Annotated in this window: 48 protein-coding genes (1 of these 48 running past the window's edge); 30 read left to right on the forward strand and 18 right to left on the reverse strand. The window is 42.7% G+C overall.

The window, feature by feature from the left end:
- Positions 1 to 290: 290 nt before the first annotated feature.
- Complete coding sequence (locus tag AC1DQW_RS19115) at positions 291 to 479, reverse strand: hypothetical protein (protein ID WP_477455534.1); 189 nt, start codon at positions 477 to 479, stop codon at positions 291 to 293.
- Positions 480 to 851: 372 nt separating this feature from the next.
- On the opposite strand from AC1DQW_RS19115, the gene guaA reads away from it, so the two are divergent.
- From guaA to AC1DQW_RS19130, 3 genes are read left to right on the forward strand one after another with little or no spacing between them, the layout of a single operon-like run.
- A complete protein-coding gene (gene guaA / locus AC1DQW_RS19120; RefSeq protein WP_477455535.1) occupies positions 852 to 2,381 on the forward strand; it encodes a glutamine-hydrolyzing GMP synthase in 1,530 nt (509 codons plus the stop codon).
- Positions 2,338 to 3,582 carry a hypothetical protein gene (locus AC1DQW_RS19125; RefSeq protein ID WP_477455536.1) on the forward strand — a complete coding sequence of 415 codons (1,245 nt, stop codon included), beginning with the start codon at positions 2,338 to 2,340 and terminating at the stop codon, positions 3,580 to 3,582. Before guaA ends, AC1DQW_RS19125 begins: the two co-directional genes overlap by 44 nt.
- The gene (locus AC1DQW_RS19130; protein ID WP_477455537.1) at positions 3,579 to 4,748 is read left to right on the forward strand and encodes an RsmB/NOP family class I SAM-dependent RNA methyltransferase; all 1,170 of its coding nucleotides are present in this window, start codon (positions 3,579 to 3,581) and stop codon (positions 4,746 to 4,748) included. The genes AC1DQW_RS19125 and AC1DQW_RS19130 overlap by 4 nt, the downstream gene beginning before the upstream one ends.
- A 494-nt stretch (positions 4,749 to 5,242) precedes the next feature.
- On the opposite strand, the gene AC1DQW_RS19135 is transcribed toward AC1DQW_RS19130, so the two are convergent.
- On the reverse strand, positions 5,243 to 5,812 hold the full coding sequence (locus AC1DQW_RS19135; protein WP_477455538.1) for a MarC family protein: 570 nt from the start codon (positions 5,810 to 5,812) through the stop codon (positions 5,243 to 5,245).
- 494 nt (positions 5,813 to 6,306) lie between these two features.
- Here AC1DQW_RS19135 and AC1DQW_RS19140 point away from each other — a divergent pair, with 494 nt between their 5' ends.
- Positions 6,307 to 6,744, forward strand: coding sequence for a hypothetical protein (locus AC1DQW_RS19140; RefSeq protein WP_477455539.1), 438 nt, complete (start codon positions 6,307 to 6,309; stop codon positions 6,742 to 6,744).
- Between the two features lie 145 nt (positions 6,745 to 6,889).
- Here AC1DQW_RS19140 and AC1DQW_RS19145 read toward each other — a convergent pair whose 3' ends face one another.
- Entirely contained in the window at positions 6,890 to 8,446 is a 1,557-nt protein-coding gene (locus AC1DQW_RS19145) for an amino acid permease (RefSeq protein WP_477455540.1), read from the reverse strand.
- A 1,033-nt stretch (positions 8,447 to 9,479) separates the two neighbouring features.
- Positions 9,480 to 11,729 carry a sodium-translocating pyrophosphatase gene (locus AC1DQW_RS19150; protein ID WP_477455541.1) on the reverse strand — a complete coding sequence of 750 codons (2,250 nt, stop codon included), beginning with the start codon at positions 11,727 to 11,729 and terminating at the stop codon, positions 9,480 to 9,482.
- A gap of 155 nt (positions 11,730 to 11,884) precedes the next feature.
- On the opposite strand from AC1DQW_RS19150, the gene AC1DQW_RS19155 reads away from it, so the two are divergent.
- The 4 genes from AC1DQW_RS19155 (at position 11,885) to AC1DQW_RS19170 (ending at position 16,040) form a co-directional block, all read left to right on the forward strand.
- A complete protein-coding gene (locus AC1DQW_RS19155; protein WP_477455542.1) occupies positions 11,885 to 13,321 on the forward strand; it encodes an APC family permease in 1,437 nt (478 codons plus the stop codon).
- Entirely contained in the window at positions 13,299 to 14,705 is a 1,407-nt protein-coding gene (dacB, locus tag AC1DQW_RS19160) for a D-alanyl-D-alanine carboxypeptidase/D-alanyl-D-alanine endopeptidase (protein ID WP_477455543.1), read from the forward strand. Before AC1DQW_RS19155 ends, dacB begins: the two co-directional genes overlap by 23 nt.
- Positions 14,706 to 14,997: 292 nt before the next feature.
- Positions 14,998 to 15,645, forward strand: a complete 648-nt coding sequence (locus tag AC1DQW_RS19165) for a hypothetical protein (RefSeq protein WP_477455544.1) — start codon at positions 14,998 to 15,000, stop codon at positions 15,643 to 15,645.
- Complete coding sequence (locus tag AC1DQW_RS19170) at positions 15,642 to 16,040, forward strand: hypothetical protein (protein WP_477455545.1); 399 nt, start codon at positions 15,642 to 15,644, stop codon at positions 16,038 to 16,040. The genes AC1DQW_RS19165 and AC1DQW_RS19170 overlap by 4 nt, the downstream gene beginning before the upstream one ends.
- A 175-nt stretch (positions 16,041 to 16,215) precedes the next feature.
- Here the strand turns inward: AC1DQW_RS19170 and AC1DQW_RS19175 are convergent, their stop codons facing one another.
- Together AC1DQW_RS19175 and namA are read right to left on the reverse strand one after the other, a co-directional pair.
- On the reverse strand, positions 16,216 to 16,635 hold the full coding sequence (locus tag AC1DQW_RS19175; RefSeq protein WP_477404144.1) for an OsmC family protein: 420 nt from the start codon (positions 16,633 to 16,635) through the stop codon (positions 16,216 to 16,218).
- A gap of 143 nt (positions 16,636 to 16,778) precedes the next feature.
- On the reverse strand, positions 16,779 to 17,849 hold the full coding sequence (gene namA / locus AC1DQW_RS19180) for an NADPH dehydrogenase NamA (RefSeq protein WP_477455546.1): 1,071 nt from the start codon (positions 17,847 to 17,849) through the stop codon (positions 16,779 to 16,781).
- Positions 17,850 to 18,047: 198 nt separating this feature from the next.
- Between namA and AC1DQW_RS19185 the strand changes: the two genes are divergently transcribed.
- The 10 genes from AC1DQW_RS19185 to AC1DQW_RS19230 all read left to right on the forward strand — a co-directional run bounded on the left by AC1DQW_RS19185 (position 18,048) and on the right by AC1DQW_RS19230 (position 35,012).
- Positions 18,048 to 18,755 carry a dienelactone hydrolase family protein gene (locus AC1DQW_RS19185; protein ID WP_477455547.1) on the forward strand — a complete coding sequence of 236 codons (708 nt, stop codon included), beginning with the start codon at positions 18,048 to 18,050 and terminating at the stop codon, positions 18,753 to 18,755.
- A 155-nt stretch (positions 18,756 to 18,910) separates the two neighbouring features.
- Positions 18,911 to 19,765: a bifunctional helix-turn-helix domain-containing protein/methylated-DNA--[protein]-cysteine S-methyltransferase gene (locus tag AC1DQW_RS19190; RefSeq protein WP_477455548.1), complete on the forward strand. Its 855-nt coding sequence runs from the start codon at positions 18,911 to 18,913 to the stop codon at positions 19,763 to 19,765.
- A gap of 6 nt (positions 19,766 to 19,771) precedes the next feature.
- Positions 19,772 to 20,479: a 2OG-Fe(II) oxygenase gene (locus AC1DQW_RS19195; protein ID WP_477455549.1), complete on the forward strand. Its 708-nt coding sequence runs from the start codon at positions 19,772 to 19,774 to the stop codon at positions 20,477 to 20,479.
- A gap of 168 nt (positions 20,480 to 20,647) precedes the next feature.
- Complete coding sequence (locus tag AC1DQW_RS19200) at positions 20,648 to 21,202, forward strand: RNA polymerase sigma-70 factor (RefSeq protein ID WP_477455550.1); 555 nt, start codon at positions 20,648 to 20,650, stop codon at positions 21,200 to 21,202.
- Positions 21,203 to 21,279: 77 nt separating this feature from the next.
- Positions 21,280 to 22,440 carry a FecR family protein gene (locus AC1DQW_RS19205; protein WP_477455551.1) on the forward strand — a complete coding sequence of 387 codons (1,161 nt, stop codon included), beginning with the start codon at positions 21,280 to 21,282 and terminating at the stop codon, positions 22,438 to 22,440.
- Between the two features lie 195 nt (positions 22,441 to 22,635).
- Positions 22,636 to 26,025 carry a TonB-dependent receptor gene (locus AC1DQW_RS19210; protein ID WP_477455552.1) on the forward strand — a complete coding sequence of 1,130 codons (3,390 nt, stop codon included), beginning with the start codon at positions 22,636 to 22,638 and terminating at the stop codon, positions 26,023 to 26,025.
- Between the two features lie 50 nt (positions 26,026 to 26,075).
- On the forward strand, positions 26,076 to 27,569 hold the full coding sequence (locus tag AC1DQW_RS19215; protein WP_477455553.1) for a RagB/SusD family nutrient uptake outer membrane protein: 1,494 nt from the start codon (positions 26,076 to 26,078) through the stop codon (positions 27,567 to 27,569).
- Between the two features lie 146 nt (positions 27,570 to 27,715).
- On the forward strand, positions 27,716 to 30,499 hold the full coding sequence (locus AC1DQW_RS19220; RefSeq protein ID WP_477455554.1) for a family 78 glycoside hydrolase catalytic domain: 2,784 nt from the start codon (positions 27,716 to 27,718) through the stop codon (positions 30,497 to 30,499).
- A gap of 36 nt (positions 30,500 to 30,535) precedes the next feature.
- Positions 30,536 to 32,806 carry a beta-N-acetylhexosaminidase gene (locus AC1DQW_RS19225; protein WP_477455555.1) on the forward strand — a complete coding sequence of 757 codons (2,271 nt, stop codon included), beginning with the start codon at positions 30,536 to 30,538 and terminating at the stop codon, positions 32,804 to 32,806.
- 7 nt (positions 32,807 to 32,813) lie between these two features.
- Entirely contained in the window at positions 32,814 to 35,012 is a 2,199-nt protein-coding gene (locus tag AC1DQW_RS19230) for a GH92 family glycosyl hydrolase (protein WP_477455556.1), read from the forward strand.
- 139 nt (positions 35,013 to 35,151) lie between these two features.
- Here AC1DQW_RS19230 and nagB read toward each other — a convergent pair whose 3' ends face one another.
- Positions 35,152 to 37,074 carry a glucosamine-6-phosphate deaminase gene (nagB, locus tag AC1DQW_RS19235; RefSeq protein WP_477455557.1) on the reverse strand — a complete coding sequence of 641 codons (1,923 nt, stop codon included), beginning with the start codon at positions 37,072 to 37,074 and terminating at the stop codon, positions 35,152 to 35,154.
- A gap of 102 nt (positions 37,075 to 37,176) precedes the next feature.
- On the opposite strand from nagB, the gene AC1DQW_RS19240 reads away from it, so the two are divergent.
- Genes AC1DQW_RS19240 through AC1DQW_RS19255 form a run of 4 tightly spaced genes read left to right on the forward strand, consistent with a single transcriptional unit; the run spans position 37,177 to position 40,629 of the window.
- On the forward strand, positions 37,177 to 38,364 hold the full coding sequence (locus tag AC1DQW_RS19240) for an anhydro-N-acetylmuramic acid kinase (protein ID WP_477455558.1): 1,188 nt from the start codon (positions 37,177 to 37,179) through the stop codon (positions 38,362 to 38,364).
- Between the two features lie 42 nt (positions 38,365 to 38,406).
- Positions 38,407 to 38,649: a hypothetical protein gene (locus AC1DQW_RS19245; RefSeq protein ID WP_477455559.1), complete on the forward strand. Its 243-nt coding sequence runs from the start codon at positions 38,407 to 38,409 to the stop codon at positions 38,647 to 38,649.
- Complete coding sequence (locus tag AC1DQW_RS19250) at positions 38,646 to 39,065, forward strand: putative toxin-antitoxin system toxin component, PIN family (protein WP_477455560.1); 420 nt, start codon at positions 38,646 to 38,648, stop codon at positions 39,063 to 39,065. Before AC1DQW_RS19245 ends, AC1DQW_RS19250 begins: the two co-directional genes overlap by 4 nt.
- A gap of 58 nt (positions 39,066 to 39,123) precedes the next feature.
- Positions 39,124 to 40,629 carry an NAD(P)H-hydrate dehydratase gene (locus tag AC1DQW_RS19255; protein WP_477455561.1) on the forward strand — a complete coding sequence of 502 codons (1,506 nt, stop codon included), beginning with the start codon at positions 39,124 to 39,126 and terminating at the stop codon, positions 40,627 to 40,629.
- Positions 40,630 to 40,969: 340 nt separating this feature from the next.
- On the opposite strand, the gene AC1DQW_RS19260 is transcribed toward AC1DQW_RS19255, so the two are convergent.
- The 7 genes from AC1DQW_RS19260 to AC1DQW_RS19290 form a co-directional block, all read right to left on the reverse strand.
- Positions 40,970 to 41,839, reverse strand: a complete 870-nt coding sequence (locus AC1DQW_RS19260; protein ID WP_477455562.1) for an anti-sigma factor — start codon at positions 41,837 to 41,839, stop codon at positions 40,970 to 40,972.
- A gap of 2 nt (positions 41,840 to 41,841) precedes the next feature.
- Complete coding sequence (locus AC1DQW_RS19265; RefSeq protein WP_477455563.1) at positions 41,842 to 42,393, reverse strand: RNA polymerase sigma factor; 552 nt, start codon at positions 42,391 to 42,393, stop codon at positions 41,842 to 41,844.
- Positions 42,394 to 42,418: 25 nt separating this feature from the next.
- On the reverse strand, positions 42,419 to 43,300 hold the full coding sequence (gene lipA / locus AC1DQW_RS19270; RefSeq protein WP_477406742.1) for a lipoyl synthase: 882 nt from the start codon (positions 43,298 to 43,300) through the stop codon (positions 42,419 to 42,421).
- A gap of 366 nt (positions 43,301 to 43,666) precedes the next feature.
- Entirely contained in the window at positions 43,667 to 43,993 is a 327-nt protein-coding gene (ytxJ, locus tag AC1DQW_RS19275) for a bacillithiol system redox-active protein YtxJ (RefSeq protein WP_477420760.1), read from the reverse strand.
- A 367-nt stretch (positions 43,994 to 44,360) separates the two neighbouring features.
- A complete protein-coding gene (gene ribH, locus AC1DQW_RS19280; RefSeq protein WP_477455564.1) occupies positions 44,361 to 44,855 on the reverse strand; it encodes a 6,7-dimethyl-8-ribityllumazine synthase in 495 nt (164 codons plus the stop codon).
- Between the two features lie 256 nt (positions 44,856 to 45,111).
- Positions 45,112 to 45,789: a tetratricopeptide repeat protein gene (locus tag AC1DQW_RS19285; protein ID WP_477406748.1), complete on the reverse strand. Its 678-nt coding sequence runs from the start codon at positions 45,787 to 45,789 to the stop codon at positions 45,112 to 45,114.
- A gap of 442 nt (positions 45,790 to 46,231) precedes the next feature.
- Positions 46,232 to 46,477, reverse strand: a complete 246-nt coding sequence (locus tag AC1DQW_RS19290) for a 4a-hydroxytetrahydrobiopterin dehydratase (protein WP_477455565.1) — start codon at positions 46,475 to 46,477, stop codon at positions 46,232 to 46,234.
- A gap of 444 nt (positions 46,478 to 46,921) precedes the next feature.
- On the opposite strand from AC1DQW_RS19290, the gene AC1DQW_RS19295 reads away from it, so the two are divergent.
- Together AC1DQW_RS19295 and AC1DQW_RS19300 are read left to right on the forward strand one after the other, a co-directional pair.
- On the forward strand, positions 46,922 to 47,728 hold the full coding sequence (locus AC1DQW_RS19295; protein WP_477455566.1) for a helix-turn-helix domain-containing protein: 807 nt from the start codon (positions 46,922 to 46,924) through the stop codon (positions 47,726 to 47,728).
- Between the two features lie 48 nt (positions 47,729 to 47,776).
- Positions 47,777 to 48,256 carry an anthrone oxygenase family protein gene (locus AC1DQW_RS19300; RefSeq protein WP_477455567.1) on the forward strand — a complete coding sequence of 160 codons (480 nt, stop codon included), beginning with the start codon at positions 47,777 to 47,779 and terminating at the stop codon, positions 48,254 to 48,256.
- A 165-nt stretch (positions 48,257 to 48,421) separates the two neighbouring features.
- On the opposite strand, the gene AC1DQW_RS19305 is transcribed toward AC1DQW_RS19300, so the two are convergent.
- The 3 genes from AC1DQW_RS19305 to AC1DQW_RS19315 all read right to left on the reverse strand — a co-directional run bounded on the left by AC1DQW_RS19305 (position 48,422) and on the right by AC1DQW_RS19315 (position 51,191).
- Positions 48,422 to 49,129, reverse strand: coding sequence for a DNA alkylation repair protein (locus AC1DQW_RS19305; RefSeq protein ID WP_477455568.1), 708 nt, complete (start codon positions 49,127 to 49,129; stop codon positions 48,422 to 48,424).
- Positions 49,130 to 49,231: 102 nt separating this feature from the next.
- Complete coding sequence (locus tag AC1DQW_RS19310; RefSeq protein WP_477455569.1) at positions 49,232 to 49,405, reverse strand: hypothetical protein; 174 nt, start codon at positions 49,403 to 49,405, stop codon at positions 49,232 to 49,234.
- Between the two features lie 52 nt (positions 49,406 to 49,457).
- On the reverse strand, positions 49,458 to 51,191 hold the full coding sequence (locus AC1DQW_RS19315; protein ID WP_477455570.1) for a discoidin domain-containing protein: 1,734 nt from the start codon (positions 51,189 to 51,191) through the stop codon (positions 49,458 to 49,460).
- 387 nt (positions 51,192 to 51,578) lie between these two features.
- Between AC1DQW_RS19315 and recF the strand changes: the two genes are divergently transcribed.
- On the forward strand, positions 51,579 to 52,679 hold the full coding sequence (gene recF, locus AC1DQW_RS19320; RefSeq protein WP_477455571.1) for a DNA replication/repair protein RecF: 1,101 nt from the start codon (positions 51,579 to 51,581) through the stop codon (positions 52,677 to 52,679).
- Positions 52,672 to 52,962, forward strand: coding sequence for a DciA family protein (locus AC1DQW_RS19325; protein WP_477455572.1), 291 nt, complete (start codon positions 52,672 to 52,674; stop codon positions 52,960 to 52,962). The genes recF and AC1DQW_RS19325 overlap by 8 nt, the downstream gene beginning before the upstream one ends.
- A gap of 580 nt (positions 52,963 to 53,542) precedes the next feature.
- Here AC1DQW_RS19325 and AC1DQW_RS19330 read toward each other — a convergent pair.
- Positions 53,543 to 53,962 carry a nucleoside-diphosphate kinase gene (locus AC1DQW_RS19330; protein WP_477455573.1) on the reverse strand — a complete coding sequence of 140 codons (420 nt, stop codon included), beginning with the start codon at positions 53,960 to 53,962 and terminating at the stop codon, positions 53,543 to 53,545.
- A gap of 199 nt (positions 53,963 to 54,161) precedes the next feature.
- On the opposite strand from AC1DQW_RS19330, the gene AC1DQW_RS19335 reads away from it, so the two are divergent.
- The 4 genes in view from AC1DQW_RS19335 to AC1DQW_RS19350 are tightly spaced (at most 60 nt apart) and all read left to right on the forward strand, a layout consistent with a single transcriptional unit that may run on beyond the window.
- Complete coding sequence (locus AC1DQW_RS19335) at positions 54,162 to 55,172, forward strand: DHH family phosphoesterase (protein ID WP_477455574.1); 1,011 nt, start codon at positions 54,162 to 54,164, stop codon at positions 55,170 to 55,172.
- A gap of 1 nt (position 55,173) precedes the next feature.
- Entirely contained in the window at positions 55,174 to 56,136 is a 963-nt protein-coding gene (locus AC1DQW_RS19340; RefSeq protein WP_477455575.1) for an FKBP-type peptidyl-prolyl cis-trans isomerase, read from the forward strand.
- A 60-nt stretch (positions 56,137 to 56,196) separates the two neighbouring features.
- Complete coding sequence (locus AC1DQW_RS19345) at positions 56,197 to 57,186, forward strand: FKBP-type peptidyl-prolyl cis-trans isomerase (RefSeq protein WP_477455576.1); 990 nt, start codon at positions 56,197 to 56,199, stop codon at positions 57,184 to 57,186.
- 48 nt (positions 57,187 to 57,234) lie between these two features.
- Positions 57,235 to 57,671 carry the 5' portion of a TatD family hydrolase gene (locus AC1DQW_RS19350; RefSeq protein WP_477455577.1) on the forward strand. The gene runs 331 nt beyond the window's last position, so the window shows 437 of its 768 coding nt (coding positions 1–437); its start codon is at positions 57,235 to 57,237; its stop codon lies beyond the right edge, outside the window.

A 57,671-nucleotide genomic window follows, 5' to 3' on the forward strand; every position in this document is an offset into this window, starting at 1 on the left:
TGTCAATAGGTACTGTTCTGACTTTAAGAAATAAAAAAGGAGGATAACCCTATACCGTCAACATCATAATTACTACGTGTCATGCCCGGGCGCAAAGTGCCTCCTTTTATTCTGATTTATATAAATATAAAGATATGAGCCCGGGCCGCAGGCAACACCATGAAAATCGGTATCAAGTAATTAGTATCAAGATTTTTTATTCGCTCTGTACAGTTTGGGATTGCATCGTATCTTATAGTGACGGTCTATTTATTTATTAGGGATCAAAAGCTTTCGTTTTCCCTAAAGCGTCAGCAGAACAGCTTCGGACGAAAACGGGCAAAACAATGTGGGGTTGTGCGGCTGCAGGGCATAGGAAGTTTTTGCATGTGTGGGGATATGCGGGCAAGGGCAAAATAATTCCAGCCCAGGTTTTGCCCGTTTTGCAGGGCAAAGGCCCTGAGCGCAAAGAAGCATTTCTGCTGACTTGAATTATTCACTTATTATTTGTTTTTTATTGGTGCTCATTATCTCGCTATGCTCGGTCTTTGGACACTTTTGTTTCAAGACAAAAAGGACTAGGCCCTCCCGCGGCCATGAGCGGGACGATGTTACTCCGATACTACAAAGTAAAGTTAACACCCAAATAGCGGCTCTGTACAGTTTGGGATTGCTTCGTGCCTCGCAATGACGGTGGTTGAGGTGTTATGTTAACACGAAAAATCCAGTCTTTTTAAGCCGCTCTGTACAGTTTGGGATTGCTTCGTACCTCGCAATGACGGTGAGTTGTTGTTTCTGGTTCAGGCGAACTCCCCAATCAAAAATCTCAAATCTCATATCTCACATCTCATATCAAAATCCTATCTTTGCCCATGCAAGAAAAAATCCTCATTCTTGACTTTGGCTCGCAATTCACCCAACTTATAGCGCGCCGTGTCAGGGAGCTCAATATTTACTGTGAGATCCACCCCTTTAATCATTATCCCGAAATTGACAGCACTGTAAAAGGTATCATCCTTTCCGGCAGTCCTTATTCTGTACGGCAGGAGGATGCTCCTCATTTTGATTTCGAGCAGTTTCACACTACCCGGCCTATTTTAGGGGTTTGTTATGGGGCGCAGTATGTAGCGCATTTCCACGGCGGCGAGGTGCTGCCATCAAGCACCCGGGAGTATGGCAGGGCCAATCTTGAATACATTAACAGGGAAAACCCGCTGTTTAAAAATATACCCGAAAGCTCGCAGGTTTGGATGTCGCATGGCGATACGATTGACAGTATCGGCGATAATTTTGAAATTATTGCCAGTACCGATACCGTAAAAGTTGCGGCTTACCAGGTAACCGGCACCCAAACGTACGGCATCCAGTTTCACCCCGAAGTAACACATAGTATCGACGGCAGGCAGCTGCTGGAAAACTTTTTGGTTGATATCTGCGGCTGTCACCAGGATTGGACACCAGATTCGTTCATTGAAACTACCATTGCCGCTTTAAAAGAGAAGTTAGGTGATGATAAGGTAGTGTTAGGGTTATCGGGAGGAGTTGATTCATCGGTTGCGGCGGTATTGCTGCACCATGCTATTGGTACAAACCTGCATTGCATATTTGTTGATAATGGTCTTTTACGCAAGGACGAATATGAGCAGGTGCTCGACTCGTACAAGCACATGGGCCTTAATATAAAAGGAATTGATGCTAAAAGTCGTTTTTACGATGCACTGGCCGGCTTAAGCGACCCCGAAAAGAAACGGAAGGCTATTGGCCGGGTGTTTATTGAGGTATTTGATGATGCCGCGCACGAGGTTAAAGATGTAAAATGGCTTGGCCAGGGTACTATTTACCCGGATATTATTGAGTCGGTTTCTGTTAAGGGGCCATCGGCTACCATCAAATCGCACCATAACGTTGGCGGACTGCCCGATTTTATGAAACTAAAGGTTGTTGAACCTTTAAATACCCTGTTTAAAGACGAAGTAAGGCGTGTTGGCAAGGCATTGGGTATCGATCCTAATATTTTAGGCAGGCACCCTTTTCCAGGTCCGGGGTTGGCAATCAGGATATTAGGTGATGTAACTCCGCAAAAAGTTGCTATATTACAGGAGGCCGATGCGATTTATATCAACAATTTGCGGTCATACGGTGTTTATGATAAGGTTTGGCAGGCCGGCGCAATATTTTTGCCGGTTCAGTCGGTAGGGGTAATGGGCGATGAGCGCACTTACGAGAACGTAATTTGTCTGCGTGCGGTGGAATCGTTGGATGGAATGACAGCCGATTGGTGCCATTTACCATACGACCTGCTGGCCAAGATCAGTAACGAGATCATTAATAACGTAAAAGGAATTAACCGGGTAGTATATGATATCAGTTCGAAACCACCTGCTACAATTGAGTGGGAATAAATGGTTACTGTTTTTTTTAACGGCACTGGTACTGTCTGCATGTTCGCCAAAGGTGCGGCCGGTAACTGCACCCGTAAAAAAACAAACTGAAACTGAAAAAACAAAAGTTGCCGAAAAGCCACCGGTAAAGCCCGTGTCGGCAAAACCATTAACCATAGCCATGATGCTGCCTATGGGGTTGGATCATTTAAGGCCCGGGTCAAAATACACATCATCGGGCCTCACCAAGGCCAATATGAGCGTGGAATATTATCAGGGCTTTAAATTGGCTTTGGATTCGCTGACGGCTGATGGCGCTAATTTTAAACTGCGTTTGTACGACTCAAAGGATGAGGACGCGCAATCGCATAGCCTGGCCCTTAATCCTCTTATCAAAAACAGCGACCTTATTGTTGGCCCGGTTTTTCCCGATGGTATAAAGATATTTGCCACGGGGCTTAATACAAAGTCGCCAATTGTTTCGCCGCTGTCACCGGCATCGCCTGCCACAATTAATAGCGACAATTTGATAACTGTTATGCCACCTTTAGAGTATCATGGCTGGGGTGCCGCGCAGTTTATCAATGATAAGTTAAAGCCAAAAAAAATATTTATTCTGCGTTCGGGATTTAGCCAGGAACAGGATTATGTGAGGGGATTTAAAAATGCTACCGACAGTTTAAGTAAAAAGAAGGTAAGGATAATAACCGTTGTTATTTCAAAAGGACAGCTTAGCGGTTTAATTCCCCAGCTTTCAAAAACAGAACAGAATGTGTTTGTGGTAGCCGCTACCGACCAGGCTTTTTTGAACGTTACCCTGCGATCATTAGATACCCTGAACAGGCATTACCCGGTGGTGCTGTTTGGACACCCAAGCTGGCAAAAGTTGGGATTTTTAAAGGTTGATATTTTGCAGCGCCTAAAAACCCATATTACATCGGCCGACCAGGTTGATTACAAATCAGACGCCAGTATGGAATTTATAAGGGTATACCACAGGCTTTACCACGTTGAGCCTACCGATTATGCCATAAAAGGATTTGATGAAGGCATGTATTTTGGCAAACAGCTGATTGATAACAATTTTGCATCACTTGATAAGGCCGATTTTACCGGCCTGCACAATAAATTCCGCTTTATAAAAAAACCGGGACTGGGTTGGGTAAACACCCATGTAAATGTATTAATGTATAGTAACTTTGAGTTAAAACAGGTAGAATGAAGGCAATAAACCAGCTTAAAACGTTTCAGCGCATAATAGGTGAATACCCGGTTGATACGCCCTTAAGTAAATTTTTACCCGGTTTTTACAGGCAAAACAAACAAATGGGCTCTACCGATAGGCGGGTAGCCAGCCGTTTAATATATAATTATTTCCGCATAGGGCAGGCCTTGCCCAACCTGGCTACCGACGAACGGCTTATTGTAGCCGAGTTTTTATGCCATACCCAAACTAACTCGTTCCTTCAAAATTTTAAGCCTGATTGGGCCGCTTGTGTAAGTTTTAATGTGGATGATAAGCTTGCCCTTGTAAAAACAGCTTACCCGGCATTTAAGCTCGAGGATGTATTCCCCTGGATAGATCAGGTATCGGCGGGGATTGATAAGGATGCCTTTTTAAAATCGTTTTTTTGCCAGCCCGATTTGTTTATCCGGGTACGCAATGGGTACGACCACCTGGTTAAAGCTCAACTGAACAAGGCCGGAGTTGTATTTAAAGACGAAGGCAACGGCTGTTACGCTTTGCCTAATGGTACAAGGCTTGAAACTATTTTTCCTAAACAAAACTGGTTTGAGGTGCAGGATCTTTCATCGCAGCAAACAGGCGATTTTTTTAAGCCGCAGCGCTGGGATAGCTGGTGGGATGCCTGCGCGGCTTCGGGCGGTAAATCGCTGTTACTGCACGAGGATGAGCCCAATATAAAACTAGTGGTGTCTGATATCCGCGAATCGGTACTGGCCAACCTCGACGAGCGTTTCCAGCTGGCGGGCTTAACCAAGTACCAGAAAAAGGTGCTCGATTTAACCACCAATATCGATCAAACCCTGCACGATTATGAATTTGACGGGATCATTCTTGATGCCCCCTGCAGCGGCTCGGGCACCTGGGGGCGTACACCCGAGATGATAGCCCAGTTTATGCCTGCAAAAATTGAATTTTTTCAGCGCCTGCAAAAAAGCATCGCCCAAAACGTAGTAAAATACCTTAAGCCCGGCAAACCACTTATTTACATCACCTGCTCGGCCTTTAAAGGCGAGAATGAGGATGTGGTTGATTACCTTGTAAAAGAGCTTGGCCTAAAGCTGGAAGAAAGCAAGGTGCTGAAAGGCTATGAACATAAGGCCGATACGATGTTTGTGGCGAGGTTGAGCCCCCCAGCCCCCTGAAGGGGGAGTGAAAACCGCGAGATATAATCCGCTTCAACCGTTGCGAGTTTGTTGGCGGTTTGAACAATGCTTTTTTCCTACGGTCATTGCGAGGTAAGCAGCAATCCCGAACTTACAGAGTAGCTTTGCAAATCCGATCTGCATAGTTTGGGATTATTAATGTTGTGTTTTGATTTTATAAGTGTTAATGAGCTCCCTGCGGTCGGTTATCTTCGTACCTTATAATGACGTGTTTGTAAACTACTGATGATCAGTGCTATTTTTTAATATAAACTATGTCATTGCGAGGCACGAAGCAATCGCATGCTATACAGAGCGGACCTGCACAGTTCGCGATTGCCGCGCTGCGCTCGTAATGACATGGTTGTTGTTAGCCCCTAAAGCCAGCACGTCATCCCCATTTTTTACAGGATTAGCCTGGTGTATACTCGTATGACGGGGTATGAAAACACTTGCAGCCCCATCTGCACATCTGAAATCTATAATCTGCACATCTAAAGGTGCGTATTACTCCTAAACAACTTTATCGCTATAGCCAGCAATATAATCCCAAACGATTTACGTAATATACTAAGCCCAACCGGCCCTAACAGCTTCTCGAGCCATTTTACGTTTTTAAGTACCAGGTAAACAACTATGGTGTTGAGCACTATGCCTACAATGATATTTTGAGTTTGATATTGCGATTTTAAGGAGAGCAGGGTGGTCATAGTGCCGGCGCCGGCTATCAGTGGGAAGGCGATAGGGACGATAGATGCAGATTGAGGTAATTCTTCCTTGAAAAAATCGACGCCTAATACCATTTCCATAGCGATGATAAATATCACCAGCGAGCCCGCTATAGCAAATGATGAAATATCGAGCCCGATAATGGCCAGCAGTTCATCGCCCACAAACAAAAAAACGATCATTAATATCAATACCGCTATGCTTGCCTTTTCCGATTCGATATGCCCTACACGCTGGCGTACCTGGATAATTACGGGTATAGCGCCCAGGATATCAATAATAGCGAAAAGGATCATCGTAACGGATAATACCTCCCTGAAAATTAGTGGTTGCATGGTTTTAGGATTTATTCTTTATTGATTTTAACTGGAAACTGAGCAAAGTTGCAATTAAAAATCAGATGTAAACTAAAAAATCGTGATAACCCAGGGAAATCACTTTTAAATTTTTCCGTCGCTGGTGTTCAAGCTGTTTATGTTTGAAAGATAAAAAGCAGGTGTCATGTAGGGAAATCGCTTTTAAATATCTGCATGGCAAATTTTGGCTGAAGCCGCTTTTTGTTCCTTCGCTACCAGTCCCATAAATGGGACGGCAATGAACTTTTAGCTACTTTAAACGGGATCTGTCCTTAAATCATTGCCGTTGGGCTTCAGCCAACGGTTAAATTGGCAGAAACTAGTTAGGGCTTTAGCCAAAAAATATTATAGATTTTTAAAAGCGATTTCCCTGGGGTGTCGTGCCGTCTGTCGGCTGCAGAAGATATGTTTTGCTATATTAGTATTCCAATTTCCTTTAAAAACCGAAACCTAAAATAGCTAACCTTCTTACAATGAAACAATTTTTTTTATATACCTTAAGAATCTGGGTGACAACTGCTATAGTAAGTCCGGTGTTGTTTTTTATTATCCTGTTGATAGATTACCACTATACTGATCCTCATGGAAAATTAATATTAAGCACCTGCAAAACTCTTGCAATTTATTATGGCATCTTCGGCATATTACTTTCTGTACCCGGTTGTATCTTATTTATGATAAGTACATGGTTATTAAATAAAACGCATATAAAAACTGGGTATGCTAAAGCTTTACTATCCAGTTTTGCGATGGTTTATGGAATAATTTCACTTTTTTTATTTGCAGGATTTTTAGTCCCTGATGGAATGCCTGGTGCCTTCTTTCTCTTTATATTTTTATTTGCAGTTTTATTAATGATTAATACCTGGTGTTATAACCTTAACCTGGTTAAGTCAGTTCAATCCGAATAACTCAACTCCAAAGCTTTTGAATTTTTGTTCTTTTTGATTTAACCGGAAACTGAGCAAAGTTGAAATTAAAGCTCCGGTATAAAAAAGAACTTAACAAAAAAGGTTCTGAAATTTCAGAACCTTTTTTGTTAATATTGATATATGTTTATTCAACAAATTTTGGATTGATAGGATCAACGGCCGCTTCAACTTTACCATGCCTTACATGCGAACGTTTAACGCTGTAACCAAAGTAAATTACAAAACCTATCAGTAACCAGCCTATTAACCTTAACCAGTTTTCAAGACCTTCACTTGCTATCATACAAAGACAAATAATTGCTCCTAACGGACAAACAATCATATACCATGGAGTTTTGAAAGGGCGAACAATAGTAGGATCTGTTCGGCGGAGAATAAAAATACCTAAACATACCAGTACGAACGCGAACAAAGTTCCGATACTTACCATTTCGCCTACTATACTATCGGGTATAAACCCGGCAAATAAAGATACGAATACAAAAAATAACCATTGTGATTTGTATGGGGTACGGTGCTTAGGGTGCAGTTTTGAAAATATAGGAGGGATTAAACCATCTATACTCATGGTATAAAATACACGGGTTTGGCCCATAAGCATCACCAGGATAACCGAAGAAAAACCTGCAAGAATAGATACCGTTACCAATGATGATAACCAGGTATAACCTGGCATTGCCGTTTTAATGGCATAGCTAACAGAAGCTTCTTTACCTTGTATCAGGAATTCTTTGTATGAAACCAGGCCGGTTAATACGTGCGAGAACAGGATGTAAAGCGCGGTACAAATTACCAGTGATACCAAAATACCTTTTGGCATATCTCTTTGAGGATTTTTTGCCTCCTGCGCCGCTGTTGATACGGCATCAAAACCAATAAAGGCAAAGAACACCACACTTGCACCCCGTAATACACCGAGCCAGCCGTGATTAAAAGTATCGGCATAATTTACAGGGCCTGTATTTGTATTTACTATACCCGCATCGGCCGGGATTATATAAGGTGTATGATAGGCGGGATTTATAAAATGCCAGCCTAAACCAATGATCATAAGTACAATAGCAACCTTTACAATTACAATAATATTGTTCACAATTGCCGATTCTGCGGTACCACGGATCAATAACAGAGTAAGCATCAGCAAAATAAAAATGGCAGGTAAATTAATTACCCCATGAGCGCCCAGTTCGGCAGCATACAGGCCTGTAGTGGTTTTAGAAATCTCCCAGGGAGAGTGCGACCAGGCAAACGGGACATGAGTGTGAAAAAACGTATCTAAAAACGCGTTAAAATACTGCGACCAGCCTATGGATACTGTTGCAGCGCCTAATGCATATTCAAGCACCAAATCCCAGCCTATTATCCAGGCAATAAATTCGCCCATGGTAGCGTAGGAATAGGTATAGGCAGATCCCGCGATAGGGATCATACTGGCAAACTCAGCATAACATAAGCCCGCAAGTGCGCAGCCTGCAGCCGCAATTAAAAAGGAAATTGTAACCGCAGGACCGGCATGCTGGCCTGCTGCCGCCGCCGTTCGTACAAAGATACCGGCACCGATAATTGCGCCTATACCCAGTGCTATAAGCGATCCAACGCCTAAAGTTCTTTTCAGCGTTTTCTCAGTTTCCTTTGATGCAGCCATTAACTGCGCAATAGGTTTTTTAATAAATAACTTCATGTTTAATTAGTAAGATCAGTCGTAAAAAAATTAAAAATTCACATTTCCCCAAACGTACTTAAATTTATTGAAAAGATAAAGAGCAGAATGTAACAATGGACTTGATTAAATTACCCAAATTATAGTTTGAAAATGAAGTATTTAGCTAAGAAGTTGTTTGAAAAATAAAAAAGCAGATCGTTGTTGCGAGGCACGAAGCAATCCAAACTATGCTGATCGGATTTGCAAAGCTACCCAGCAAGGCGTGGATTGCTTCGTGCCTACCTATGGCTTATTCGATTTTCAAGGTGTAAAGGCCTGTCAGTCTGAGCCTGTCGAAGACTCGTGCGGAGAGGCCTTTGCCCGCTATGCTTCGACAGGCTACCCATGACGTGTTTTCAGAAAAAACATTTTGTCATCCTGAACGGAGTGAAGCATCTATTATTCGCCATGCTTCTTCGCCCTGTACAGTATGCGAATAGATCCTTCACTCCGTTCAGGATGACAAATCTTTTATAACGTCATTTTGCTAAAATTGAGGCCAAAGTTTGCCGGATTTGAAAGATATGCAGATGATAAGTTTCTAATTAATATATCCCGATATAAATTGATTTTTCTTCAAAAAAGTGTAATTATAGTGAAGACAGGAACAGTATATAGAAATTAATCAACAAAGATAAAAGTAGGGTTCGTGCATTTAATGCTTAGGTTTTGAACAGATTTAAATGGAGAAGTTTTTCACGCAAAGACGCGAAGACGCAAAGAAAAAAGAAGCAAATCACTTTGCATGCTTGCGTCTTTGCGCGAGATAAATTTCAGATATTGGAGTGCAGACCGGCAGCTTGATTTTAATCAGGAGTTAATTTTTAGGCTTATAATGTTGATTATCAGTTTGATAAGTGTTCCGGTTTTTGTTGATTTTTAAAAAGCTTAAGTTGTTGATAATCAGCTATAATGCGTTCCAAAGCGTTCGGGGTGTTCCACTGCCCTCAAATGGAACACTTATAAAAAAAGCCACCCTCACCAGGTGGCTTTCCATATATTGAAAACGATATTATCCTTTTTTATCCACCCTAATTACAGGCGAAGTATAAGCCTGTACAACAACCTGTTTTTTAACCTCCTGTTTCATGGCTGTTGACGCAACATGCTTTGCATTCAAATGCGGTGCAATAACCAGCGAAACGATAGACATCAGCTTGATCAAAATATTCATTGATGGGCCCGAGGTATCCTTAAACGGATCGCCCACGGTATCGCCGGTTACCGATGCTTTATGCGGTTCTGATTTTTTGTAAAACATCTCGCCATTGATCATACAACCTTTTTCGAATGATTTTTTAGCGTTATCCCATGCACCACCGGCATTGCTCTGGAAAAGTCCCATCAGCACACCGGATACGGTAACACCGGCCAATAACCCGCCCAATACTTCGGGACCGAAAGAGAAACCGATAATGATAGGTGTGATGAGCGCGATCAATCCCGGCGCAACCATCTCGCGGATAGAGGCTTTGGTTGATATGGCCACGCATTTTTCGTACTCGGGCTTGGCTGTGTACTCCATAATGCCCGGGATCTCGCGGAACTGACGCCTTACTTCTTCTACCATCGCCATTGCTGCACGGCCTACTGCCGAGATACACAATGCCGAGAAGATGAAAGGGATCATGCCGCCCACAAATAAACCGGCCAAAACATCGGCCTTGTAAATATCAATATGCTCGATGCCTGCAACACCCACAAAGGCGGCGAATAGGGCCAGCGAGGTTAACGCAGCAGATGCGATGGCAAAACCTTTGCCTGTAGCGGCGGTAGTGTTACCTACGGCATCTAAATTGTCTGTACGGTGGCGTACTTCCTCGGGCAGACGGCTCATTTCGGCAATACCACCGGCGTTATCAGCAATAGGACCAAAGGCATCAATTGCCAATTGCATGGCCGTAGTAGCCATCATACCTGCGGCGGCGATAGATACCCCGTATAAACCCGCAAAATGGTACGAGCCATAAATACCCGATGCTAAAACCAGGATAGGCAGCACGGTTGATTCCATACCCACGGCCAATCCCCCAATAATATTGGTAGCATGCCCGGTAGATGACTGGCGGATAATGCTCAGCACCGGGCGTTTACCCATAGCTGTATAGTATTCTGTTATAATCGACATTAATGTACCAACTATAAGGCCCACTGCTATCGACATAAAAACACCGTTTTTGGTAAATACCAGCGACCCGGTTTTTACTGCATGGCTGGCATCCTCATCGCGTACCATGTGAAAGCTATCAGCAGGCAGCATCCACTGTACCACAAAATAAGTGGCAATGGCAGTTAAAATGATAGATGTCCAGTTACCTATGTTTAAAGCTTTTTGTACACTATCTGTTTCGTTTTTGATCTTCACCATAGCTGCACCAACTATCGAGAATATCAGGCCTAAACCCGCAATAACCATTGGCAGCAATATTGGGGCTATGCCTCCAAAATTATCATGCGATACAATTTCGCGACCCAGAACCATGGTAGCAAGCATAGTTGCCACGTATGATCCAAATAAATCGGCACCCATACCGGCAACGTCGCCTACGTTATCGCCTACGTTATCGGCAATGGTGGCCGGGTTACGCACATCATCCTCGGGAATCCCGGCTTCTACCTTACCTACAAGGTCGGCACCTACGTCGGCAGCCTTGGTATAAATACCGCCGCCCACACGGGCAAACAGGGCAATGGATTCGGACCCTAACGAAAATCCGGCTAAAACATCCAATGCTTTTGCCATGGCCTCGCCATTTACGGTGCCTCCTGTATTTTTAACATAAACAGTGTAAAAAACTATGAACAGCGAGCCTAAGCCAATGATGGCCAGGCCGGCAACACCCAAACCCATTACGGTACCGCCGGTAAATGATACTTTTAAAGCCTGTGCAAGGCTGGTACGTGCGGCTTGTGTAGTGCGCACATTGGCTTTGGTGGCAATACGCATGCCCAGGTAACCGGCAAAGGCCGATAAAAATGCACCTACTACAAATGACACGGCAATAACCGGGCTTGATGTAGCTACGGTAGTACCGCTCCAGGCCAGCAGGATACCTGCAATAAAAACAAAACCACCGAGCACTTTCCACTCGGCACGTAAAAAGGCCATCGCCCCATCGGCAATATAGCCGGATAGCTTTACCATATCGCCGTCACCGGCATCCTGTTTGGTAACCCATGCTGCTTTAATGGCCATTGCGGCAATGCCGGTGAGCCCGAAAACCGGAATTAAATAAATTAAGTAAGCGTTCAAAAAATCCATAGTCGCAAATTTGGTTTATAAAGTACTACTGTTTTGGTGTATAGTATTGCAGGTGTAATTGGTGCTTGCAAAATAGTAATTTTATTTTCTTTAAAATAGCCTGTCAATATTAAAGTTTTTTGAATAGTTTAGGACTTTAAACCCTTTTATAATTTATGGCAAAAGATCCCGGACAACCCAAAATGAAACATGAACTTGGCCTGCTTGACGGCACCATGCTGGTAGCAGGCTCCATGATAGGCTCAGGTATATTTATAGTTGCTGCTGATATTGTACGTAATGTTGGCTCGGCAGGTTGGCTGATAGCCATTTGGTTGATAACCGGTTTCATGACTTTAACTGCTGCCTTAAGTTATGGCGAGCTAAGCGGCATGTATCCAAAAGCAGGCGGGCAGTATGTATATTTAAAAGAAGCCTACAACAAACTCATCGCCTTTTTATATGGGTGGAGCTTTTTCGCGGTGATCCAAACCGGCACTATCGCGGCGGTTGGGGTGGCATTCTCTAAGTTTACGGCATATTTAATCCCTGCTGTGAGTGAGGACAATATACTTTTTCAACAGGGTTTTGTCAAGATCAGCGCGGCTCAGTTGGTGTCTATAGGTGTAATAGTATTACTTACCTTTATCAACACCCGCGGGGTAAAAAGCGGTAAACTGATACAAACTACCTTCACTTTAACCAAGTTGTTAAGTTTATTCGGGCTTATCATTTTTGGTTTTGTGGCTTTAAAACCCGAAATATGGCATGCCAATTGGAGCGATGCCTGGAACCTGCACAAATTAAACACCGATGGCAGCTTTACAAGCGTAACCCTGGCAGCAGGGCTTGGTGCAATAGCAGCCTCGATGGTGGGTTCTATATTCAGCAGCGATTCCTGGAATAACGTAACTTTTATTGCCGGCGAAATGCGTAACCCCAAACGGGATGTAGCATTAAGCCTGTTTTTTGGTACTATGATAGTTACCATTATTTATGTTGCAGCCAACGTGGTTTATACCGGTGTTTTACCATTGCATGAAATAGCTACCGCGCCTAAAGACCGTGTTGCCGTAGCAGCATCACAGGTTATTTTTGGCAATACAGGAACAGTTATCATCGCTATAATGATCATGATATCAACTTTTGGCTGTAACAACGGGTTGATTATGGCAGGCGCAAGGGTTTATTATACCATGGCAAAAGATGGCCTGTTTTTCAAAAAAACCGGCGAACTAAATGAAGCATCAGTGCCCGAGTTTGGTTTATGGATACAGGCTCTGGTAGCTTCGGTACTTTGCTTAAGCGGCAGGTATGGCGATCTGTTGGATATGATCTCCTTCGTGGTGGTAATATTTTATGTGCTTACCATTATTGGTATCTATATTTTAAGAGCTAAACACCCTAATGCCGAGCGTCCGTATAAAGCCTTTGGTTACCCGGTGTTACCTGCGATATATGTTGTGATGGGCATCGCGTTTTGTATTTTGCTGATCCTTTATAAACCACAATTTACCTGGCCGGGCTTAATTATCGTATTGATAGGTATCCCGATATATTATGTCACTAAAGGGAACGTTAAAAAGCAGGATGAAGCGGTTATTAATAGTTAGTTTATTTATTTTAAATGGGCAGGTTTACGCCCAGGATCTGCAGCAAAAAATATCAGCAGCTTTTAGCAGGTTACAGGCCGATAGTCAGTGTACTTACGCATCGCTATCATTAACTGTGCTTGATGCTAAAACCGGCGAGCAGCTGTTTGCTGCTAACCCCAACATGGGTTTGGCTACGGCGTCAACCCTTAAAACTATTACCGCCATTACCGCTTTTAATGTTTTGGGAGTCGATTTCAGGTACCAAACGCAGCTGGGCTACAGCGGCGGAATTACCGCCGATGGAACCCTTAACGGCGACATTATCATTAAGGGCGCGGGCGACCCTACCCTGGGTAGCTGGCGATACGAGCAAACCAAAGAGGCTCATGTACTGGCCCTAATGACCGACGCCCTGAAAACCGCAGGCATCAAAAAAATAAACGGGAGGATTATTGGCGATGACAGCATCTTCGGCACACAATCTATTCCCGAAGGTTGGATCTGGCAGGATATAGGCAACTATTACGGCGCCGGAACATCGGGCCTTTGCTGGCGCGAAAACCAGTTTGATATTAAATTGCGCACCGGTGCGGTTGGTAACCCGGTTGGCATAGCGCATACTGTACCCAACATTCCGTACCTTACTTTTAAAAGCGAACTGGTGAACGGTTCATCGGGCAGTGGCGATAATGCGTACGCCTTTTTACCCGTAGGCGGTAAAGTGATGTACCTGCGCGGCAGCTACGCCATCGACCAGGAGAAAAAAAGTATTTCTGCTGCTTTGCCTGATGGTGCCTATGATGCCGCCCTGCGTTTGGCGGATACACTGAAAAAACTGGGAATCACTGTAAGCAATGATCCCGAATCTGTTACCACACTAACGGCAAAAGGATTACAGGCGCCCCTGATTTCAAAAAACCTTACAACTATTCAGTCGCCGCCCTTAAGCAGGATCATTTACTGGCTCAATCAAAAAAGCGTAAACCTGTATGCCGAGCAACTGCTTAAAACCATAGCCTGGAAACAAGGCAGAAAGCCAACCACATTAAATGGTGTAGATGAGGTCCAAAAATTCTGGAAGGCAAGGGGTATCGACCCGAATAGCATTAATACCTACGATGGCAGCGGCCTTTCACCCGGCGACAGGGTAACTACCGGCACATTGGCCAAAATCCTGCAATCGGCCAAAAAAGAAAGCTGGTTTGCCGATCTGTATGAGAGCCTCCCGGTTTATAACAACATGAAAATGAAAAGCGGCAGCATCAACAATGTGCTGTGCTACGCAGGTTATCAAACCCATAACGGGAGGGAGCTTTGCTTTTCTATAATGGTGAATAACTTTAACGGATCGGGCCGGGGAATTAAAGAAAAGATGTTCAGGGTTTTGGATGTGTTGAAGTAGAGGCCCCCTAAGCCCCTGAAGGGGGAACGCCACGTGGAAGAATGTCATCAATATTGGTTATATAATTACTTCTTTTGATTAGCCAACCCACCTCTTTTCAGGGTTTCTTTTGCCTTCTCTACTTTTTTTAAACAAAAGGGTCGTTCCCGTGGCTTTCAACCTCACTGGCTAATAGGGCCGGATACTATTTCTGTCGATATGTTTTGTACAATAGTGGGCATATTATCTGCAGTATTTAATGCGGTTTTTTTTGCTGGTATATTATCCTAACTTTATTATCACAACCGAATCCATGAAGATGTTAACCTTAACTCCACGCAAGCCAATCATCTATCCCCCGGGAATAATCAGCCTTGCTTTATTGCCGATATTTTGTTTAATTTATTTAAATGAACAGAAGGCATTTGCTCCCCGAAATATGATGACTATTGCCGTATGGAGTCCTGAATGGCAGCAGGCTTTGCCAAAAAAATTTCAGCATAAATTTCCACCCGAAAGAAAATATCTCCATATCAATTTAGATGGAAAAAATGAAGCCGACGATAAAATTCGCCTTGATTTTGCCCGATTACAGATAAGGGAAATGCTTAAATCAAGAGATACAATTGGAGGCGTTGATTTTCATTTTGGCAACAAAGCCAAATACTGGACTTTTGTTAACGCGCTCGATATTTGCCAAACAGAAAACATTCTTGCTTATGCCCCTTATAAGGATGACATATATGTTATTAACGTTATACCTAAAAAAATTACCGTTGAAAAGCTATTTATTTGCGGAAACCTGTCCCAAAATCGTAGTTATTTATGGTCCAATTATCCTGACATAATGATCCCCAGCTTTAATCAATTAATAATATCTTTTTGGGCGCCCGGAATTGCGTTTTTGATGATGTTGTTTTTTTCGTTACGTAAGTTATATTTAAATTTATATCAACCATGAAAAAATTAAACGCTGCAATCATATTGTCCATTTTTACCCTTTCAGCCTGCAAGCCAAAAACCAACCCTGATGAGGCTGTTAAAAGCATTCAATTTAAATTTACGGAGCTGGGGCGCGAAACCCAGTTCAGGATCACCTGCGATAAGTTTGATTTTTATTTCCCCGAAGGGAAGGTTAAAAATTTTACACAAACACCGGGTATAGATAGCGTGATGCAACTGTTAAGCGGTATGAAACTGGCCGGCGAAGGCACTCAGCCCGATGTGAGGGGTAAAATTTATATCACCCATGCCAATAATGCCGTTGATACTGTTTGTGTAGGTGTTAAGGCGATGGATTACAAAGGCTCAACTTACGAAACACCGCAGGGGTTATTGGCGTTGATACAAAAATAACAGGCGCTTAAAATAAAACGGGTAATTATCAGAGCTAAAATCCGGGATCTCTGAAGGGGGAACGACAAATCCGCGAAAGACTTACGAAGTTTTTAAAACTTCGTAAGTCTGGGACCCTACAACTGGTCATGAGCAGTGCAACGTGGCAATGACATGGTTGTAAAGTGATATTTACTTACGCGTAAGTAACATTCAAAGTAAATGGTACGCTCAATGCTTTTGAAATGATGCAATTTGCTTTAGCGTCTTCGGCAATGGCTTTAAATTTGGCTTCGTCAACACCATCAATCGCTGATGCTTTCAATTCCAGGTGGATACCGGTGATGCTTAATGCCTGCATATCCAGGTCGAGGATAGCATCGGTGGTCAAATCGCCGGGAGTAAATCCAGCTTGTGACAGGGCAGCGCCAACAGCCATAGTAAAGCAGCCTGCGTGCGCAGCAGCAATCAGCTCTTCGGGGTTGGTGCCAACGCCATCGGCGAAGCGGGTTTTAAACGAGTATTGTGTTTTGTTAAGCACGGTGCTTTGCGTGGTGATTTCTCCGCTGCCGGCCTGTAAAGTGCCATTCCAATGGGCGTTTGCTGTACGTTTCATAGTTTGTAGTTTTTATTGTTTATGGTTTTTGTTTAGTCTATAGACCATAATCGATGGCCCATAGGTTTATTTTTGGTGCTTTAATAATAATTGGATTCCATACCCCATGGACTATTGACCATCGGCTATGGACTTCGCTCCCCTCACGACCATTTCGCCCGTTCATACTGAACCGGCCATTTTACTTCGTGCCCAAGTTCATGTGCTGCACGCAGCGGGAAATGCGGGTCGCGCAGCATTTCGCGGGCCAAAAATATAAGGTCGGCCTCGCCTTCCTGTATAATTTCATCGGCCTGGTGTGCTTTGGTTATTAAACCTACTGCACCGGTAAGTATACCACTTTCTTTTTTAATTTTCTCTGCAAATTCAACCTGGTAACCTGGTTTTAACGCTATCTTAACCCCTGCAATGTTTCCGCCGGTTGAGCAGTCTATCAGGTCAACGCCTTTATCCTTTAATATTTTAGCAAGTGCTACCGAGTCATCTGCCGTCCAGGTACCTTCGATCCATTCTGTTGCCGAAAGGCGTACAAACAGCGGGCTTTCTTTTGGCCATGCTTCCTGCACACTTTCAATAACTTCTAACAAAAAGCGGATGCGGTTTGGGAACGATCCACCATATTCATCGGTACGCTTATTACTTGCGGGTGAAAGAAATTCATGCAGCAAATAACCATGTGCGCCATGCAGCTCTATCACATCAAAACCAGCTTGTACGGCCCTTGCCGCGGCTGCCTTAAAATCGGCTTTTATTTTTTCAATTCCCGCTTTATCCAATTCAAGCGGAGCCTCTTCACTTTCGATAAAAGCTATAGCGCTTGGCGCGTAAGATTTCCATCCGTTTGGTTGATCGGAGGGGATCTGTTTTCCTCCCAGCCATGGTTGCTGGTGACTGGCCTTCCTACCCGCATGCGCCAGTTGTATGCCGGCATAAGCGCCATGAGCATGTATAAAATCGGTGATCTGTGTTAGTTTTTCAATGTGTTCATCCTTGTAGATTCCCAGATCGGCAGAAGAAATGCGGCCCTCGGGCGATACCGCTGCGGCTTCGGTAATAATTAAAGCAGCGCCGCCAACAGCACGGCTGCCCAGGTGTACAAAATGCCAGTCGTTAGCAAAGCCGCCTTCGCTGGAGTACTCGCACATAGGGGATACCACGATGCGGTTTTTAAGTTCGATATTTTTTATTTTAAGGGGCGAAAACAGATGGGCCATATTTTTTTATTTGGTACAAATATGGTAAGTAACATCGGTTGGCACCTCACTGTTTTGTAAATTATTGAAGGAGGTGAGGGATGATAAATTAGCGCTATAAATACTAAAGCCGCAAATAAAAGACCTCTTACCGTTAACCTTTTGCCCTTTAAGTATCTGTCATTGTTTTTTAACTTTGAACTAAAACTGTCATAAACTATGGATAATGAAAATTATATCGAACTAAATATTGCGGATGGCAGTAACATGGCAGCCTATACGGTATTCCCCGCAGATGTGAAACCAGGTACGCCAGCCATTATTGTATTACAGGAGGCCTTTGGCGTTAACCATCACATCCGCAGCGTTGCTGATAAATTTGCAGCTGAAGGTTATATTGCCATTGCCCCCGAACTTTTTCACCGCACTGCCCCAAAAGGTTTTGCAGGCGACTATACTGATTTTAATTCGGTAACCCCACACACTTCTAAACTAAGCAATGAAGGTTTTAAGGCCGATCTTGAAGCAACATGGGCATGGCTAAGCACACAAACCAACGTGGATATTAATGCTGTTTACGCCATAGGTTATTGTATGGGCGGCAGGGTAACCTTTATTGCCAACGCATTATTGCCATTAAAAGCGGCGGTATCTTATTATGGAGGCGGTTTGGATAAAGTTGCCCACATGGCTGCCAATCTGCATGGCAAGCACCTGTTTTTTTGGGGAGGTAAAGATGCGCACATCAAAACCGAAAACATCAATACCACTATCAACGCGGTTGAAGCTGTGGGGAAGGATTACATCAACGTAAAAATATCCTACGCCGATCATGGTTTTAATTGTGATGAGCGCTCAAGCTATAACGAAGCCGCATCCAAAGAAGCATGGACTTTGACGTTGGCATTTTTGGAGAATAACAGATAGGTAGAAAGCAAAAAGGGAGCAGCATTATGCAGGTACATCATTAAAAACAGGCAATGGGTGAAAAATCTGGTTCAGGCGAAATCAATGTCAGCAAGTTCCGGGTTTTATGGCGTTCTTTATCGGCCTACATTTGTTTGTAAATAATAAATAACATTATGAACACACAAGAAAATATCAATTATGAACGTATTGCCGGGGCGATAAACTACATAAAGCTCAACTTTAAAAACCAACCCAATTTGGATGAAGTTGCCGAAAAGGTGAACCTGAGCCCCTTCCATTTTCAACGTTTATTTACCGATTGGGTAGGCATCAGTCCCAAGAAGTTTTTGCAATACCTGAGTTTGGAATATGCCAAGGGAATATTGAAAGATAAGCAGGCTACTTTATTCGATACCGCTTATGAAACCGGACTTTCGGGCACCGGTCGGTTGCATGATCTGTTTATCAATATTGAGGGGATGACTCCGGCCGAATACAAGAACGGGGGTAAAGAATTGAGTATCAATTACAGCTTTGCCGAAAGTCCGTTTGGTAATATCATTGTAGCATCAACCCCTAAAGGAATTTGTTATATGGCGTTTGCCGATGACCATGCCGACGCGCTTGAACAGTTGAAACTGCATTTCCCCAATGCCGCTTACACCCAGGTGCTTGATCTGGCCCAGCAGGATGCTTTGCATATCTTTAAAAAAGATTGGTCGCAATTACCGGCTATTAAATTACACTTAAAGGGTAGCAGCTTCCAGCTAAAAGTATGGGAAGCATTACTAAAAATACCGATGGGTGGCCTGTGCAGTTATGGGGATATTTCGCAAAATATACTACTGCCCAATGCTGGCAGGGCGGTAGGTAGCGCAGTTGGTGCCAATCCGGTGGCGTTTTTGATCCCTTGTCACAGGGTTATCCGGTCGACAGGAGAATCGGGGCATTATCATTGGGGATCAACCCGTAAATCGGCCATGATAGGCTGGGAGGCTGCAATGGTTAATAACCCGGTATCAATTTAAATGGCTATGGAAATTAAAGGAAGAATTAACGGTTTAAACTGGGCGGATATTAAAGCCGAAATGGATACTAAAGGGTATGCATTAGTTAAAAATGTTTTAACTGTGGATGAATGCAACAACCTGGTAGCCCAATATGCTAATGAAAATCTGTACCGCAAAACGGTAGTTATGGAGCGGCACCATTACGGCCGGGGAGAGTATAAATATTTTACGTACCCGCTGCCTGCAATCATTCAGCAATTGCGCGAAAGTGTTTATCCTCATTTATCCCCGATAGCCAATAACTGGATGGAGTTATTGAATAAAGAGCTGCGTTTCGCCGGTACATTGGATGAATTATTGCAACATTGCCATGAGCACCAACAACTGCGCCCAACGGCACTGATATTAAAATATGTGAAATGTGGCTACAACGCCATGCACCAGGACCTTTATGGCGAAGTGTTTTTCCCCATTCAGTCGGTATTTGTTTTAGACGAACCGGGTGTTGATTATGAAGGGGGCGAATTTATTTTGCTGGAGCAAAAGCCCAGGGAGCAATCAAGAACGATAGTGTTAAAACCGGCCAAAGGCGATATGGTACTGTTTACCACCAGTTACCGGCCTGCAAAGGGGAGTAAAGGGTATCATAGGGTTAATATGAAGCATGGCATCGGTGAAGTAACGGATGGCCAACGGTGTAGCATGGGTATCATTTTTCATGATGCCAAATGATACCGCACCTGGCTTTGGGCGATACCTCTTTTTCGTGCAGCAGAAAGTTAAAACCTATAAAGAATGGGTTAATTTTGAGAATTTGAAGGGTTGAAAAATGAATTTATGGCTAATTATTATTTCAATAATCAATATTCAAATTTTTATTAAATTTATCGAAGTTTTAGGATGGCCGATAAAATAGTTATAAGTGATGTGCAGCTGGTTGATCGATTAAAATCGGGCGATGAAAGCGCGTTGACGGCTATCTACAAAAAATACTGGCAGCAACTGTACCTATCAGCTTATAATGTTTTAAAGGATAACCAGGCCTGCGAGGATATTATCCAGGAGCTTTTTATAAAGCTTTGGAATAGCCGGGAAAGTATCCGGATAACCGTATCATTAAAGGCGTATCTATACGCTTCTACCAGGTATGAGGTTTACCGGCAGATCCGTTCGGGAGCTGTAACGAGCGATGTTTTTGATATGCTTGCAAACAGATTGCAAACCCCTACGGGGCAGGAGGATATAGAATATAAAGAACTGATATTGCAGCTAAACTCGGCAGTAAACACCCTGCCCGAAAAGTGCCGCGAGGTTTACCGGCTTAGCCGCGAAGAACATTTAAGTCATAAACAAATAGCCTCCCAACTTAATATCTCAACCAAAACTGTAGAGAACCATCTGACTAAAGCCTTAAAGCAATTGCGTACTTCGCTGGGGAGTTTCTTTTTGTTTTAGGAACTTTTGTCGATTTTTTTTCTCTCATCAATAGGGGATACCCCCGTTTTTATACTCTCCTTATAAAAAGCCAGGTTTTGCAAAAGCACGAATTCCAACAATTGATTGATAAATACCTCAACGGGCAGGCTACCGATGATGAGGTGCAACTGTTGATGGACTTATTCGATAGCTTCCAAACCAACGAAGATTGGGATGAGCGGGCACTCGGCGTAAAGCAACAACTGGAAGATAAAATGCTGCAGCGTTTGAAAAGTGCTGTTCAGCAATCAAAAAAACAAGATCAACCAAAAGTATTCCGGCTTTTTGCCTACCGGAATATTGCCGCTGCCATAGCGCTCCTGTTTATAAGTGCCGGGATTTATTACAGCTTTCAACACGCTGCTAAGAGCCCCCTAACAGCACAAAATAACACTGCTGTTAAGCACGATGTTGATCCGGGTAAAAATAGAGCAATCCTAACCTTAGACAACGGCGAGAAAGTGGTGCTCGATTCCGCAAGAATCGGCACCCTTGCCCAAAAAGGTAACATCAGTATAAAAAAGACAAAAGATGGGCAGCTTATTTATGTGGCTGACGGTGAAAAAAAATCATCGGATGATGAGCCTATGGCCTATAACACAATCAGTACACCACGTGGCGGCCAATACCAGGTGATATTACCCGATGGGACTAATGTTTGGCTCAACGCGGCTTCATCTATTAAATTCCCAACCACTTTTGCAGGTAATGAGCGTAATGTTGAATTAAGCGGCGAAGCTTACTTCGAGGTTACTAAAAATCCATCCAGACCTTTTAAAGTAAATGTTAATACCCTTAACGTAAAAGTTTTAGGTACCCACTTTAATATTAATGCCTATAGCGATGAGGACGCCATCAGGACTACCTTGCTGGAAGGTTCTGTACAATTAACCAGTGGCGCGGCCAGCAATTTGTTAAAACCAGGTCAGCAGGGTATAATTAAAGGCGGCAATATACAGGTTATTGATGTTGATTCCGAAGAATTCGTGGCCTGGAAAAATGGCATTTTTGAATTTAACCGCTCCGGTATTCAGGATATCATGAAACAACTTTCGCGCTGGTACGATATCGAGGTAATTTATACAGGCAAAATACCCGATGATGAGTTTGTTGGAAAAATTGAGCGGAATGTAAAACTATCGCAAGTGTTGCACGTGCTGGAGCTTAGCCATGTCCATTTTAAAGTTGAAGACAAAAAGATAATAGTATCACCTTAACCATATCAATTAATAACAATTACCTTGAGTTAAACCATCTACCTATGAAAAAAAGCAGACTTATCTTCTAACACCCTACACCTACCTTGCCTGCAAAAATGCCGGGAGTACTGCAATACTCCCGGCTTAAATGTATGGGCCAGGTTTTTCCTGAGTTTCCTTCACAGACACATTAACCCAAACCGCAACGAAGTTATGCAATTAAACTTTAGGGGTAAAGTATTTTCTGTCCCCGGTACACCAACCTCCAAACTGTTTTTGACCATGAAGTTAACGGTTATCCTGATTTTGATTGGCTGTTTACAGCTTAGCGCCAAAAGTTATTCGCAAACCATAACGTTAAGCACAACCAATACCGCTATTGATAAAGTATTTACCGCTATTGAGAAGCAAAGCGGCTTTTACTTTTTTTACAAATACAAGGAAATTAAGCAGGCCAAACCTGTTACCCTGGCGTTAAAAAATGCCACACTTGATGAAGCACTGCGCGAGTGTTTTAAAGACGAGCCTTTTACCTATATTATTGATAACAAAACCATTATTGTAAATAAAAAGTACGAACAAGTGGTTGTACCGGAAAAGATAATTGTTGCCGGGCAGGTACTTGATAATGCCAAACAGCCTTTGCCGGGTGTAAGCATTGTCGTCAAAGGAACAAATACCGGTGTAATAAGCGGCGTCGATGGTAAATACAGCATCGAGGTTGATGATAACGCGGTGTTGGTTTTTAGGTTTGTGGGCTTCAAAACCAGGGAAGAACCAGTTAGTAAAAGAACGGTAATTAATGTGTCGCTTGAAGAAGATAACCAGCAAATGAGCGAGGTTGTGGTTATTGGTTATGGTAGCCTGGAAAGAAAAGATGTTACCGGTGCAGTTGGTACCGTTAAAATGGCTAACATAAAAGAGATAAAGGCTGCAAGTGTTGATCTGAAGCTTGCCGGTCAGTTGGCAGGTGTTACCGTAAACCAGGTAACAGGTACCCCGGGTGGTGGTGTCTCTGTTAATATCCGCGGCGCCGGTTCCATAGGTGCGGGCGATGATCCGCTGTATGTTGTTGATGGATTTCCTATTTCTCCGGGATTTGATCAATACTCCAATCCTATAAGCACTATTAATCCCGATGATATTGAAAGTATCAGTGTGCTTAAAGATGCCGCATCTACAGCAATATATGGGTCTCGTGGTGCAAACGGCGTTATTCTCATCACTACCAAAAGGGCTAAAAAAGGCGAATCGAGTGTTACGGTAAACACTTCGACCGGTATTCAAACCATCCTCCCCAAGAGCAAGCTTAAAATGATGACGGCATCTGAATTTGCCCAATGGCGAACAGAAGCAATACAGGATGCCAACGCTGTTAACGGCTCAAATAATCCCATACCAGCTGCGTACAATAATCCCAAATCATTGGGTAAGGGAACCGATTGGTTTGATGCGGTAACAAGAGTTGCCCCTATGCAAAATTATGATGTTACTATTGCCAATGGCACCGAAAAAATAAGATCGTTATTCTCGTTGGGATTTTTTGACCAGCAGGGTACCGTGATAAACACGGCTTTTAAAAGGTATTCATTAAAAGCCAATATGGATGCCGATGTAGCTAAAAATTTAACAGTTGGTCTTAGTATAGCGCCTACCTATAGTTTTAGGAACTTAAAGGAAACCGACGGTCATTTTATTTCGGGTGCGTTAAGCCAGGCTTACCTGGAAAGCCCGCTTACTCCGGTAAAACAGCCCGATGGATCATATACCAATGTTGTTGGCTCGCCCGGTACATTTCAAAATGTTAACCCGGTTAGCCAATTGGTAAATACAACCAATAATCGCAACGAATTTCGCGTACTTTCCAATGTTTATGCCGATTGGGAAATACTTAAGGGCTTAAACTTTAAATCAACTTTTGGGGTCGACTATCAAACAAAATCGCAGGACTATTACAGGCCATCTTTTCTTGGAGGTTTCAACGTGCCAAATCGCGATGGAAAACAACAAAAGGCAGTAGGCTCTTTTACTTCATACAATGTTTTTAACTGGCTTAATGAAAATAGTATTAATTACAAAAAAACTTGGGGGAACCATACTTTAACGGTATTAGCCGATTACTCCATCCAGCAGGAAAATTTGCATAGTCGTTTAACTTTCGGTACAGGATTTCCTGATGATGCCATACGGTCGGTTGATAAGGCAACTATTGTTACCGCAAGCGCAAGCGATTTAGAATGGCGTTTACAATCGGTAATTGGAAGGGTAAACTATGCGTATAAAGATAAATACCTGTTAAGCGGATCTATCCGCCGTGATGGCTCATCCAGGTTTGCCCCGGGGCACAGGTGGGGTACTTTCCCTTCTGTATCTGGCGGCTGGCGTATCTCTGACGAATCATTTTTTCCTAAAACGGCAGCTATTGACCAGTTGAAGTTTACCGCCAGCTATGGCCTTGCGGGTAACAACAATGTTGGATACTATGATTATATCCCATCTGTTGATGCTGCCAACTATACATTTGGTGGCGCGCTTGCTCCCGGTGCTTCAGAAACCGACCTGATAGGAAATAAAGAACTTGGTTGGGAAACTACCCGGCAGCTTGACATTGGTTTGGATGTGTCATTACTTAAAGGCCGCATTTATTTAATTGCAGAATACTACAACCGTTTTACGCAAAAAATGCTGCAATATATCCCTATTCCTATTGTATCGGGCCATGGCACAGCTTTAACAAACGTTGGTAATGTGCGCAACCGTGGATGGGAATTTACCTTAACCACCAAAAATATTGTTGGCCACGCGTTTAACTGGTCAACAGATCTTAACATTTCCTTTAACCGCAACAAAGTATTAAGTTTAGGTCCAACCCCGTATATTTATGATGCACCAGCCAATGATAACCCTACCAGCATCACCAAAGTGGGCTTGCCACTGGGCCAGTTTTATGGATATATTTTTGAAGGAATATTTCAGAACCAGGCCGAGCTTGATAAATACGCGCATTTTGATGGTGAGCAGGTTGGGAATATCAGGTACAAGGATATTAATAAGGATGGGGTAATTGATGTAAACGACCAAACCAACATTGGAAACCCCTGGGCACAGTTTACATTTGGTTTTAATAACCATTTTTCATACAAAAACATTGATATGAACATTATCTCTGCAGGTTCGGTAGGCGGGCATGTGTTTGATATGTACAAACAGTTTACCACCAACCTTGATGGTGTTTTTAATGTGGAAGAATCTGTTATTCATCGCTGGCGTTCTGCAAGCAATCCGGGCGATGGGTTGTTGCCTACAACCGTTTCAAACACCAACCTTGCCCGCGATTATTACCCATCCTACTGGGTTGAAAGCAACTCGTATTTAGCTGTTAAGAATATTGATATCGGGTACAATTTTAAAACTAAGTTCAGTAAAAATTTCAGGGTTTATTTCAGTGCGCAAAACGCCATACTCATAACCGGTTATAAAGGCGGTAACCCCGAAGTTGGGATAGACGGGCAAGACGGTAACCGCTCACTTTCGCCAAATGTGAATTTTAACGGTTATCCGGTTTCTGCGGTTTATACCCTGGGGTGTAACGTAACATTTTAATTAAAATGAGAATTAAAAAGAACGATGGTGAAACCATAACAACTGAAATCATGAAAATTAACATATATGCTTTTCTTATTCTTGCAGTAATCGGTTTAGCCGGCTGTAAAAAAGACTATCTTAACCTGCAGCCAACAGGTACTCAAAATACTACCATTTTTTTTAAAACACCCGCGCAGTTTACCCAGGCTGTAAATGGAGCTTATGCACCTTTGCAGGGTTTATACAATAGCAGTTTTTGGGCCATGGGCGAAATGCGGTCTGATAATACCTCCTATGAATTTGACCCTTATGATCGCTCTGGTACCAACAAAGAGGAAATAGACGAATTCAGGGAATCAAGCAATAACGATATGGTTGGTGCTTTTTTTGAAGCCAGTTACACGGGCATTGGCCGGTGTAATGCTATTTTAAGCCGGCTGCCTGCGGCTAAGCTTAATGCAGCCGTTGCAGATACCATTGCCGGGCAGGCCAGCTTTTTACGGGCCTTTAATTACTTTAATATGGTGCGCATGTTTGGCCGGGTTCCGTTGGTGCTTAATGAAGTAGAATCTGTAAGTGAGGCCTTCAAGGTGGCGACCAAAGCCGATATTAATGCCGTTTATGCTGCTATTATTGCTGATGCCCAGGTGGCCATTGTCAAATTGCCGGTAAGATATAGCGGAGCCGCTAACAAAGGAAGAGTAACCAAGGGGACTGCGGAAACCATGCTTGCCGAAGTGTACATGACCCAAAAGAAATTTGACCTGGCCATACCGCTGCTGCGTAATATTATCACATCAAACACTTATAGCCTAAATGCCAATTATGCCGATAACTTTGATATTACCAATGAGAACGGTCCCGAATCGATATTTGAGATCCAGTATATAGAAGGCTCCAACGGCCTGGGCAGCAATTTTATGGATACTTTTATTCCCTGGGATTATTATGATTCTGACGTTACCGGGTTCGAGATAGGCAATGGCGCGCAAAACGGCTGGAATATTCCAACACAGGACCTGGTTAATGCGTACGAAGATGGCGATAACAGGAGGGATGCTTCTTTAATTGACTTTACATCTGATGAATATGGGGTTGATTTGCCCTTTATTAAAAAGTTTCAAACTACAAGCGCCGTTCAGGGGATAACAGGTAAAAATTTCCCTGTTTACCGTTATGCCGATGTTTACCTGATGCTTGCCGAATGCCTGAATGAGCAGGGTTTTGCAGGTGGCGGCGATGCCTTCAAATATTTAAACCTGGTAAGGGAGCGGGCAGGCCTGGAAGATAAATCAGCTGGCAATGCAGATCCTGCATTAAATGTTTCGGGCCAGGAGGCTTTCCGAGATGCCATAGCGCATGAACGGCAGGTTGAGCTTGCTTTTGAAAACCACCGCTGGTTTGATCTTATACGTACAGGTAAAGCGGTTGCAGTAATGACGGCCCACGGCACTAGGGAAAAAGCCTTTAAAAAACCTTACTGGAACGTTAACTCTGCCGCATATGCCAATATCCGGCTGCTTTTCCAATATCCGCTAAATGAAGGCAACCTTGAACATTAATGCAGCACCTGCTGCCAGTAAAACTTTTACGGGGCTACAACAAGTTTATTAACAAATATTGCAATTACCACATCATTTTTACCTGTTTTATAGCTAAATATGTACAGTATTTAAAACAAAAATCGTTCTTAAGCTATATTAGTGGTATGAATTATATTCAAATGATAAGCGTGTTTAATAAAACAAGCTTAAGTATCGTTTTATTACTTTTTTTACAATCCAGAACCTATTCACAGGTTCAACCTGTCCCCGTTCCTTTTAGCATTGATAACCTGATATGTGAATATAAAAACAACCCAATATCTGTTGATGCAGCCAACCCGCGCCTCGGTTGGAGACTGGTTACACAGGAGCGTGGCATTCAGCAAACATCTTATGAGATAAGAGTAGGTAGTAACGCGGTATCATTAACCCGGGGCAAGGATATTATTTGGGGTACCGGCAGGATCTATTCAGATCAGTCGGTGCAAATTTATTATGGCGGCCCGATGCTGGCATCGCGGCAAAAAGTTTATTGGCAGGTAAGGGTATGGAACAATAAAAACCAGGTAAGCCCCTGGAGCATGGTTAACTTTTGGAAGATGGGCCTACTAAAACCAACCGACTGGACAGCCAAATGGATCCAGAATGCCTATCAGTCTGATACTACAGGTGGTCCCGCTCCTATGTTTCGTAAAGCATTCAAATTAGATCATAAAATACGTGCCGCCCACTTGTATATAACCGCACATGGCGTTTTTGAAGCGCAGTTAAATGGAAAAAGGGTAGGTACAGATTACTTTGCACCCGGCTGGACGAGCTATAACAAACGCATTCAATACAATGTGTATGATGTAACGTCAAGCCTGCAAAAGGGTGATAACGCAATTGGCGTAACTATTGGTGATGGATGGTACCGTGGCTATACTTATAATCGTAAAAAAAATGTGTACGGTACAAAACTGGCACTGTTTTGTCAGCTTGAGGTATTATATACCAATGGCACCCGCGTGGTGATCAACTCTGATAAAAGCTGGAGGGCGAGTTACGGAGCTATCGGGTCTTCCTCATTTTTTGATGGCGAAGTTTACGATGCCCGCAAAGATAAATCCGGGTGGACAAGTCCTGGCTACCGCGATCTTACCTGGGATACCGTTAAAACAGATTCAACTATTAAAGATAACCTGATAGCCACCGCAGGCCCTACGGTAAAAAAACACGAAAAATTTTTACCTCTTAAAGTATTTACCACACCTGCAGGTGAGCGGGTAGTTGACTTTGGCCAGAACCTGGTAGGTTGGGTACAGTTTAAACTTAAAGCAAAAGCAGGCGATACGCTTAGGCTTTTCCATGCCGAGGTGCTCGATCAAAAGGGGAACTTTTACACTAAAAACCTGCGTACCGCCAAACAGGAGATCACCTATGTTTTTAAGGATGATAGCATAGCCACGTTTGAGCCTCATTTTACCTTCCAGGGCTTTCGGTTTTTGAAGGTGGTTGGCTACAATGGACCGTTGGATTCAACTAACCTGGCCGCTTACGCATTGTATTCGGATATGGCACAAACGGGTAAATTCTCAACATCCAACCCACTCATTAACCAGTTGCAGCATAATATTCAATGGGGACAAAAAGGGAATTTTATTGATGTACCTACAGATTGCCCTCAACGCGACGAACGCATGGGTTGGACCGGGGATGCCCAGGCTTTTTGCCGCACCGCAACTTTCAATATGGATGTTGCCGGGTTTTATACCAAGTGGTTAAAAGATCTTACTGCCGATCAGCATAAAAATGGCGCGGTACCGTATGTGATACCAAACATGCTGGATAGTGCTTCGTCGGCAGCGTCGGGCTGGAGTGACGTAGCCACTATTGCACCATGGAATATTTATTTGGCCTACGGCGATAAACGGGTTTTACAGGAGCAGTACGAAAGTATGAAGGCCTGGGTGGGTTATATTCAGTTCCATAGCCGTAACTACCTCTGGGATACAGGTAACCACTTTGGCGACTGGCTTTTTTACGCCGGCACAAATTATGAAGATGGCGCTGCTCTTACCGATAAAAATCTGATAGCACAGGCATTTTACGCACATTCAACGCAATTGCTCATCAACGCTGCAAAAGTATTGGGTAAAACCGATGATGTGCAAAGGTACTCGCAACTGCTCTACAATGTAAAAAAAGCATTTAACAGCGAGTATGTAACTCCCAATGGGCGCATGATATCTGGTACACAAACCTCCTATGTACTGGCACTTAACTTTGATATGCTGCCCGAAAATCTGAGACAATCGGCTGCAAAAAGATTGGTTAAGAATATTGATGACTATGATGAACACATAACTACCGGCTTTTTGGGCACACCTTATATCTGTCATGTATTAAGCCGATTTGGCTATAGTGACGTAGCATATGGTTTGCTGATGAAGGAGTCGTATCCATCATGGTTATACCCGGTAAAAAACGGTGCAACCACCATTTGGGAACGATGGGATGGCATTAAGCCCGATGGTTCTTTTGAAGACCCGGAAATGAACTCCTTTAATCACTATGCCTACGGCGCTATTGGCGATTGGATGTATAGGGTAATAGCAGGTATTAATACTGATGAAAACGATCCCGGATTTCATAAAATCATCATCGCGCCTCATCCTGGCGGTAAACTTACCAGTGCGCAGGCCGAACTGGAAACGCTTTACGGCAAAATAAAGTCGGCATGGAGCATAGATAATGGCATATTTACTTTGGATATTGTAGTACCACCCAATACCACAGCTCAGGTAGTTTTACCATCGGTAACAGACCCGGTGACTGAGAGCGGACTTGATATAAACACTATAGAAAGCATCACCGAAATTAAAAAAACAGGAAATGATGAACAGATAAATGTGGTATCGGGTACTTATCATTTTGTGTACACCATGAAACCACCGGGTAAACGGTAACAAACCCAGTCGGGATTTAAATTTAAGCCTTTGCAAATGAATAGCATCATCAAATTAAAATACATCTTTATAATAATAATTTGTGCTTTGTCTGCATCTGCAAAAGCCCAGTTACATATCATCCCGCAGCCACTACAGTTAACCGGGCAAAAAGGCAGCTTTATTTTAAGCAATAAAACAGTTATCGGGGTTGATAAAGAAAGCCAGGCTGTAGGTAAATACCTGCAGGATTACCTTGCCCAAAACTACAAGCTGAATTTAAAGCTGAAGGTTTATGCTAAAATACCTGTTGCTATAGCTATACAGTTGCTTACTACTGTAAGTAGCAAAGAGGGGGCTTATAACATGAACGTAAAACCCGGCAGTGTAAAAATATCGGGCAATGGGGCTGGGTTGTTTTATGGTGTACAATCATTAATTCAATTGCTTCCGGCAAAAACTGTTGCTCCTGTAAAAATAACAGCATGTGTAATTGCTGATGAGCCTCGTTTTCAGTGGAGAGGTTTGAGTTTGGATGTGAGCCGTCATTTTTTTACGGTTGATGAGGTAAAAAAATATATTGATGTAATGGCCCATTATAAATTGAACGTGTTTCACTGGCATTTAACTGATGATGAAGGCTGGCGCATCCAGATTGATAAATATCCTAAGTTAACCGGGGTGGGCTCAAAGATCAGCTTTTATGAAAAGCAAGGCAAATTTCGCAAGCTGGATAATTTAATAGATGGGGGGCGTGATGGATTTTATACCAAGGACGATATCCGGGAGGTGATCAAATATGCACAGGCCAGGTATATAACCATACTGCCCGAAATTGAGATGCCCGGCCATAGTGAAGCAGCCATATTTGCCTATCCCGAACTGGGCTGCCAGGATTCAACAGGGGCAAAACATCGTGTCCGTATGCTGGATCCAAGTGAGCATACTTTTACTTTTATGGAAGATGTACTTACCGAGGTGATCGCGCTCTTCCCTAATCAGTATATCCACATTGGTGGTGATGAGGCCGAGATGATAGATTGGCTGAAAAGTCCTGCCGCGGTTGCGCTCATGAAAAGGGAAGGCCTGAAAAACGAGAAAGAAATACAGAGTTATTTCATCAAAAGGATAGAAAAATTTTTGCTCTCTAAAAATAAGAAACTTGTAGGTTGGGACGAGATACTGCAGGGAGGTTTGGCCGAATCGGCCACGGTGATGAGCTGGCAGGGCGAAGCCGGTGGTATAGCTGCTGCCAAAATGCACCATCATGTGGTGATGACACCATTACCTTACATGTATTTTGATGCCCCGCAGGCTAATGAAGATTTGGAACCTATCGGCTGGAATCCGCCGGTAACCTGGCAAATGGTTTACAATTACGAGCCAATGTCAAAAGAACTAAGTCCGGAGGAGGCCGAATATATTTTAGGAGCGCAGGGGAATATCTGGGCAGAAAAAGTTCCGGATGCATCGCATCTGCAGTACATGGTTTATCCCCGTGCACTCGCTGTGGCCGAACTTGCATGGTCGTCAAAAGAAAATAAAGATCTTGTTAGGTTTGAATATAAAATGAAGCAGCAATATGGTTATTTCAAGCTGTGGAATTTGAACGCCCGCCTGCCCGATATTGTAGGGATGAATAACATAGTTACCAATAGCGACCAGTTTGGACTGGTGCTTAAATACCCGTTATTAGGTGCGCAGGTACGTTATTCAGTTAACGGTACAATGCCCGATAGCAGTACAAAGGGGCAGGTTTTCCCGGTAAATATCAGCGCAATGATCAAAGACAGCCTGGTGTTAAAAACCTATACTACCTGGACATTGAACAAACAGCACATTTTCCAGGTGGCAACTATAAAGCATGTTAATGTTACCGTAAATAGCATAGCCCCGGCAGATTTAAAGCCTGGTTTAAGCTATAAGCTTATAAAAAGTAAAGAAACCAGTTTTGATAAGGTGGATACGTCCATTGTCGCTATAACGGCTATAATAGATTCCGTCAATCCAATGGTATTGCCCGTAACCGATGGCAACATTACCTGGGTAGAAATGAACGGCTATATAAAAATTGATATTGAAGGTGATTATGAGCTCACCTCGGGCTTCGAGGTTAGTCCTGCCTTGTTTGTGGGCGATCAGCAGATTATTTACAAAAACAAAAACGCTTACGTTGAACCGCAGAAGGCATTGCTGCACCTTAAAAAAGGAATTTACAATTTAAGCGGATATTATATAGCCGACAACATAAACCGGATGCAGGATTTGATACTAATAAAGACAGCTAATGGTAAATTACTTAATCCGGTGCGTTACATGTTTCACTAACAGGTTTATGGTGCAATATAAAAGCCTGTTTAAAACGCTGTTGGTGCTCACATGTTTGGGTACAAGCTTTTTTGCGTACGCACAAACCTATGGCAAATATGTTAATACCTTCATTGGTACATCTGCAACCGGGCATACCTTTCCCGGCGCTACGGTACCTTTTGGTTTGGTTCAGTTAAGCCCCGAAACAGGCAATTTTGGCTGGAACTATTGCTCTGGATATCGATATGAAGATAGTGTTATAACAGGTTTTGCACATACCCACTTAAGCGGTACCGGCGGCGTTGATTTGGGTGATGTGTTGTTTTTCCCATTCCAGGGGAGTGATCCACCTAAATTCGTCAGTGGCTTTTCGCATCAAACAGAAAAAGCTTCACCAGGCTATTACGAGGTGGTATTAAAAGATCATAACATTAAAGCGCAGCTTACTGCTTCGGCCCATACCGGTTTGCACAGGTATACCTTTAATCAAGCCGGCAAATCGCATTTGCTGATAGATCTGCAAAGCGGTTTGGTTGAGGATGCCGAACAACTAAAGGAGCATGTATCCGAAGGCAGCATCACCATCAATAATAAAACCAGTATTAGTGGCTACGCATTTTCGAGCCAATGGGTAAATAAAAAGGTGTTTTTTACCGCGAGTTTCAGCAAAGCATTTACTGGTTATCATTTTATTGATGGAGACATCCATCGCCGTTTGGTGGTTGATTTTAATACCAATCCCGGCGAAACGGTGGAGGCCAAGGTTGGCATCTCGGCGGTAAGTATTGAGGGTACCCGCAAAAACCTCGCTGCCGAAACTGCCAATAAAACGTTTACACAGGTTAAGGCCGATGCTGCTAAAGTCTGGGAAAGCTATTTCGCCAAAGTAAGATCCGAGGGTACCGATGAGCAAAAGATAGCTTTTTATACCAGTATTTATCATGCTTTAATTCAACCCAATAACATTGCCGATGTGGATGGCAAATATAGGGGTGCCGATGACCTGGTACATCAATCTGCCGATAAAGTGTACTATTCAACATTATCGCTGTGGGATACCTACCGCGCTGCCCACCCCCTTTACACACTCATCTGCCCGGATAAAGATGGCCAAATGGTTGAAACTATGCTACAGCATTTCAAAGTTACCAAACTATTGCCCGTATGGACTTTGTTTGGTAAGGAAAGCTACGCCATGATAGGCAATCATGCTGTACCTGTGATAGTAGATGCGAGCCTGAAAGGCATTAAAGGCTTTGACAAAGAGCAGGCTTTTGAAGCCATAAAAGCTACGCTCACCACCAACAAAAATCCAAAATACAATTGGGGCCTTTACATGCAATACGGCTACCTGCCATCGGATAGTGTAAAGCGCGAAGCCGTATCCCGTACGCTTGAAGCTGCTTATGACGATTGGTGCGCTGCGCAACTGGCAAAATCGCTTAACAAAACGGCAGATTATAACTATTTCAACAAACGCTCCACATGCTACAAAAACCTGTTTGATACATCAACCAACCTGATGCGGGGTAAATTATCAGATGGGAGTTGGGTGCAGCCTTTTGCCAGCCTGGATAGCGGGCAACTGGCAATAGGCGGCGACTATACCGAAGGCAATGCCTGGCAATATACCTGGCAGGTACAACACGATATCCCCGGATTGATAAAGCTGATGGGAGGGAAGAAGCCTTTCTTAGCCAGGCTCGATTCTTTGTTCAATATGGATTCAAAAGTATTTGGCAAAGGCTCAACGCTGGATGTTACGGGGCTGATAGGACAGTATGCCCATGGCAACGAGCCCAATCACCACATTGCCTATTTGTATACACTTGCCGGAGATCCTGCCAAAACGCAGCGGCTGGTAAGGCAGATCTCTGATCAGTTTTACCAGAACAAACCGGACGGATTATCCGGTAACGATGATTGCGGGCAAATGTCGGCCTGGTATATTTTTACGGCGATGGGCTTTTATCCTGTTAGTCCTGCCGATGGGCGGTATGTATTTGGTGCGCCGCAGTTGAGCAGGATCAGCCTTGCCTTATCCGGTAATAAAAGCTTTGTTATAATGGCCCAAAACTTATCAGTAACTAACAAGTATGTCCAAAGCATTAGCCTGAATGGTAAACCTTATTTAAGGAATTATATAAGCCATAGGGACATCATGAACGGTGGCAATTTGGTGTTTGTGATGGGCGGTAAACCCCAGGCTGCAAAGCCAGATTAGCCTCAAAAAAGGCCGGATAATTCTTTTGGCGGGCACCAGGTGTTCCATTTCAGCGTGGAATTAAATAAAAAAGGCGACATTCATCGCCTTCTTAGTATTATACGATCCCCGGACCATCAATGATGATCCGGGAAAAAATTTAGAATCTGTATCTCACAAACGCTTCCATAGCCTCATACTCAGCCATCCCTAAGCGATCATAACGATTCGCGGTGTCGCGGGTGCGGTCCTCGGCCCTTACCCAGAACTCCCTTGCATCATCCCCCGGGAACACAGGGCGATCCTTTTGAGACTGGTGCTTAAAGATGGCGTTCCGCTTGCGGATCACTTCTTCAGGAGAAAGGGGCACCGACATTTCAATCTCATAGGTTTCAAACTCGTGCCATGCGCCGCGGTACATCCATAGCCAGCAATCCTTCACCCAGTCCTCGGTAGCTTTCAGGCGGTTCAGGGCAGCCAGGATAATGTTGAAACAAACCAGGTGCGTACCGTTGGGRTCRGCAAAATCGCCAGCMGCAAAAATCTGGTGCGGCTTTATTTKCTGCAGCAGCTCYATGGTTAACAAAATRTCTTCCTCGCCCACCGTGTTCTTCTTGGTTTTACCCGTTTCATAAAAAGGCAAAGCCATAAAGTGGATATGGTCATCGGGCAAACCCGCGTAACGTGCACCCGAGATGGCTTCTGTTTTGCGGATAAAACCTTTCACATTGCGGATCTCGCGGGTATCAATCTGGTTAGGCTGCTTCTGCGGGAAAAAGGCGCGCATCTCCTCATATAAGGAACTCAGGTGACCACTATCCTCGCCGATGCTGTTGGTAAAATCAATAGCAAACTCCATGTAACGCAACACATCATCATCCCAAACAGCGGTATTGCCCGATGTTTGGTAAGCTACGTGCACATCATGCCCCTGGTCAACCAGGCGGATAAAAGTACCGCCCATGGAGATCACATCATCATCCGGGTGCGGAGAGAAGATGATGGAACGTTTCTTGGCAGGCAAAGCCCTTTCCGGCCGTTGGGAATCATCCGCATCCGGCTTGCCGCCCGGCCAGCCGGTAATGGTATGCTGGATCTGGTTAAAAATATCGATGTTGATGTTATAAACCGGTCCCTGCTCTACAGCTAACTGTGCCATCCCATGGTTATTGTAATCCTCTTCGGTGAGTTTCAATACCGGTTTGCCAATGGTATCGGCCAGCCAGATCACCGCTTTTTTCTTCAATACTTTATCATCCCATGAACAATCTTTTACCAGCCAKGGRGTATCAAAMCGGGTCAGCTCAGAAGCGGCGGCCGCATCCAGTACAAACTCCACATGCTGGGATAGCTGCAGGTAGGTAGCCGGTACCTCACCCGAGATCTCACCTTCCACCGCTTTTTTAATAATAGGTGCTTTCTTGGCGCTCCAGGCCATCAGGATGATCTCGCGGGCTTTAAAAATGGTGCCAATACCCATGGTGATGGCTTTGGTAGGCACATTGGCCTTACCCCCAAAATCACGGGAAGCATCATTGCGGGTCAAATCATCTAAAGTAACCAGGCGGGTACCCGAGTTGGGTGCCGACCCCGGCTCGTTAAAGCCGATGTGACCGGTACGGCCAATCCCCAGGATCTGCAGGTCMAGGCCGCCTAATTCCTCAATCTGGTGCTCATAAGCCAGGCAGAAAGCCACCACGGCATCTTTATCCAGGGTTCCATCCGGGATGTGYACCTGGGCAGGCTCAATATCCACATGACTAAACAAATTCTCGTACATGAAAGTAACATAGCTTTGGGCCGCATCGGGCTTCATGGGATAGTATTCATCAAGGTTAAAAGTGATGACATTTTTAAATGATAAACCATCTTCCTTGTGCAGGCGCACCAGTTCGGCATAAACCCCGATGGGGGTAACACCGGTAGCCAAACCAAGCACGGCTTTTTCGCCTTTGCTTTGTTTGTCGCGGATCAGCTTTGCTATCCGGCCAGCTACTGCAATTGAAGCTTCCTGCTGGTTGCTATAAACACTTACCGGCAGTTTCTCGTACCGGGTCTCTTCCAATAAATTTAATCGGGCCATAGGATGGGATGAATTTGATTGAAAACAAATATATCAGATATTTACTTAGTGTACCCATTATTTTAACTTTTGTAAACGCCCAACAAATAGTAATTTAACCGGATGTTACCTTTAAACCAAAATCTGCAAAAACTTTTTGATATCGCCCGCAAACCGGCTAAAACAGGTATCGGTTTAATGTCGGGTACCTCACTCGATGGGTTGGATATTGCCTTGTGCAGGTTTACAGGTAACGGGCTGCAAACCCGATTTGAGCTGATGCAGTTTATCACCATTCCATATCCGGAAAGTTTTAAAACCGAGGTGCAGCAAATATTTGCCCGCAAAACAGTCGACCTGGAAAAGCTGACTTTACTGAATGCCTTTATTGGTAATTATCACGCCGAACTGGTACTGCAGGCACTTTCAAAATGGGGGGTAAAGCCTGATGTAGTTGATTTTATAGCCAGTCATGGGCAAACCATTTACCATGCTCCAAAAAGATTACACAAACAGACGGGTTACGCTAACGCTACCCTGCAAATTGGCGATGGTGACCACCTGGCTGTAAAAACCGGAATACTGACAATCAGCGATTTTAGACAAAAACACATAGCCGCAGGCGGCGAAGGCGCACCGCTGGCATTATATGGCGATGTGCTATTAGGTAGTAAAACGGGCGAAAACAGGATCTTGCTCAATATTGGCGGCATTGCCAATTTAACCTATTTACCGGCTGATAGCGATGCTGCCAAGGTGTTGTGCACCGACATTGGGCCGGGTAATACATTGATAGATGCTGCCTGCCGCAAGTATTTTAATAAGCCTTATGATGAGGATTCAAACATTGCCAATAGTGGCAATGTAAATAAAGAGCTACTTAACGCTTTACTTAGCCATTCATTTTTTGAGGAGCAGGCCCCAAAAACTACCGGACCAGAATTGTTTAATTTAACAGTTGTTGAAACCGCGCAAATGCAATCGGGGACCAAGGATATTTCAAATGCAGACCTGGTAGCTACTTTGAGTGAATTTACGGCTGCATCAATCATTAATTTTATTACGGCTAATGTTATAGCGGATGATCTGAAAATATTTATAAGCGGCGGCGGCGCAAGAAACCCTTTTATAGTAAGCCGTTTGAAGCAGGCTTTTGCACACATTGATGATACCGGCAGTTTAGGGATTGATCCGAATGCAAAGGAGGCTATCCTGTTTGCCTTGCTGGGTAACGAGGCTTTGTGTGGAGAGCCTATCACTATTGGCAATAATCCAAAGGTTTTAATGGGGAAGCTTAGTTTTGCGGTTTGATAATAGCTTGATTATTGATGCTCATTTTGTTATATTTGAGTTATGGGAGCGAAAGAATTAACATCAGATTCTTTAAATGAACAGCAGGTATTAATGTTGAGGCTATTAAAAAAGCCCCTGCCTGATGCTGATTTTGCACAAATCAGGCATCTTGCTGTGAAACTATTATCCAGGCAATTAGATGAGATTGTAGAAGACTGGGAGGAGAAGCAAAATATCACAGCCCAAGCCTACGATCAGTTAAGTAAGGGGCATTTCCGTAGTAACTCCAAAAAGCATAAATGAAAGTCGTGCTTGATTCCAATATTCTTTTAGTAGCAATTGGAAAAAGAAGTCGCTACAGAGTAATTTGGGATGTGTTTATTGAAGGAAAAATCGATCTGATAATTTCTGAAGATATACTATACGAGTATGAGAAAATAATGCAAGAGCATTCAGCGCCGGGTGTCGCCGAAGTTGTAATGAATATATTCTCCGAATCATTGAATGTAATTCATCAACAAATTTATTATTCATGGAATTTAATAAAGCAAGATCCGGACGACAATAAATTTTTTGATATAGCTATTGCGGGGAATGCAGATTACCTTGTAACTAATGATGCTCATTTTAATGCAGTCAAACATCTTACATTTCCTTCTGTAAATGTAATTTCAGCAGATGTGTTCTTAGAAATCGTTCAAAACCTTATAATAAGCTAAACAATTCTAAATTATTCTTATCCCAAACAAAACATATAATTCCTTACTTTAGAAGTATATGCTGCCTCTACTCATTTCTGAACAAATACGCAGGGCTGATGCGTTTACCATTGCCAATGAGCCTATTACTTCTATCGATCTGATGGAACGGGCCTCTAAGGCATTTGTGGGCTGGTTTATCAATCATTTTCCTGATAAGGATAAATCAATATCCTTTTATTGTGGTACCAGTAATAATGGTGGCGACGGACTGGCAATAGCACGCTTGTTGAAGGAACACCATTATAAATGCATAAATGTTAATATTGCCCGCTTCAGTAATAAAGAATCAAATGATTTTGCTGCTAACCTGGCAAGGTTACAGCAAACCGGCATCTCCATTACAGAAATAAAAGCCGGGGATGAAATACCTCCCGAAAGCGGCGCCATAATTATCGACGCCTTATTGGGTACAGGATTGAATAAACCTCTTTCGGGAGACTATGAGCGGCTGGTAAAGTATATTAATGATTTAAATAGAACAATAGTTGCTGTTGATGTACCTACAGGATTTTTTTCGGAAGGAGAGAATGATCCTGATTCGGTAGTTATTAAAGCCGACCTGGTGATCACTTTTCAGCAGCCGAGGATCAATTTTCTATTGCCCGAATCGGCATCCTACATCAATTGCTGGGAGGTTGTGAATATTGGCATCAACGAAAAATTTGTACTGGGCCTAAACTCTTCCTATCAGTTTATGGAAGAAAAAGACATTCGCGGCATTTTGAAACCCCGGCACCGTTTCAGCAATAAGGGCACTTTTGGCCACAGCCTGATTATTGCCGGGCAGGCAAAAACGATGGGAGCAGCACTGCTCAGCGCTTCGGCCAGTGCTTATGCCGGTGCGGGATTAACAACAGCCTGTATTCCCGGAAGTGGTTTAATTGCCTTGAATAGCTATCTGCCGGAAATTATGGCTATAGTTCGTAACGAAGATGAGCAACCCGAAATTGAGTGGGATAAATTTAATGCTATAGCTATTGGGCCAGGATTAGGGAAAGGTGACGATGCAATTAAATTGTTAAATACCACTATCAAAAACTATAAAAAGCCGCTGGTTATTGATGCCGACGCGCTTAATTTACTTTCGGATAATAAGGGATTATTGAAAGAATTGCCGGCCGGTAGTATTTTAACTCCGCATATGAAGGAGTTCGATCGTTTATTTGGCGAACATAAAAGCTGGTGGAAAAGATTGCAAACCGGGATGGAACAGGCAAAAGAGTTGAATATTTACATCATATTAAAAAACGATTATACCATCACAATTTCGCCCGATGGCAAATGCTATTTTAACCCCACAGGGAATGCTGCAATGGCTTCGGGAGGGATGGGTGATGTGCTTACGGGGATTATTGCAGCTATGCTGGCTCAAAAATACTCCCCCTTAGAAGCTTGTTTGATAGGGACATACGTGCATGGTAAGGCAGGCGATGAACTTGCTTTGCCAAACCGCCTTAATGTTGTTTTGCCGGGTAAGCTGGCAAAACAACTGCCAGTTACTATGGCAAAATTAATGGCATAAAAAAGGGATGCAAGTATCATACATCCCTTTTTGATTAACTATTAACTGATCTTATAAAGAACAAAATACTCAAGTTTATGAGTTAGATATATCACTTCAATTTTCGTTACTTCACAGGCTCTGTTTAATCTAACTGGTTATAAGACGTCCGAAGCATCCTAATAGTTACAAAAAAACGAATAAATGGTTTAGCTTATTGTGAAATAACTGTTAAATAATTAACAAAATGCATATTTATTTAACAAATAGCATAAAATAATCTTTATCAGGGTGCAAAAGACATGTTATGCAGGAGCAGCCTTGTCTTGATTTTAAAATACGGGAGAGGGTGAGAGGTATCTTAGTATTTACCAAGAACCATCATTTGATCCATTGTTGGGTTAACACTTCCGCCTCGCGGTTCCAATGTTACGGCAAAAGCATCGGCAAATGCAATCGGTTTCATCTCCTTAATGTCGGTAACGGTATCTCTTGCAGCATCAAACACACCAAGGTTAACCGGCTTGCCGCCAACCAGCGCCCAAAGCTGGTACTGATGTTCTTTATCATTCTCTGGCATTTTCATATTTGCCATGTCGATAACTACTTTTTTTTGACCAGGACTAAAGGCAACTGTTACTAAAGATGAGGGAGTTTTTGCTGTGCCTTTCAGGTGGATCAGCTTGTATGAAGTATCACGAAAAACAGTTAGCTCCTTATTCATCAGGTTAACCCTGTTGGCAAAATGCTGTTTGTCCTGTTGTATTGCAACTAACTGATTATTGGAATCCTGCAATTTTCCATAAATGCTTACCAATGCAATGGTGCTGGCTATTAATAAGGTAAAGCTTGCTGCAAAGGCGTACTTGTAATAGTTGTTTTCCTTAGGCGAAGGTAAGTTTGCAATATTATCTTCCTGGTCGATATTATCTTCTTCTTCGCCCTCTTCAGTTTCAATTTCTTCGTGATGCGGGGCGGCGGTAAAATTTCTATCATCGCCAAAATTAGTTAGCAGGCTGCCTAAAACCCTGCCTCGTAAGTTTTCTGAAGGTTCAACTTCGTGTTCTTTTGCATAAAACTCCATTGAATGTGCTATGCTATCAAGTTCTGTTTTTATTTCCGGGTATTTTGAAGCCATCTTTTCCACCTGTCGTTGTTCGACGGGAGTTACATCCCCCAACACATAAAGCTCCAGTATGCCCGATTTTATATATGCTTGTATATCTTCCACTTTCAATTAAAATATTTTCTGAGCTCTTGTATGCCCATTCTTAACCTGGTTTTAATGGTTCCAAGCGGTATGCCCAGCTCATCGGCAGCCTCCACATGGGTGTAACCTTTAAAATAAACCAGGTCGATAATCGATTTTTGCTCAGGTTTTAGTACCTGTACCAGGTCTTTAACACCTATCAATTCAGGCTTGTAAGCGGTGCTCTTATATTGGTCTATGAAAGTTACGTTATTTTCAATCTCCTGGTTTTTATTTTGATTCTTAAAATCTTTTGATCTGATCTTATCTATTGCAAGGTTGCGTGCAATATTAACCATCCAGGTAAATAAACGACCTTTTTCGGCACTATAGCTCGAAAAGGAATGCCAGATTTTTACGAACGTTTCCTGCAAAACATCTTCTGCTATTGGGGTATTGGTAACAATGCGGGAAATAACACCATACAGCGATGGCGAATACATATCATAGAGTGCTTCAACCGCGATCTTCTCATGATTTCTTAATGCACGTACCAGTTCTTCTTCCGAAAGCGATATCTTGTGTTTCTTACTCAACCTGGTTAATGTATAAAGGGATTAATTACAAATCAAACAGATGCTTTTCTGCATGATAGGATGAGCGCACCAATGGGCCGCTTTCCACGTATTTAAAACCTTTATTAAGGCCAATTTGTTTTAAATGAGCAAATTGATCCGGATGGATCCAGTCGAGTACCGGGTGGTGATTACGGGTTGGCTGTAAATACTGCCCCAGGGTTAGTATGTGTACGCCTGCAGTTAACAGGTCGTCCATGGCTTCTAAAATATCCTCCTCAGTTTCGCCAAGGCCAAGCATAATGCCCGATTTTGTACGTAATCCGGCTTCTGATACATGCTTTAAACACTCCAGGCTGCGATCATATTTTGCCTGGATGCGCACTTCTTTTGTTAAGCGCCTTACAGTTTCAAGGTTGTGGGATACTACCTCGGGCCTGGTTTCCAAAACACGGGCAAGGTTATCCCAGTTGCCCCTGAAATCGGGCAGCAAGGTTTCTAAAGTAGTTTCGGGGCTTTCGCGGCGGATGGCATTTATAGTTTCGGCCCAGATGATAGAGCCGCCGTCTTTAAGGTCGTCGCGGTCAACAGAGGTGATTACGCAGTGCTTTACCTGCATTAGCTTTACTGAGGTAGCTACACGGTTAGGCTCGTCAACGTCGACAGCCAAAGGCCTGCCGGTTGCTACGGCGCAAAATGAGCATGAGCGGGTACAAATATTACCCAGTATCATAAAAGTAGCTGTGCCGGCACCCCAGCACTCGCCCATGTTAGGGCAATTACCACTCTCGCAAATAGTGTGCAGCTTATGTTCATCAACCAAACCGCGCACATGTGCATATTCTTTTCCAATTGGAAGCTTTACCCTCAGCCAGTCTGGCTTACGCTGTACCTGGCTTACTGCGGGAACTACCGGCAATTCAATCATGTTACAAATGTAGTTAAAAACAGTATAACCAATTATAGGGTAATGCTTAGGTTGTAAGAATTATTACAGTAAATTGATGTGCAGATTTCAAATTTCAGCCTTCGGTTTTTATGACACTATTCTGGTGTTCGGTGGCAAGTGCGTAATGTTTTGAATGCCAATTTGTTAAGTGTTTGGCTGTTTGGTTTTGTGTTTAGTGCGTTGATTATGCGGTTGTTATATATTTGTGCATTGCTCTCTTAACACTGCCCTTCGGGCACCCTTTCATGACTTTTACACGCACCAAATTAATACCGTTCTGCTGCCGCAGCGCTGCTTTATACAAACCTACGCCCGATGAATTACGGAAACTAATAAAATTTTAGCTTAAAATACACTTAATGCTTCCTCAACCGAAATGCCGCCATGCGACTGATCGAGCACGCACTCGCCATCTTTGATAAGTATTAATTGCGGCGACTCGTGGTGTACCTGGAAAAGTTGTGCCACCATACCCGATAGTTCGCGGTACTTGATGAGGTCTAAAAAATAGAGGGGCATATCTTCGGGGAGGTCTTCCCAATCCAGTTCGAAGCGTCTTTTTGCCATCATGCTGATGGAGCAACGTGTACTATGTTTAAAAATCAGACTATAGCCTTGATTTTGTTTGATCTCGTTAAGCTGATCTGCCGATTCAAGCGGTATCCAGTTCATAAAAATTATATATAGTAAAAGAATCAGGAACCGGGAGTTAAGAATCAAGACAATTCATCATAGCGAAAGAAATTAATCCGGCTATGCCTGGCGCATCAGCTTAAATAAGCCAAACCCTTTTTGTCTTAATATCGTGATTCTTAGCCCCTGGCTCTAAATCAAAACGTAATTATAACACAAAAACCGGTATTGGTTTTCAGGAGATTACAAAAATGACATTTGCCTGTTAACGGCCAGACCTGGGATATGATCCGTAAGCAGGGCATAATTTATTGGAGCATGATGATATGCTGCCAATAGTTAGCGCTATAATAGCTATGTAAATTATTTTTTTCATTGTTTTAACACTATAATGGTTTAACGCAGATCAGTTATTTAATGTTTCGGCAAGTGCTGCCATTTTTATGGCGGTAATTGCAGCTTCATCGCCTTTGTTGCCATGTTTGCCGCCTGCGCGGTCAATGGCTTGTTGTTGGTTATCTGTTGTTAAAACCCCAAATATAACAGGTTTTGAATATTTTATTGCAACATTACTTACGCCATTTGCTACCGCATTGCAAATAAAATCAAAATGCCTGGTTTCGCCCTGTATTACGCATCCTAAACATATCACGGCATCCAGCTTGCCGGTTTTTAACAGTAGGTCGGCGCCCGACGTTAATTCAAAACTGCCGGGTACAGTGTGCGTGAAAATATTTTCGGGCAGGGCGCCATTGGTAACCAGACTATTATAAGCACCCCGGTAAAGGGCGCCGGTGATCTCGGCATTCCACTCAGCTACGGCAATGCCAAATCGGTACGCTGCGGCAGATGGGATCTCGGTATTTGAAAAATCTGAAAGGTTTTTTAATTGAGTAGCCATTATATGGTTGTAATGTTTGATGGTTGTAAAGTTACAAAGTTGTATTGTTTGAAGGTTGTAAAATTACAAAGTTGTAAAGTTTGAAGGTTGCAAAGTTACAAAGTTGTAAAGTTTGAAGGCTGTAAAGTTACAAAGTTGTAAAGTTTGAAGGTTGTAAAGTCACAATGTTTAAACATTACAACCTTTCAACAAATTAAAAAGGTTGCAACGCTCCAAGAACATTACAACCTTTCAACTTTATAACTTTTAAACAAAATTAAAGCTTCGCTTCGGCGCGGGCAATATATTCGTCGATATTTTGTGCTTCGGCGCTTTCAGGATATTCTGTTTTTATCCTTTTGTATGCTTCACCGGCAGATTTATTGTCTTTTGTTTCTTCATAAACAAGGCCCAGCTTTTTTAAATAAAGTGGCGATAAAAACTTATTTTTTGCTTTATCAACAGCCTTGCTAAAATAGGTTGCGGCTTTTTCGTAGTCTTTTAACTCTACATAGGCATCGCCGGTGCTGCCAAAAGCTTCGGCGGCTACCATGCTGTCGTCGCCGCGGTAGTTATCTAAGTTTTCAATGGCTTTACGGTATTCGCCTTTATTTAAATAAGCGGTACCTAAATAAAAATAAGCAAGGTTGGCAGCTTTGGTGTTACTGTAATCGCTGATGATCTTTTTAAAGCCGGGGTAGCTGGCATCACCATTAATGGCTTTGTCCCAATCCTTTTTGGCCCAAAAATCCTGCGCTACGTACATTTGATTAGCCGCAGTAACTTCGCGCGGACCTAAATACACTTTCAGGTATAAAAAATAGATTGCGATGAGCGCAATAACGGCTCCACCGATAAACAATAAGCTTTTTTGATTCTCGCGCACGAAATTGCCGCCCTGTCCTGGATTAGGATCTGGTGCTGCAACTTTGGTATTCGCCTGGTTTTTTGACATTGTTATAACAAAATTAAGTTTGCAAAGTTACGGTTTTCAAAATTTCTGGCAATAGCTTTTGTGTTAATTCTTTAGGGGATGTTTTTTTGGGGCAATTGCGGGTGTTTTGGTGGGTGGAGTAGCTTATGACAGATGTGTACAAAAAAACCTTTTGTCATCCTGAACGTAGTGAAGGATCTATTACGCGCCATGCCTATTCGCCCTGTACAATAGGTGAATAGATCCTTCGTGCCTACCTATAACAAGTTGTAGAATCCCAGACTTACGAAGTTTTTGAAACTTCGTAAGTCTTCCGCTGAAAAGAGCCTGTCTCCCTGAAGCCTGTCGAAGGGTCGCGCGCAAAGGCCTTTGCCCGCTATGGTTCGACAGGCTCACCATGACAGTCTTTTTTTAAAACGTTATTTCTCCTGCTTTATATCTTCCGAACAACCATAGTGAAAACTTAAACCGCAACATCTCCCGGTAATTTATCAATGGAGGCGGCTAATGATCTATCCTTATCGGTTACAATATCACCCTGATCGTGAGTGGAAAGCCAGATTTCGACTTTATTCCATTCATTTTTCCAGGTGGGGTGGTGATTCGCGGATTCGGCCAGCAAAGCCACACGGGTCATAAAAGAAAATGCTTCCGAAAAGTCTTTAAATTTAAACGCTCTGTAAAGCTTATTATCAATTTCCTGCCACATGGTTTTTATTTACCTCCCTTTACTTAACAGGGGAATTGGCAACATGTTTGTTTTATTAATACCTGGCAGACACCAATTTTACTTGCGTGGATTCCAAATCCTTCCTTTGTAACTCGCTTTTTTAGAGGTAGAATATAAAAACGTAGCACATCGGAGAATAACCGGAAGAGTTAAGACGGGAACCATGCTTGTTTTACCCTATTTCCATGCCATTAATTAGTGAGATTTGCCCTAATTCTGTAACATGTTGTTGTGGACAGCAATTACCTTAACTAAACTCCGGAAAGTACAAGGGCCTCAGGCCGAATTACTTGCATCTTAAAATAAAAATTCGTTCCTTTATTATGCTGACCGGCATGGCTGAAGAATTGAAATTCCACGCCGTCGTCATATCTTCTGCCATTAACGATTTTTTTATGGTGCTAATAATCAATTACCTGGAGATTGAACTACAACTATTACATACCAAAAGAACCCTGTTTTAAGAATGTAATCCATTCTGTTTGGCAGGTTGATGTTTTCCATCACTTTCATAAGGAATACATTATACCCAAAGGTGTATTAGAGGTTATTTTTAACTTTAGTGATAGCTCTTCTATCCCGGCTCAGTTAGGCAATAAATTGCATTATTTATCAAATTGCTTTATTAGTGGGTTTAACACAGCGCCCATACAGCTCCATCTTCCCAAACAACAGATTTTTTTTGGTGTCCTGTTTCAACCTTTGGCAGTAAAAGAGATTTTTAAGGTACCTGCCTGCGAATTTTTAAATATTACGGTCGACTTAACCCTGCTTGATTCAACTTTTCAGTCACTTTGGCACCAGCTTGCCGAACAAAATGATTTTGATGCCCGGGTATCTGTTTTTCTTGCCTGGCTGAGGCAAAATTTGATTGATTGGCAACCCCGGGAACAATTAATGAATAATTTTATATATGCGGCCAATCAACATGATTCATCTGTAACAGCGCTGGCAAATTCATTATGTTATTCGCCCCGGCATTTATCGCGGAAACTTTTTGAAGCAACAGGAATGAATACTGAAGAAATTTTGCTTTATAAAAAATACCTTCATGCGGTGAATTTAATTCACCAGGGTGAATTATCGTTGACGGAAATTGCTTTTCAAAGCCATTTTTCCGACCAATCACATTTTATCAAAACGTTTAAGGCTTATGCAGCAATAACACCAGGTGAATACAAACGGAATATGAGCAATATAAAAGGGCATATTTATGAAGATGTCCGTTAAATACAATTCTGCGGCTTACCCGGTAACCATCTTTGCAGAAAAAAAAACATGAAAACAATAATCTTATTTGCGTCTATCACTATTGCCAGCGGGCTGCTGTTTGTAAACATTTATACTTCATTGGTTGATGCGAGGTCGTGGGGCGGCGACATTCCTAACTCAATAGCTACAGCGAGGGAGTATTTTAAAATGGTAACCCCGGGAAACTTTTTCAGGCTGTTTTCGCCTGTTAACCAGGTATTGGGCCTGTTGGCTCTGATACTTTTTTGGAAATCTGCTCCGTCTGTCCGGCTGTGTTTAGGGGCTGCTTTTGTTTTATACATTTTAGGGGATGTATTCACCTTTGCCTATTTCTATCCCCGTAATGACATTATGTTTAAAACTGCACAACTCGCCGATATTGATTTGCTTAGAAAAACAATATCAGAATGGAGTATGATGAACTGGATCCGCTCTTTAATTATCCTGGCAGGGCTCTTTTTCTCTTTTATCTCGCTGCATAAAATTTATTTGCTTAATGCTAAATAGCAAATCAGCATGGGGTAGAAGATTTTTTAATTTCCTTCTAAAGGATACTGTGTGCACATGTTTTTATTGATTTTAATTTTTTGTCGACAAAAAATATGTGTACACAGTAATCCAACCGGAGGGGGAGTGGCAAGGGTTTCTATAAGCGATTCGGATATGCAAAACTCAGCACTTCACCGTTTTTTTCTTCTTGCCGAGTGATCCGCGATCTTTTACCTTGTTAATATAAGTTATGGCATCGGGTACTTTGCAGCTGGTGCCGTTGGTATCAACATAAACTTCACCAATTTTGGCGGCAGCTGCCATGGCTTCTTCGGTTAAGGCACTTATATAGCAGCCTACATTTATTACAAAAATATTCATCCGCGACCTTACCCTGTTGCCCGAAGTATGGATGTTTTTTATCACCCTGGCCAGCAAAGCCCGGTAAGCTTCAAGATCCAGGTCGCTATCAGCCTTTAAAGCGCTGAGGTTGCCCAGGGTAGACCACCCTGCAGCAGCGATATAATCCTGTTTATTATCAATCCATTCCATAGCCACCTGGTAGCCATGCTTGCTGCCTGCGGCCACCCATGGTACCGTGTATTCGTTAATGTTATTGGAGAGCGCCTCTTCGGCCCAGGTTTGCAGATCGGCCCTGGTCATCTTTTCATCATCGGCAATAAGGCCGGCCAGGTACATGGCATCGGCATTGCCGGTGGCATAAAGATCTTTGGCTAACTGGTAATCCTTTTTTATCTTTTTTTGGATGGTTTTTAAATGCTCAATTTTTACGCCAAAAAAGGGCTCTTTAACGCCGTGCTTCAACAAAATGTTTTTAATGCTTTCGCTGCCATGCGCTTGCAGGTCGGCCATTATTTCGGTTACTGTCATTGTCTGGCGGGTTAAATAATTGATTTAAAAATACTTATTTTCAATTATTAAAAGTACCCAAAATTGATTTTACCCGTGCCTGTTTGGCAAACAAAGAGGAGCTTACCTATAGGAGAGCGGTGCATTGAAATACTGGTAGTAGGCTGAAGTAATACCTTGCTGATTTTTAAACCCCAAACTTGCGTAAGGGATTGGAGTGGATACCGGCCAAAGCGCGTAAGGCCTGTAGGCGTATGAACAAAAAGCCCGACCCGCTTCTATCAGCGGGTACGCCATTATTGATGAATAGTTGATTATTAAAAACAATAAACAAATACCGGCGGTTAAACTATGGATTATAGGTCCAGATATCACCCGAGCGCATGGTAACCTGCGGACTGGTATACAGCAGGGTGGTGCCATCGGTATCGTAAACATAAAAATGACCGGTTTCCATATCGGTATTCATGTACAGTACAACCTGATCGGGCCCGTGTGCTTTTTCGATATCGCCCCAACGCTCGTTTGTTCTGTCGCTAATAAAAATTATTTTTTTGGTAAGCCACCTGGCATGCAGCGAATTTTGACTTAGATCCTTGTTGGGGCCTGCGCCGTAAATAATGCCGTATAACCTGTTGGCATTGGTTACAAAACTCATAGAAACAATAAACATATCGCCGGCGTTGTAATTGCCAAACAAAAAGTTACTGGCTGAGAAACTGGTAAGGCTGTTACTTAAGCTGTATCTTATTTCGTGCCTGTTATGGTGCAGGCCCATTAAATAGTAGGTTGTATTGTTGTATGTAAGGGCTTTTACATCCTGTGCAACAAGCGCTTCGTTCAGCGCGTCGCCAACGTAGCTAAAGTTTACCTGGTCGGTACTTACCGCATGATGAACCGCTTTGTGTACGCCGCGTGCAAAATCATTAAAATACAAATGATAGATACCGTTTTCCAGGTAGCCAACATTTGATCCGTTTACATCGGCAGTAGCCCAGTTAGGGTAGTTGCTCATTTTTAACAAATATTTACCCGAACCGGTATTTGGGGCCCAGTTAACACCATCAGGAGAGGTGGCATAGCTGGGCTTATTTATAGTTGAATTTTGAGGTAAAGAGGTATAGTACATCAGCCAGCTGCCATCGGGATTTTTAAGTATGGTAGCGTTATTTACATGGCTCCTGTTGCCATTGCCAATGGCTAAGGTGTGTGCGCCAAAAGTTAAAAAATTGTTATTGGTTACGGTTGTAAATATCCGGTCGTTTTTTATCGATGTATTGTCCCAGCCGCCATAATAAATATACCAGGCGCCGTTATAAACTACGTTTGGAGCATATATATTAGGATAAATACCCTGATTTGTAGCCTGGATGATGGGGTCGCGGTCGTCCTGTGTCCAATTGAAAATGCGGCCTGGGTTAAATGTGCCCGAACCTGCGTTATTAATCCGGTTTTGCCGGCTGGAGTTATCATTGTTGGTCCATTTAAAATGATTGAAGCCCTCATCATAGCCCGCCGCAACTTCGGCAAGCTGGAAATAATAGTTTGAGCCATCGGTACTTAGCCTGGTAGCTTCTATTTTTATGCCGTGGGTATGCACTGTAACCGGAAGAGGTATTACTACCGGGAGATTGTTGGTGCCGGGTTTTTGAGGATTGGCAAATTTAGTGAATGATTTAACTGATACCCACGATGTACCCGTGTTATAATAAATTGTAAAATTTAACGGGAAGCTTAAGCCTGCGTTATTGCTGTCATATCTTGGGGTTAACCTTACATAATTTACATCGTTTGCATCGCTAAACTGAAATTGAATAAACTCCGCAGCATTGGCGCTTGTATGCGGATTTGAACTCCAGCTTGTTGAAGTGTTATCGTCAATGGCATTTGATGCTGCCCACGAAGAGCCGGTTGATGATACCGAAATGCTGGCAATGGGTATATCCGTATTCGCCAATGATATTTTTAGCTTTTTGCCGCCGGCGCCAGTGGCAGATGTGGTGTTTATTTCCGGCATTTCCTTGTTGCAGCCGGCAAATAAAATAATCGCTAATAAAAGCAATTTGCCTGGAAATTTTTTCATGATAAGGGTCGGCAGGTTATTAATACGAGGTAGCGCCACTGCTTATTTGCAGTAAATATATTTGAATATTTTATACCATACAATACGCAAAATCAATTTTGTACAAGGGTGTGAAAAAGGTTTATTGCAATTGAAAATAACTTAACTATGGATATAAATAACTTAACCATGGAGCTGTTTTTTGTATAGGCTGGTATAAATTTATGGTATGTAAATACGTTTAATTGTTTTGTGATTGCACATAGCGTTTTCGCTAATTGGTGAATGGTTGATTGGGTTGAATTGTTATTGGTAAAAAATAAAAACAGTCAAAGTAAACCTAAACAACCTAATATTCTATCTCCAAATCAATCCTATCCAACCCAAAAACCTTACCTTTACAACCCCATGTATTTGCAGCAGCTGTCAGTTATAAATTTTAAAAATTACGAGGAGGCCGAACTTGTTTTCAGCGAGGGTGTGAATGCTTTTACGGGTAATAATGGCGCGGGCAAAACCAACCTGCTTGATGCTATACATTACCTGAGCCTATGTAAAAGTTATTTTAACCCCATTGATAGCCAGCAAATAAAACAGGGGACTGATTTTTTTATCATCACGGGGGTTTTCAACAAAAACCAACAAACCGAGGCGGTAGCTTGTTCTGTAAAACGGAACCAAAAGAAGYAGTTTAAACGCAATAAAAAAGATTACCAGCGCCTGGCAGATCATATTGGTTTATTGCCGCTGGTAATGATATCGCCTTATGATACCAGTATTATTACCGAGGGGAGCGAGGAGCGCCGCAAGTTTATTGATAATGTGATATCGCAAACGGATAACCATTATCTTGATGAGTTGATAACTTATAATAAGGTATTGGCCAACCGTAACGCCTTGTTAAAGCTAATAGCTGATACAGGCCGTTACGACCCCAGTTTGCTGGAAGTACTTGATGAGCAGCTGGTATTATCGGGCACCAGGATATATGAGCGGCGCAAGGCTTTTATGGAGGGCTTTACTGCTATTTTTAATAAGCATTATAGCTTTATAAGTGATGATGCCGAACTGGTTGAACTGGTTTATGAATCGCAATTGATCCAGGATGATTTTGCCACCCTGTTAAAAAAAACTGTTGAACGCGACAGGGCGCTTGAACGTACTACTGTGGGCATTCACAAAGATGATCTGCAGTTTGGCATTCACGGCATGGCCATGAAAAAATTTGGATCGCAGGGGCAGCAAAAATCATTTTTAATTGCGCTTAAGCTGGCGCAGTATACTTTCCTGTATCAGCAAAAAGGATTTAAACCGCTGCTGTTGCTTGATGATATTTTTGATAAACTGGATGATGAGCGTGTTACCAAGCTGATGAAAATGGTAAGTAACAATGATTTTGGGCAGGTGTTTATTACCGATACCAGCGTAACCCGTGTTGAGCAGATATTTGCAAAAATAGCAGTGCAGGTAAAATTATTTAATGTAATTAAAGGAGCTATCGATGCGTAAAACAAACGACAAATCATTAAAAGAGGCCATTGAGCAGATGCTTAATGTATATAAAATTAAGCGCCGCTATGATGAAACGGCTGTTGTTGCCGCGTGGCCCGACCTGGTGGGCAAATCGGTAGCTAACCGTACAAAGGAATTGTTTATAAGGGATAAGAAGTTGTTTTTGCGTATAGAATCATCTGTTATAAAGCACGAATTGATGCTTATGCGCACACAGATAATTGAAAAAATAAACGAAGAGGCAAAAGGGGTGTTGGTAGAGGAGATTATATTTTTATAGAATCAAATATAAAAAAACTGATAGTGTTGTGTCAACCTTGAATTGACATTCCCCTTTAGTCGAAAGTCTTAAGTTCGAGGTCAAAAAAGAACAAATCTGGCTTATGACTTAGTGCTATTGACTTAATACTGGTACGTTGCCGGGAAAATAAATCCGGAATAATCAGGAACGAAATGATTTTAGGAAAGAAGAGATTATCTTCCTCTTGAAAAACGAAGGTTACGGGAGCGTACATGCTGCTTTATGCCCATATCGTCGGTTATTACCGAGTAAATCAAGATAAACAGGCCGGGGATTATAAACGCTAACTGCACTTCAGGATGGGCTCTGTAAATTAATATGGAAACCGTTATTAAACATACCACTATTAGTGCGTAAATGATTGGTTTTAATAGCAGTTTCATAATTTTTTGCTTTAAGGAAAAAGGTTACAATATTATTTAATAAGGAACTAATAAGCCCCGTTTTGTAAAGCTACAAAACTTTTAAATTTAAATAGCAAAAAAATGGCAAATAATATTAGGGGTGTAATATTGATGTTACACCCCTAATATTATTAATTATTAAAATTGCTTTATTATTAAAATTTCTCGAAAGCCGAGAAAAAGAAACTGCCTTCAATAGCAGCGTTGTCATCAGAGTCTGATCCGTGAACCGCGTTTGCCTCAATTGATTCTGCAAACAGGTTGCGTATTGTACCTTCTTCTGCTTTGGCGGGGTCGGTTGCACCAATTAGTTTGCGGAAATCTTCAATAGCATTATCTTTTTCCAGTATTGCAGCTACTATAGGGCCAGATGACATAAAGCTAACCAGGGCATTGTAAAAAGGTCGTTCTTTGTGTACTTCGTAAAACTGACCTGCTTTTTCGGGCGTCAGGTAAGTGTATTTAAGCGCGATGATCTTAAACCCGCTTTTTGTTATTTTATCTACAATTGCTCCAATATGCCCGTTTGCAACAGCATCGGGCTTAATCATGGTAAAAGTTTTGTTAGTTGCCATTCTTTTTATTGTTCTTTATGGGTAATGAATTTTCATAAGCCTATTCTTGTGTTTAGGCGAGAGCTTACGATGTTTGCTTATTTGTTTAAAATTGGCGCAAAAGTAGCGTTTTACATCTGTATGATAAAGCTTTTTGAATTAAATTAGATGGTTTGTATTTAATTTATTTATTTAGCTTTGCAACTCTTTTTTAAAATTGATGTTAGATTTAGCCGCGCTTACAGACCTTTTAGCAAGCCCCAAAAAAATAGTGATCACTACTCATCATAAACCTGATGGAGATGCTATGGGATCGTCTTTGGGTTTATATAATTATTTAATACAGCAGGGCCATCATACCTCGGTTATTACACCTACTGATTACCCCGACTTTTTAAGCTGGTTGCCCGGCGATGATGAGGTTATTGTATATACCGAACAAACGGAAAACGCGGCCGCCCTTATTGCCAACGCACAACTGATATTTTGCCTTGATTTTAACGCATTGGGCCGCATTAACGAGATGGGGGTTTTGGTAGGCGAAAGCAAGGCCTATAAAATAATGATCGATCATCACCTTGATCCAGAGGATTTTGACGATTACAGGCATTGGAATATAAACGCCTGCGCAACCGCCCAGCTTATTTATGATTTTATTGTTAATGAGCTTCATCATAAAGAATTGATCAATAAGGATGTGGCTACCTGCCTTTATACAGGTATCATGACCGATTCTGCATCATTCCGCTTGCCAAATACCTCATCAACCGTGCACCGGATAGTGGCCGAGCTGATTGATGCGGGGGCTGTTAACTGGCGGATTCACGAGCTGGTATACAATAGTGCGTCAGAAAACCGTTTAAGGTTCCTGGGGCATTGCCTTGCAAACTGCCTGGAGATTTTGCCCGAATACAATACTGCTATAATATCCGTTAATAAAGAGGATCTGCAGAAATACGATGTTGATACAGGTGATACCGAAGGCATAGTGAACTATGCCTTATCAATTGCCAGCATAAAGCTGGCAGCATTTATTGTTGAGCGCAGCGATAAGGTAAAACTTTCGTTACGTTCAAAAGGAGAATTCCCGGCAAATGAGATTTGTAAAAAATACTTTAACGGTGGTGGTCACCGTAATGCTGCTGGTGGTTACTCAACAGATAACCTTGAACAGGTTGTACAACAATTTAAAACCCTATTACCCGAATATAAAAAACTATTAAAACAATAAAATGAAAAGAAAACTAATGTTCTTAGCCATTGCTGCAATTGGATTTGCAAGTTGTAACGGCGGCTTTAAAAAAGGAGAGGCAGGCTTGCTTTATAATATACATACCTCAAAAGGTGGTGTGCATATTAAAGAAGGCGACTTTGTGAGTCTTAATATGATTGTAAAAACCGATGGCGATTCCATATTGGTTAACAGCTATGAGGCCGGCCGCCCGGTTATTATGCCAATGCCAAAACCCCAGTCAAAAGGCGACGTATACACAGGTATTGAAATGCTTGGCGAAGGCGATAGCGCTACATTTAAAGTAGCTACCGATTCAATATTTAAAGGCGGTCAGCAACGTCCGCCAAACATCAAAGGTAAATTTTTAATTTTCCAGGTTAACATTAATAAGGTAATTGCCAAAGGCGCGCTTACCGAGCAGGTTTTCCGTGGCAGAATTAATGATTATTTAAAAACCCTTACTGATGTAATGAAAAACCAGGAGCCAGGTAAGATCAAAAAATACATTGCCGATCATAACTTAAAGGTTACTACTACAGCTTCGGGCTTAAATTATGTTATTACTACACCGGGCACCGGCGCAACACCAGCTGTTGGCGATACCGCCGTTGTAAACTACACCGGCAGACTTCCAACTGGTAAAATATTTGAAACCAGTGTTAAAGAAATAGCCATTAAAGAAAAACAACCTATTGAGCCAGGTCGCCCATATACGCCTATCCGTATCCCGGTTGGCATGGGTAAAGTAATACCAGGTTGGGATGAAGGTTTGCAGCTGATGAACAAAGGGTCTAAAATCACATTGGTTATCCCTTCGGCCATCGCGTACAAAGATCAGGGTGTGGGCCCAATTGGTCCATACACGCCAATTATTTTTGAAATGGAGATGGTTGATATTGTGCACCCAAATCCAAATGCACCAAAACCAGCTGAGCCACAAATGACTCCGCCAACAAGGTAATTAAGAAAATTTTTACGGCCTTTCTGACAGCAGTCGGAAAGGCTTTTTTATTTTTATTTTATGAAAAACATTTTTTATTTCCTAACTCCCCTGCTGGGCGTAGCTACATTAGGGGCACATGCGCAAGGTGGTTTGCAAACCACTGCTAAAGGCGCACAATACCAGATCTTCACCCACAATACAGGCGAAAAAGTGAAGCAGAACGATGTGATTACCTTTCATTACATCCAAAAAACTGATAAGGACTCTGTTTTATTCAGTTCGTACGTGGCCGGGCATACTGTACAGGCACAGGTACACCCTGCTCAAAATGTAGCCGATTTAATGGATATATTTCCATTGCTTACCCTTAATGATAGCGCGATGGTGAAAGTGCCTGCCGATTCTATTTTTAAAGGCCACGAAGAGGCGCGCCCTCCGTTTTTTCCTAAAAGCAGCTATTTAACCTTTATTATAAAGATAACTAAGGTGCAATCATTAGAGGCGGCTATGGCCGAGCGGACTGCCGCTATTGAAAAACTGAAACAACAGGAAGCTGTAGATGCCAACGGTTATATCGCAGCTAATAAACTAAGCCCGGTTACTACAGCATCGGGGTTAAAATATATTGTTACAAAGCCATCTGCTTTACGCAAGCCCTTAGCCGGCGATACCGTATTGGTAAATTATGTTGGTAGTTTAACAAATGGTAAAGTATTTGATACCAGTATCCAGCAAGTAGCAAAAGCGGCTGGACTTGATCAGCCGGGGCGCCCGTATGAGCCCATTAGCGTAGTTTTAGGCCAGGGTAGCGTTATCCCAGGCTGGGAAGAAGGTTTGGCTTTATTGAACGAAGGTTCAAAAGCTAAATGCATAATCCCATCAAGTTTGGGTTACGGGGAAAAGGGGGGCGGCCAGGTGATTCCGCCATATAGTACCCTTGTATTTGATCTGGAGATTGTAAAGATAAAACCAACCAAACATCTTCCTGTATTTGCAAAGCCCGGCGTAAAGCACCCGGTAAACAAAGCTGCAGCCAAAAAAACAGCGGTAAGTAAAAAGAAAAATTAATCCTGAAGCCTCTCCGATATATCGGGGAGGCTTTTTTACTTTTGCAGCATGGTATTAACAGATACACATACCCATTTATACTACGAAACCATTGCCGGTAAACGTGCGGCATTGGTACAACGGTGTATTGATAATAACATCAGCAGGTTGTTTTTACCCAATGTAGATGCAGCATCGGTGCCATTGGTGGATGACCTGGTAAAGGCCTATCCAGATGTATGTTACCCGATGCTTGGCTTGCACCCATGCTCGGTAAAAGCAGATTGGGAACAGGAACTGGCTGCTATAATGGCCGCCCACCGGCTAAATAAAATATATGCCATAGGCGAAATAGGTATCGATTTATATTGGGATAAAACATTTTTAGCCGGGCAGGTTAAGGCCTTCAGGCAGCAGATCAAATGGGCAAAAGAATTGAAGCTGCCTATTGTTATCCACTGCCGGGATGCCTTTAATGAGGTATACCAGGTGTTGCAGCAGGAGCA

The sequence above is a fragment of the Mucilaginibacter sp. P5_A4 genome (assembly GCF_056400605.1).

Excerpts from the sequence above, each read along its gene's own strand:
- AC1DQW_RS19175 (WP_477404144.1), bottom strand. The coding sequence starts at position 16,635 with ATGAAACGTACAGCAAACGCCCATTGGAATGGCACTTTACAGGCCGGC.
- AC1DQW_RS19220 (WP_477455554.1), top strand. The coding sequence starts at position 27,716 with ATGAATTATATTCAAATGATAAGCGTGTTTAATAAAACAAGCTTAAGT.
- AC1DQW_RS19340 (WP_477455575.1), top strand. The coding sequence starts at position 55,174 with ATGAAAAGAAAACTAATGTTCTTAGCCATTGCTGCAATTGGATTTGCA.
- dacB (WP_477455543.1), top strand. The coding sequence starts at position 13,299 with ATGAAGCGGTTATTAATAGTTAGTTTATTTATTTTAAATGGGCAGGTT.
- AC1DQW_RS19315 (WP_477455570.1), bottom strand. The coding sequence starts at position 51,191 with ATGAAAAAATTTCCAGGCAAATTGCTTTTATTAGCGATTATTTTATTT.
- ribH (WP_477455564.1), bottom strand. The coding sequence starts at position 44,855 with ATGGCTACTCAATTAAAAAACCTTTCAGATTTTTCAAATACCGAGATC.
- AC1DQW_RS19185 (WP_477455547.1), top strand. The coding sequence starts at position 18,048 with ATGGATAATGAAAATTATATCGAACTAAATATTGCGGATGGCAGTAAC.
- AC1DQW_RS19305 (WP_477455568.1), bottom strand. The coding sequence starts at position 49,129 with ATGACAGTAACCGAAATAATGGCCGACCTGCAAGCGCATGGCAGCGAA.
- AC1DQW_RS19250 (WP_477455560.1), top strand. The coding sequence starts at position 38,646 with ATGAAAGTCGTGCTTGATTCCAATATTCTTTTAGTAGCAATTGGAAAA.
- AC1DQW_RS19145 (WP_477455540.1), bottom strand. The coding sequence starts at position 8,446 with ATGAAGTTATTTATTAAAAAACCTATTGCGCAGTTAATGGCTGCATCA.
- ytxJ (WP_477420760.1), bottom strand. The coding sequence starts at position 43,993 with ATGAACTGGATACCGCTTGAATCGGCAGATCAGCTTAACGAGATCAAA.
- AC1DQW_RS19290 (WP_477455565.1), bottom strand. The coding sequence starts at position 46,477 with ATGTGGCAGGAAATTGATAATAAGCTTTACAGAGCGTTTAAATTTAAA.
- AC1DQW_RS19170 (WP_477455545.1), top strand. The coding sequence starts at position 15,642 with ATGAAAAAATTAAACGCTGCAATCATATTGTCCATTTTTACCCTTTCA.
- AC1DQW_RS19135 (WP_477455538.1), bottom strand. The coding sequence starts at position 5,812 with ATGCAACCACTAATTTTCAGGGAGGTATTATCCGTTACGATGATCCTT.
- AC1DQW_RS19155 (WP_477455542.1), top strand. The coding sequence starts at position 11,885 with ATGGCAAAAGATCCCGGACAACCCAAAATGAAACATGAACTTGGCCTG.
- AC1DQW_RS19215 (WP_477455553.1), top strand. The coding sequence starts at position 26,076 with ATGAAAATTAACATATATGCTTTTCTTATTCTTGCAGTAATCGGTTTA.
- guaA (WP_477455535.1), top strand. The coding sequence starts at position 852 with ATGCAAGAAAAAATCCTCATTCTTGACTTTGGCTCGCAATTCACCCAA.
- AC1DQW_RS19335 (WP_477455574.1), top strand. The coding sequence starts at position 54,162 with ATGTTAGATTTAGCCGCGCTTACAGACCTTTTAGCAAGCCCCAAAAAA.
- AC1DQW_RS19150 (WP_477455541.1), bottom strand. The coding sequence starts at position 11,729 with ATGGATTTTTTGAACGCTTACTTAATTTATTTAATTCCGGTTTTCGGG.
- AC1DQW_RS19140 (WP_477455539.1), top strand. The coding sequence starts at position 6,307 with ATGAAACAATTTTTTTTATATACCTTAAGAATCTGGGTGACAACTGCT.
- AC1DQW_RS19210 (WP_477455552.1), top strand. The coding sequence starts at position 22,636 with ATGCAATTAAACTTTAGGGGTAAAGTATTTTCTGTCCCCGGTACACCA.
- lipA (WP_477406742.1), bottom strand. The coding sequence starts at position 43,300 with ATGATTGAATTGCCGGTAGTTCCCGCAGTAAGCCAGGTACAGCGTAAG.
- AC1DQW_RS19125 (WP_477455536.1), top strand. The coding sequence starts at position 2,338 with ATGATATCAGTTCGAAACCACCTGCTACAATTGAGTGGGAATAAATGG.
- AC1DQW_RS19230 (WP_477455556.1), top strand. The coding sequence starts at position 32,814 with ATGGTGCAATATAAAAGCCTGTTTAAAACGCTGTTGGTGCTCACATGT.
- AC1DQW_RS19285 (WP_477406748.1), bottom strand. The coding sequence starts at position 45,789 with ATGTCAAAAAACCAGGCGAATACCAAAGTTGCAGCACCAGATCCTAAT.
- AC1DQW_RS19225 (WP_477455555.1), top strand. The coding sequence starts at position 30,536 with ATGAATAGCATCATCAAATTAAAATACATCTTTATAATAATAATTTGT.
- AC1DQW_RS19255 (WP_477455561.1), top strand. The coding sequence starts at position 39,124 with ATGCTGCCTCTACTCATTTCTGAACAAATACGCAGGGCTGATGCGTTT.
- AC1DQW_RS19245 (WP_477455559.1), top strand. The coding sequence starts at position 38,407 with ATGGGAGCGAAAGAATTAACATCAGATTCTTTAAATGAACAGCAGGTA.
- AC1DQW_RS19130 (WP_477455537.1), top strand. The coding sequence starts at position 3,579 with ATGAAGGCAATAAACCAGCTTAAAACGTTTCAGCGCATAATAGGTGAA.
- AC1DQW_RS19165 (WP_477455544.1), top strand. The coding sequence starts at position 14,998 with ATGAAGATGTTAACCTTAACTCCACGCAAGCCAATCATCTATCCCCCG.
- AC1DQW_RS19325 (WP_477455572.1), top strand. The coding sequence starts at position 52,672 with ATGCGTAAAACAAACGACAAATCATTAAAAGAGGCCATTGAGCAGATG.
- AC1DQW_RS19190 (WP_477455548.1), top strand. The coding sequence starts at position 18,911 with ATGAACACACAAGAAAATATCAATTATGAACGTATTGCCGGGGCGATA.
- AC1DQW_RS19345 (WP_477455576.1), top strand. The coding sequence starts at position 56,197 with ATGAAAAACATTTTTTATTTCCTAACTCCCCTGCTGGGCGTAGCTACA.
- AC1DQW_RS19310 (WP_477455569.1), bottom strand. The coding sequence starts at position 49,405 with ATGGCGTACCCGCTGATAGAAGCGGGTCGGGCTTTTTGTTCATACGCC.
- AC1DQW_RS19195 (WP_477455549.1), top strand. The coding sequence starts at position 19,772 with ATGGAAATTAAAGGAAGAATTAACGGTTTAAACTGGGCGGATATTAAA.
- namA (WP_477455546.1), bottom strand. The coding sequence starts at position 17,849 with ATGGCCCATCTGTTTTCGCCCCTTAAAATAAAAAATATCGAACTTAAA.
- AC1DQW_RS19200 (WP_477455550.1), top strand. The coding sequence starts at position 20,648 with ATGGCCGATAAAATAGTTATAAGTGATGTGCAGCTGGTTGATCGATTA.
- AC1DQW_RS19300 (WP_477455567.1), top strand. The coding sequence starts at position 47,777 with ATGAAAACAATAATCTTATTTGCGTCTATCACTATTGCCAGCGGGCTG.
- AC1DQW_RS19240 (WP_477455558.1), top strand. The coding sequence starts at position 37,177 with ATGTTACCTTTAAACCAAAATCTGCAAAAACTTTTTGATATCGCCCGC.
- AC1DQW_RS19330 (WP_477455573.1), bottom strand. The coding sequence starts at position 53,962 with ATGGCAACTAACAAAACTTTTACCATGATTAAGCCCGATGCTGTTGCA.